This is a genomic window from Flavobacterium chuncheonense (genome assembly GCF_042686145.1).
In the GTDB taxonomy this organism is placed as follows: domain Bacteria; phylum Bacteroidota; class Bacteroidia; order Flavobacteriales; family Flavobacteriaceae; genus Flavobacterium; species Flavobacterium chuncheonense.
Genome location: NZ_JBHUPC010000017.1, coordinates 115,343 through 173,013 on the forward strand (window position 1 = coordinate 115,343; position 57,671 = coordinate 173,013).

The window sequence follows — 57,671 nt, forward strand, 5'->3', positions numbered from 1 at the left end:
TTGAAACGTGTATCGAAAAATGGCGTGTGTATTCCAAAGCACAGAGTTATGAAAGTTTAGAAGAATAAAAAAGCCCGAGCAAGCTCGGGTTTTTTTGTTTTAATCAAGATCTTCTAAATTTAAAGCTTTTCGAAGTACCATTTCGAATGATTTATCACTAGGGAAAGGCATTCTAGCATTGTAAATGTTGCCATCTGGATCTATAAGTACAAAGCGTGGAATACTGTTAATGTTGTAATCTTTAGAAAAATTTTCCATATCGGTTGCCCATAAATGGGTGATACTTTTCGATTTATTTTTTGCTTCTAAAAACCAATCGGCTTTGTTTCTATCGGTACTAATACCTAGGAAAGCGATATTTTCTTTTTTATACTTAATCGCCATTTTTTCATAATAAGGAGATTGAAATTTACAAGGTCCGCACCATGTTGCCCAAATATCTACGACAACAAATTTGCCTTTGTAATCAGAAAGCAATACTTTTTTACCATCGATAGATTCGGTTTGAATTTCTCGTGCAAGATTACCTTTTCCTAAACGTTCAAAGGTTTTAAATTGTTCAATTAAATTGGCATGTAAACGATTGTCTTTAATATATGATGCATAATTATTCACCAATTGATTGCGTTCTAAGCTACTTGAAGCTTCTTCTAAATTATCGTTTAAATTGTAATAAAGTAATCTGTTTTTAAAATTACTCTTTTTTAAGCGGATAATATTTTCTATTTCTTTTGTTTTGCTATCAATATCGCGTTTATCATTTTTACAGATTTCATACTTTAAGTAATTCAGATATTCAGCATTGCTAATCAAACTTTCTTCTTGAAGTGATATTTTCGCTTTAATTTTTTTAATATCCGCTGTTAATTCTGTTTTTTCATTTGGATATAAAGCTTTTCTTTTATCTAAAAATTGGTTCACAAAATTTAGGTATTTGATGCAAATTAATTTCTTTTCACGGTTAATAAAATCAGCTTTTGGAATATAGTTGTCACGTGTTTTAAAAAAGTCAGCTTCATTATATTTTTCTTCCCATTCATCGTAAACGTCTTCAAAAAATAGTTCAGGTTTATCAATGAAAGTGTTTTGTTGTAATTGGTAGCCTACCATACTCCAATTTGAAAGCGGATTGGTTGCATATTGGTTTTCCGCCAAACGTGTTCCAGTATAAGTGGTTTTAAGATTGTTATTATACACTTTAATTGTACAATAAACACTATCGTTGTTGGATAATAATAGGTCTACTGGGATGGATTTGTCGACTACAATTTTATAATTATCCAAAGGTAATGGTTTATCAATTGTAACATGGAAACGATTGTTGACAATTGGAAAAGTTACTATCGTATCATTTATCATTGGATGAATTAAATAGGCGATTTTGAAAGTATTTTTACTCTCTATTTCTCCTGCAATAACTGTTTTTTTGAGAGGTTGGTATTGATTTGATTGAAGCGTAAAAGCAGCAATGAAAAAGAAGATTAACAACGTTAAAATACTTAAAGCAATTCGCTTTTTTGTTTTGAAAAAGGCATTTATTAGTCCTTTATTTTTATACCAAACAAAGCCAATGGTTAAGGTTAATATGGTAAGGATAAGACTTATTGTTTCCGTAAATAAAAACCAATTTCCAATTTCGCTTCCTTCTTTATAAGTGCCTACACGATTAATGATATCAATTGGATGCCAATCGGGAGTTAAATTAAATGCACTAAGAATCGAATTTGTAACGAGTAAAAAGAAACCAATAAGTAAAGACCAAGTAAAATTTGAAAGTAAAACGGATAAAAAATACTGGAATGCCGTAAGAAATGTACTGGCTATAAAAATTCTGGTAAATAGGTTTAATAAGTTTTGAATTTCAATAGATGTATTGGCGACTTCCGGAAGTTCAATAAAAAATGTTTGAATAAAAGCTAAAATTAAACCTGATAGGAATAATGATGCTATTGCAATTAAATTAGCTGTTAATAATACAATAAACTTTGAAAAGTAAATGGATAATTTTTGTAAAGGTTGGGTTTCCATCAATTGCCAACCTCCATTTTTATGATCCAATTGCGCTATTTTACTAGCATGTATGATAATGATTAAGGGAAATAAAAACGACGCAAACGGAACTATGGTTTCATATATAATATTAGTGTAGTGATTATATGGTAAAGGATTGTTTTTTTCTTTGACAAAGAAACTACCTATGAAAAATAAAATAGGTCCTAATGCCCCAATGATTAGAGAAACAGTATAGATACCAGTTCCTTTTTTCTTTAAATGTTCTCCTTTAAGTCCAATTTTTAAATTTGAGATATAATTTTTCATTTTAGTTTTCAGTTAAATTCATAAACCATTCTTCAAGGCCTTCAATAATTTTTAATTCATAAACAGAAGCACCATCTTGAATTATTTGTCTCGTAAATTCTGGGACTTCAGAAACATTGTTTAGGTTTAAAGTAATTTTCTGTGAATCTTCTTGTTTAACGTTATCATACTTGTTTGTAAACTTTTCAACCCATGTTGAAGCATCATCAAGAGTAACTTGTATTTTGCATTTGTTGAATTTCTTGGAAAGCATTTCCATAGTACCTTCATATTTTAAAATGCCTTTTGAAATGATACCCACGTGAGTACACATTTTTTCAATTTCACCCAAAAGGTGACTTGAAACAAATATAGTAACGCCTTTCTCCTTATTTAGCTTAACGAGTAGTTTACGTATCTCAACAATACCATTTGGATCCAAACCGTTTACCGGTTCGTCCAAAAACAATAATTCGGGATCACTAAGGAGTGCCATAGCAATAGCCAAACGTTGTTTCATCCCCAAAGAGTATTGCTTCACTTTATTTTTTTTGGCATGTGTAAGATCCACTAGTTCTAAAACCTCTTCAATTTTAGAAAGCTCAATGTTTCGTAAAGTAGCAATGTATTTTAAGTTGTCATATCCCGTTAAATGTAAATATAAAGCAGGGCTTTCCACTAATGCGCCTATTTTTTCAAAGGCATATGGTAGTTGCTCTTGTATGGGCTTTCCAAATAAAGAAATGGCATTGTCATCATCTGGTATGATACCGGTTAACAATCGCATTGTGGTAGATTTCCCTGCTCCATTTGGACCTAAAAAGCCGTAAATACTTCCCTTAGGTACATTGATAGACATGTTATTGAGAACCGTCTTGTTTTTTGAATACTTAAATTTTAAGTTTTCAGTTTGAATAAGATATTCCATGTTTTGATAAAAAAACGCTAAAATTCACTGAATTTTAGCGTAAATATTTGATTATTAATTTTTTATTTTGATTCATCGGTTGGAGGAACTTCATTACTTTCTGGAGTAGTAATAACTTCTTCAGCAGGATTTTCGCCTTTTAAGTATGATGGTAAATTAAGACCAGCCATATTGAATAAATCGTTTAACGGAGGAACAGTTTTCATCATGCCCGAAACAAAATTTGCTGTTGAAGTATTTCCATCCGAGTTATTTCCACCATCCCAAACAGTAATTTTATCAATTTTGATATTTTTAACCGCTTCAACTTGGGTTTTAACCAACTCAGGTAATTTTTCTATTAATAATAATTGGAAAGCTTTTGTTGGGTCTCCACCAGCAGCATTAACGACCTCACGATATCCTTCTGCTTGCTTGGTTAAGATTTCATATAAACCTTTTGCTTCTGCTTCCATTTTTGCATAAATAGCATCGGCTTCTCCTTTTGCTTGAACTCTTATTCTTTCCGCTTCAGCTTGGGCATCAATTACAGCTTTTTGTTTAGCTATTTCAGCTGGAATTACAATATTAGCATTTTGTGTAGATCGTTCTCTTTCAGCACGGGCTGTTTCGGCTTTTTGTTCTGCTTGATAAGCTTCTTCTAAAGCTTTTGCTTGTTGAACCTTTTCAGAAGCTAATGCAATACGCAAGGCTTCTGCTTCTTTTTCACGACGAGCTGCTTCAGATTGCGCAATTGCAATTTTAGCTTCATTTTCCCCTTTGATAGCTATCGCATTGGCTTCAGATGTTTTAACACGAGTATCTCTTTGTGCTTCTGCTTTTCCAATGCTTTCGTCTTTAAATGCTTCAGCTATACTTACTTCTTTGTCTTTATTAGTGATAGCAATTTTTACATCACGATCTCTATGAGTTTCTGCAATCTGAACGTCTTTTTCACGATCTGCCATTGCTTTACCTGTTTCTCCAATCTTTTCTTGTTCAGCAACTGAAATTTTAGCTTCGTTTATTGCTTTTGCAGCAGCTTCTTTACCTAATGCTTCAATATAACCAGATTCGTCTTTAATATCGGTCACGTTAACGTTTATTAACTTTAAACCAATTTTTTTGAGTTCTGAATCTACGTTTTTAGAAATATTATCTAAAAATTTATCTCTATCGGAGTTAATTTCTTCAATTGTCATGGTTGCAATAACCAAACGTAATTGGCCAAATAGAATATCTTTTGCAAGTTCTTGAATTTGATCGGGAGTTAAACCGAGAAGACGTTCTGCAGCGGTATTCATACTATCCGCTTCTGTTGAAATTGCAATTGTAAAACGACAAGGAACATCGACACGAATATTTTGCCTTGATAAAGCATTTGTAAGATTCGCTTCAATTGAAATTGGTTTTAAATCCAAATATTGGTAATCTTGAATAACGGGCCAAATAAAGGCACCACCCCCATGTACACATTTTGCGGAGGTTCCACCAGTTTTACCGTAAATCACTAAAATTTTGTCCGAAGGACATCTTTTATAACGGGAAATTAAGGTTACAAAAGTGACAAATAGCACAAAAGCGGCTACTACAATAATAATTAATTCAAACATAAGTTATATACTAAGGATTATAATTTTTCAACGATAAGAATGTTATTTTCAACGGCAATAACTTTTACAACATTTCCAGAAAGTATTTTTTCATTATCAGTTGTCATAGCATCAAGTTCATGAAAACTTCCTTTAACACTAATTTGTACTTTACCTTTTCCTGACTTATTTTCTGGAATTGTTAAATAAACATCGGCAGTTTTGAGCAAGGTGTCTTCAATTTTAAAACTGTTATTTTCGGATAGTTTTAAAATTTGTTTGATTATTATGAAGAATAATGCAACAAATATAATTCCTACTAAAATAGCTACACCGATAAGTATATTTTTGTTTTCAAACTTGTCGTAAAGCGATATACCTGTCCAGCTGAACCCTAAAAGGAAATTAATCAGATTACGAAGTGTAAACAATTCAAAAGGCATGTCACCAGTATCACCTCCGTCAGTGTCCGCATCCGTTTCAGCATCACCTAAACCAATAAATGTTGCTATTGTTTGTAAAGCAAAAAAAATGCTTACCGGCAGGGCAACATACCAAAAAGCCTTTAATAGGGGCTCATAATTTTCTAAAAAAGTCATAGTTGTAAGTTAGTTGTAGTAATTATACGACTATTTTTAGAAAAAGTTACGATTGAATGAAAAAAAATTTATTTGATGAAATTAATATGTTAAATTTTGATATTTCTATAAATTAATTAAGTAACCAATTTTCAAGAATTTTCTTTCCATGTGGGGTAAGTACGCTTTCTGGGTGATATTGAACACCGCGTACGTTATAATGTTGATGTTTTAATGACATAATTTGTCCATTGTCATCAACTGAAGTAATGATTAAATCGGAAGGAAGGTTTTCTGTCGCTATTACCCAAGAATGATAGCGACCTACTTCAAATTTTTTTGGTAAATCATTAAAGATAAAATCATCTTCCGTAAGTGTGACTTGAGTTGCAACACCATGATATACCGTTTCCAAATTGATAAGTTGTCCGCCAAACACTTCACCAATAGCTTGTAAACCTAGACAAACACCAAAAATAGGTTTTGTTGGAGCATATTTTTTTATTACTTGTTTTAGGAAACCAGCTTCATCGGGAATTCCAGGACCAGGAGAAAGTACAATTTTATCAAATTTTTCTAGATCCTCTAATTCAAATTCGTCATTACGAAATACAGTTACATTTGCATCTAAACTTTCAAGATAATGCACTAGATTGTATGTAAAACTGTCGTAATTGTCGATAATGGCAACTTTCATAAGTCTTGCAAATATAGAATTTAATTTGGCATTTTTTATAATGCAAGACTCGAGTTTTTTAGTTTTACCGCCTTATTATAAAATGAATTTGGGATAGATTCGCGGTATTTATTAGGCTATTTTGAAGCATAAAAAAAGTCCGAATTTAATTCGGACTCTCTCTTCTTCATAGCAATTTTCGGGGCAAAATTAGAAGTTTAAAGTAACATCTAATTCGAATTCATCATAAATAGTTTTGTCTCCTAAGTTATCAAAGAAAGATCCAGATCCATAACGAATGTCATATTTAGCTCTGTCAACCATTAATTTTGTGGTAGCTGTAGAACCATTTACTTTCATATCAAAAGAGATTGGGTTTGTTTTCCCTTTGATAGTTAAGTCAGCATTAACAGTGTACACATCATTTCCTTTGTTAGTTAATGTTTTGAATACAAGATTTGCTGTTGGAAATTTTTCAACACCAAAGAAATCATCAGATTTTAAGTGTCCGTCTAATTTTCCTTTCATTTCACCTTGTAAATCTGTTGTGTTGATTGAAGTCATGTCAACTGTAAAAGTACCTCCAGCTAATTTTTTTCCTTTGAATACTAAAGCGCCTTCAGCTAAGCTGATTGTTCCACTGTGTTGGCCAGTTACTTTTTTACCAACCCATTCTACTTTACTTTCTGTAGTGTTTACTTTCTTTGTTGTTTGGGCAAAAGTGGTGAATGATACTAAGGCAATTACTGCCACTGCAAATGATTTCATAGTTTTCATTTTTTTAATTTAATTTTTGGTTATTATAATTTGATAAATAATTCGTTTTCGGGTTTACGTACTTTAACGTAATGTTGTGTTGCATCTTCATCATGACGATATCCTACTGTAGCTACTAATGAAGCGTTTAATCCTAATTTGTCAAGGCCTAAAATTTCGTTGTATTTTTCTGGCTCAAAACCTTCCATAGGTGTAACGTCAATTTTTAATTCTGCTGCAGCATTTAAAAGGTTACCTAATGCCAAATAAGTTTGTTTTGCTGTCCAGATTTCTTTTTGAGCTATTGGTAAAGGCACAATTTTAGATTTCATAAAATCAGCAAACCCTTTTAAGTCAATTACCTTAAGACCTCTAACTAAAGCCATATTTTCAATTAATTCATCGATATGAACATCTTGAATATCTGTAATGTTTGCAAAAACAAATAGGTGAGAAGCATCAACAATTTGACTTTGTCCCCATGAAGCAGGTTGTAATTGCGATCTTAATTCTGGGTTTTCAACAATTATTACTTTGTAAGGTTGTAAACCGTAAGACGAAGTACTTAAGCGGATAGCCTCTTTCAATGTCTCTATATCTTGATCGGATACTTTTTTAGAAGCATCAAACTTTTTGGTGGCATAACGCCAATTTTGGTGTGTTATAAAATCACTCATATTTATATTTCTCTTAGTTTTTCTAATAAATCGTTTAAAAGGGTAAGCTCTTCTTGGGTTAAGTTCTTGGTGAAAATTTGATCGTGATTTTCAATCAAAGGGTCTAATTCAGATAATACGCTTAAACCTTTTTCGGTAATTTTTATTTCTATTTTTCTTCTGTTTGCAGGACATGTTTTACGTTCTACCATTTCCTTTAAAAGCAATTTGTCAATCAGACGAGTAGTATTACTATTTTTAGTGACCATTCGTTCCTGAATATCTTGCATATTCAAAGGATTTCCTTTTTGACCTCTCAGAATACGCAATACATTATATTGTTCTCCCGATAAATCGTACGGCTTCAAAATTTCATTTAATTTGTCGGCGATAAGATTTCGAGTAAAGGTCAAATTCAGCATAACTTTTTTGGTTAAACTTAATGTAACGGTACTTTTTATTTCGTCTTCTATTTTCATATTCCACTACAAAATTTGTATGTACAAATGTAGTAATTATTTTTAGTTGTATATACAAATGTGTGTTAAAAATGTATTAAAATTTTTAATGGGCTTTTACGCGAGCGAAATTTCACTAATTTGGTAATATGAAAAATCTAGTACTATTGAGTTGTATATTGTTCTGTTCAATATTGTTGGGACAAGGCAATATAAAGCAAGTTACACCATTACAAGTGTATCAAAATGATTCTATATCGGTTGCTTCTTATAATTATGAAGGGGTGTTACAATTATTGAAAACAGACGACCCCAATAAAACATACGTTATCAACTTTTGGGCTACCTGGTGTATGCCGTGTGTTAAGGAATTACCATATTTTGAAAAGTTGAACACTAATTATGAAGATAAAAACGTTGAAGTGTTGTTAGTGAGTTTGGATTTTCCTAAAAAAATAGAAAGTAGTTTATTGCCATTTATCGCTAAGAAGAAATTAAAATCTAATATTATTGTGCTTAACGATGCCAATGTAAACTATTGGATTGACCAAGTAGATACGAGTTGGAGTGGAGCACTTCCTGCAACCTTAATTATAAAAGGAGAAGAACGTAAATTTTATGAACGTTCTTTTACATATGAAGAATTAGAAAACGAATTATTAAACTTTATTCAATAAATAGATTATGAAAACAGCAAAATTTACTCTAATGTTTTTTGTAGTTGCATTAATAAGTGCATTTACAGTAAGTAATAATGATGGTGGCTATAAAGTAGGAGATTTGGCCACCGATTTTAAATTAAAGAATATTGACGACAAAATGGTGTCTTTAAAAGATTATAAAGATGCTAAGGGTTTTATCGTTGTCTTTACTTGTAACCATTGTCCGTTTGCAGTTGCTTATGAGGATCGAATTATAGCATTAGACAAAAAATACAAAGCTTTAGGTTATCCTGTAATAGCAATTAATCCTAACAATCCTGAAATTAATGCAGACGATAGTTTTGATTTGATGAAAGTTCGTGCAAAAGAGAAAGGGTTTACTTTTCCCTATTTATTTGACGATGGACAAAAAATTTACCCACAGTATGGTGCAACAAAAACCCCTTATGTTTACGTTTTGAAGAAAACCAAGCAAGGTAATAGAGTAGAGTATATTGGTGCTATTGATGACAATCATTCCGATGAAAGTGCCGTTAAAAATAAATATGTTGAAGCTGCAGTAGATGCATTGTTAAAAAATAAAGAAATTGAAATAAAAAATACTAAAGCGATTGGATGTTCAATTAAAGCATAGTATTTTTGGCCAAAAATAAGAGTATGAACTTAGAACAACAACAGTGGTGGAGTCAGTTTTTAACGGACGAAAAAGGTGTTTTACTGGATGTTAGAACAGAAGATGAAGTAAATACAAGTAAAATTCCTGGATCAATTAATATTGATATTTACCAAGGTCAAGGTTTTATTTACAAATTAGACGATTTGGATAAAACTAAAAATTACTATGTGTATTGTGCAGCAGGAGGTAGAAGTGCAAATGCTTGTAACATTATGCGTGAATTAGGATTTTCAAAAGCCTACAACTTGATTGGTGGAATATCGGAATGGGAAGGACCAACAGAATAAACAATAACAAAAAGAGGATTTAAAATCCTCTTTTTTTATTCTGACAAGCGTTTCAATTTAGCTTTATCTTTTATTGATATTTTTTTACCAATTAATTCAATCCACCCGTTTTTATTAAATTCAGATAAAAGACGAATACAACTTTCTGTCGCCGTTCCTATCATGCCGGCAAGTTCATCGCGAGACAATTGAATTCTTAAAGTATTGTCTTCATTTTTGCCAAAATTATCCTCAAGGTATAATAAGGTATCTGCTAGGCGTTCTTTTACTGTTTTTTGTGCCATGGCTACCGTATGATCATCGGATTCCTTTAAATCACCACAAATGGCCTGCATCATGCTCATAGAAAATTTATTGTTTTGATTGAAAAAGCCAATAACTTCATCTTTTGGTACAAAACAAACTTCCATATCTTCAAGTGCAATAGCAGAAAGATTTGCAGATTGATCGCTAATCATGGAACGTTGCCCTAGTAATTCTCCTGGTTTTACCAATTTTATAATTTGATCTTTTCCATTCGAACTTAGCTTTGATAATTTGCAGACACCATCTTTGATACAAAATAGACCATTAATCATTTCACCTTCTTCAAAAATAGGTTCACCTTTTTTGATAATATAAGACGTTTTGCAATTTGCCATTTTAACCAATTCATCTTTAGTCAATGCGTTGATTGAGCTAAATTTTCTAACGATACATTGTTCGCATTTACTCATACAGAAATAGAGTTTACTTAAGGATTTATCAAAGATATACAAAGTATGACAAATATCATATTTTAAAATGCGAACATTTTTCACCTTTGTTATAGGTAAATGAGCAAATTATGGACGCAAAAAATTGTTTCCATTGTGGTAATGAATTTTTAAAAAAAGACGAGGTTATTTTTGATGAAAAATTATTTTGCTGTAACGGATGTAAAACCGTGTATGAAATTTTTAGTCAAAATGATTTAACGTGCTATTATGATTTTCAAGCCTCACCCGGAGCTACACCACAAGACATACACGGGAAATATGATTTTCTTGACGATGAAAAAATCATATCAAAACTTTTAGAATTCCAAGAGGAAAGTACAAGTATTGTAGCGTTGTATATACCACATATACACTGTAGTTCTTGTATTTGGATTTTGGAGAACTTACAAAAACTTCAACCCGGAATACTAACATCACAAGTTAATTTTCCAGAAAAAAAAGTACGTATAACCTTTAATGCAGAAACGGTTTCACTCAAGGAAATTGTTTTGATGTTAAGTGCAATAGGTTATGAGCCTTACATTAGTTTGGAAAACTACGAAACAGGAACTAAAAACATAGATCGTAGTTTGATTTATAAATTGGGTGTGGCTTTCTTTTGTTTTGGAAACATTATGTTGTTGTCGTTTCCAGAATATTTTGAAGTAGAGGAGTATTGGATCAATCAATATCGTGGTTTTTTCCGATGGCTAATCTTTGCATTGTCACTTCCTTCGTTTTTGTATTCTGCAAGTGGATATTACGTTTCGGCTTATAAAAGTATCAAGTCGGGTATGCTTAATATTGATGTTCCTATTGCACTAGGTATTGTGGTAATGTTTATTCGCAGTACAGTGGATATTGTATTCGATTACGGACAAGGCTTTTTCGATAGTTTGACAGGTTTGATTTTCTTCATGTTATTGGGAAAATTATTCCAGCAAAAAACCTATGATTTTCTTTCATTCGAAAGAGATTATAAGTCCTATTTTCCAATTGCAGTTACTAAAATTACAACTGATGGTCAAGAAACTCCTGTTCAAATTTACGACATCGAAAAAGGAGATCGTTTGCTAATACGAAATCAAGAGCTAATCCCTGTCGATGGAATTTTAATTGCAGAAAAAGCAGCCATTGATTACAGCTTTGTAACTGGAGAGGCGGTACCTATTGAAAAGAAATCTGGCGATAAGGTATATGCAGGAGGTAAGATTTTAGGAAAGGTAGTTGAACTTGAAGTATTGTTTTCGGTCTCTCAGAGTTATTTGACGCAGTTGTGGAGTAATGATGTCTTTCAGAAAAAAATTAAACAAAAACATAAGAACATTACCGATACCGTAAGTCGCTATTTTACACCCCTATTATTATTACTTTCTTTAGTAGTTTTTGGTTTTTGGTTGTTTAAAAGTGTAAGTATGGCTTTTAATGTACTTACCGCAATTTTAATTGTAGCTTGTCCTTGTGCCTTAGCCTTAACAGCACCATTTACTTTAGGTAATGTATTACGTATAATGGGAAAACAAAAAATGTATCTCAAAAATGCAACGGTTATTGAACAGTTGGCCAAAGTCGATACTATTGTTTTTGATAAAACAGGAACTATTACCACTAACAAAAAAACAGCTATAAGTTACGAGGGAACAATACTTTCAAATGAAGAATTAGAATTATTAAAAAATACTTTGAGAGGTTCGAATCACCCTTTAAGTCGAAGATTGTACGACTTTATTCCAGAGTTTAAGCGTAGTAATCCAATTCAATTTGAAGAAATAATAGGAAAAGGCATTAAGGCTAGTTTTGAAAAGGATACTATTCGATTAGGCTCTTCTGACTTTGTGGAGCACCTAAGCGAGAATACTCACAAGAAAACGAAAGTACACGTTGAAATAAACGGTATTTATAAAGGATGTTATGTTTTCAATAATCAATACCGAAAAGGATTAGAAGAATTGTTTGAGAAGCTATCAAATCAATACCAATTGTATGTTTTATCGGGCGATAATGATGGTGACAGAGCAATATTGGAAAAGATGTTGCCAGTGAATACGACATTGGTTTTCAATCAAAAACCAGAGCAAAAATTGGCCTATATCGAGCAGTTACAAGCACAAGGAAATAATGTAATGATGATTGGTGATGGATTAAACGATGCTGGTGCATTAGCACAAAGTAATGTGGGTATTTCCTTATCGGAAAATGTAAATGTATTCTCTCCCGCATGTGATGGTATTATGGATGCGAGTCAGTTTTCTAAGATAGGATATTATTTGAACTATGCTAAAAATGCAATGCGGACTATCTATATGAGTTTCGGCTTGTCTTTATTGTATAATATAGTGGGATTATCGTTTGCTATTACGGGACAATTATCACCATTAGTAGCGGCGATTATTATGCCAATGAGTTCAATAACAGTGGTTTCCTTTGTAACAATTATGTCAAATTATTATTCGAAAGAAAAAAATTAGTAAATTTAAGGGATATGATATTTGTCATATTTTAAGAATAGTGCTAAGAGTAACTTTGTTCAACAAATTTCAGGTATGAGTGTTATTTATTTACTTATCTCAATTAGTATAGTGGTAGCAGTTGGTTTCTTGATAGCTTTTATTAGAGCAGTAAAATCAGGACAATATGACGACGATTATACTCCATCGGTCAGAATGTTATTTGACGATGAACTAAAAAAGAACCCTAATAAATTAATAAAAACAGATAAACAAAAATCAATCTAAATTATGGAGATGCAACAATTTTATTACGATAACAAAATTGTAAAGAAATTCCTTTATGCGAGTATCTTATTTGGTGTTGTAGGAATGTTAGTCGGACTAACAGTAGCGTTTATGTTTCTTTTTCCAAATATGACCGATGGTATTTCGTGGTTGAGTTTCGGAAGGTTACGTCCTTTACATACTAATGCAGTTATTTTTGCCTTTGTAGGTAACGCTATTTTCGCTGGAATTTATTATTCTTTACAACGTTTGTTAAAAGCAAGAATGTACAGCGATTTGCTGAGTAACATTAACTTCTGGGGATGGCAGTTAATTATCGTAGCAGCTGCAATTACTTTACCTTTAGGGTATACAACCTCAAAAGAATATGCAGAATTAGAGTGGCCAATTGATATTGCGATAGCTTTAATTTGGGTTGTTTTTGGTATTAACATGATAATGACCATTCTACGTCGTAGAGAACGCCATTTGTATGTAGCAATTTGGTTTTATATCGCAACTTTTGTCACGGTAGCTGTGTTACACATATTCAACAGTTTAGAATTACCCGTTTCAGCTTTAAAAAGTTATTCCGTATACGCAGGTGTTCAAGATGCATTGGTACAATGGTGGTACGGCCATAATGCAGTAGCATTTTTCCTTACAACACCTTTCTTGGGATTGATGTATTATTTTGTACCAAAGGCAGCTAACCGTCCAGTGTATTCGTATAGACTTTCTATTATTCACTTCTGGTCGTTAATTTTCTTATACATCTGGGCAGGTCCCCACCACTTGTTGTATACTGCATTACCCGATTGGGCACAAAACTTAGGAGTAGTGTTCTCTATCATGTTGATTGCTCCATCTTGGGGAGGTATGATTAATGGTTTATTGACGTTAAGAGGTGTTTGGGATAAAGTACGTGTTGATCCTGTTTTAAAATTCTTCGTAGTAGGTATTACAGGTTATGGTATGGCGACTTTTGAAGGACCAATGTTGTCTTTAAAAAATGTAAATGCTATTGCGCACTTTACCGATTGGATTGTAGCACACGTACACGTTGGAGCATTAGCTTGGAACGGTTTTATGACATTCGGTATGATTTATTGGTTAATACCTCGTATGACTAAAACAAAATTGTATTCTACAGCATTGGCTAATTTCCACTTTTGGATTGGTACATTGGGGATTATTTTATATGCATTACCAATGTATGTTGCAGGGTTTACTCAGGCTTCAATGTGGAAACAATTCAAACCAGACGGAACCTTACAATATGGTAACTTCCTAGAAACGGTAACGGAAATTATGCCAATGTACATGATGCGTGCCATAGGAGGAACATTGTTTTTCGTTGGATTATTAGTATTGGTATATAATATTTACAAAACAGTACGTGCAGGACAAGCAGTAGAAGATGAATTAGCAGAAGCACCAGCATTAGCTAAAATTGCTTCAGGAAGAGTAAAAGGTGAAAAATTCCACCCTTGGTTGGAAAGAAAACCTATTCAATTGACTATTCTAGCGACTATAGCGATATTAATTGGGGGTATTATTCAAATTGTACCAACGATTATGGTTAAATCAAATGTACCAACCATTTCAAGTGTAAAACCATACACACCACTTGAACTAGAAGGACGTGATTTGTACATAAGAGAAGGTTGTAACAACTGTCACTCACAAATGGTACGTCCGTTCCGTTCAGAAGTGGTTCGTTATGGCGAATATTCAAAAGCTGGGGAATTTGTATACGATCACCCATTCTTATGGGGATCAAAACGTACAGGTCCCGATTTAGCAAGAGAAGGAGTTTCGGGTAAACCATTTAATGGAGGTAGAGCAGATGATTGGCATTTCAACCACATGTGGGATCCACAAAGTACATCTTCAGGTTCTATTATGCCAGGGTATAAATGGATTATTCGTAGCAAACTTGACACTTCTCAAACTCAAGCTAAAATGGAAACAATGCAAGCTTTAGGGGTACCGTATAGCGATGAAGAGGTAAAGAATGCTTTGGTAACATTAGAGGCTCAAGCTTCTAAAATTGAAGCCAACTTGATGAAAAATAACGATATCAAAAAATCTTTTACAGAGAGTAAAGTAGCTGAAGGTAGTGACTTTGTACCTGTAAAAGAAAGAGAGATTGTAGCTTTAATTGCGTATTTGCAGCGTTTAGGAACCGATATTACAAAAGAAGATACTGCTAAAAATTAAGAGTTATGTTGAAGTTTATTAAACACAATTTAGAAACTATAGCTGGGGTAGAAATTTATCCCATAATATCGCTACTTATTTTCTTCACTTTTTTTGTTGGGTTATTCTTTTGGGTTTTTACCTATAATAAAGATAAGATTAAGGAATTGAGTGAATTGCCAATTAAAGATGAATTATAAAAGAAATACATTATGAAAAACATATTTCCATCATATATTAGAGTTCCATTAATTTTTGCATTTGTATTTGCAAGTTTGGAGTATTTTATCGATTCAGGAGAAAAACCAGCTTTTATTGAATATCCAATTGTTTCATTGATATTAGGTGTATTCTTGTTCATATTGGTTGCTATTGAAATTGTTTTTGCAGCTGTTGATAAAGTAACCTATACTTTTTTGAGTGAAGAAGAAAAGGAGCAATTGAAATTAGAAGAAGCTCTTCCTTTTACAGAAAGTAAATTCTACAAAAATTTAATGAATAAGCTTACCCGTTCAAAATCTATTGAGCAGGAAGCGGATGTAATGTTAGACCATGATTACGACGGTATTAAAGAATTAGACAATGTATTGCCACCATGGTGGGTGTATTTGTTCTACGCTTGTATCATATTTTCTGTGGTGTACTTAGTTCGTTTTCATATTGTAGGTGATTATACGCAAGCCGAAGAATATGAAATGGCAATGGTTCAGGCTGAAAAAGAACATCAAGAATACTTGAAAAATGCACCAGATTTAGTCAATGTAGATAACGTTGTATTGATGACTGATGCGGCTAGTATTGCTGAAGGTAAAAAAGCTTTTGAAAGCAATAATTGTTTCTCTTGTCACGGTCAAAACTTACAAGGAGGTATCGGTCCAAACTTAACCGATAAATATTGGATTAATGGAGGAGGAGTTAAAGAATTGTTTACAATTATTTCTGAGGGTAGTTCTAAAAACCCTGTAATGGCACCTTGGAAAGATGTAATAAAACCAACAGATATTCAAAAGATAGCGAGTTATATACTTTCCATGCAAGGAACTAATCCTGATGGGGCCAAAGATCCAGAAGGGGCTATCTGGGAAGAAATAGCTGCAACTCCTGAAAATGTTGAAGTTGTTACAGACTCAACAAATGTTGAATAAATAAATTAGGGGTTTGGTTGCTACCAAGCCCCATTTTAAAACAAAATCAAATGGCCACTTTACCAGACGAAAGTTTTAGAGATAGTATAGGAACAATAAGCAAAGAAGGGAAACGAAATTTCATTTTTCCTAAAAAGCCTGTCGGTAAATATTATGAAAGACGTAAGCTGTTAAGTTACGCTTTACTTATTTTTTTATTGGGTGCTCCATTTGTTAAGATTAATGGAAATCAATTTTTACTGTTCAATGTTTTAGAACGTAAATTTTCCATTTTTGGTTTTCCGTTTTGGCCACAAGACTTCTACTTGTTTGTCATTTCAATGATAATTGGGGTAGTGGGGTTAACCCTTTTTACAGTGGCTTTTGGTCGAATATTTTGTGGTTGGTTTTGCCCGCAAACCATTTTTATGGAAATGGTTTTTAGAAGAATCGAGTTTTGGATTGATGGTGATAGAGGTGCTCAAATGCGTTTGGATAAACAAAAATGGGATGCAGAAAAAATCAGAAAGCGTGTGACCAAATGGTTTATATTTTTTGTGATTTCGTTTGTAATCGCTAATGTTTTCTTAGCGTATTTGATAGGTAGTGATAAACTATTGGAATACATCCATGAAGGACCTTTGGAAAATAAAAGCACTTTGATTGCATTACTGATTTTTACAGGGGTTTTCTATTTTGTTTTTGCATGGTTCCGTGAACAAGTGTGTATTATTGCTTGTCCTTATGGTAGAATGCAAGGCGTTTTATTGGATAATAAATCAATTAATGTGGCCTATGATCACGTGCGAGGAGAAGGAAAAGCAGGAAGAGCTAAATGGGATAAACGCGAAAACAGAGCCGAAACAGGAAAAGGAGATTGTATAGATTGTAAGCAATGTGTACACGTTTGTCCAACAGGTATTGACATCCGTAACGGAACGCAGCTAGAATGTATCAACTGTACAGCTTGCATTGATGAGTGTGATACCATAATGGATAAAGTGGGATTACCAAAAGGTTTAATTCGTTATGCGAGTGAGGATGAAATTGTAAAAAAGGAAAAGTTCGTATTAACACCTAGAATGAAAGGTTATATAGCTGTACTTTCTATTTTGGTAGCTGTATTAATAGGTTTATTGTTTTTGCGTAATGATGTAGAAGCAAATGTTTTTAGGCTTCCAGGGCAATTATACGAGAAAAAAGGAGATGTAATCAGTAATGTTTTTACCTATAAAGTTGTTAATAAAACGGTAAACGATTTTAAAAATGTATCGTTCAAATTGGAAAAAATAGAAGGAACGATTCGTTTGGTTGGAAATTCTCATGTTGAGGTTAAAGAAGGTGCTTTGTTTCAAGGTACTATGTTTATTGAGATTCCAATACAAGAAGTGAAAGAAGATAAAATGAAAATTAAAATAGGGGTATATAACGATGGTAAGTTGATTGAAAGCACAACCACTACGTTTTTAGGCCCTCGTTCGTTTAAATAAGAAGAGATATGAAAGTAAATTGGGGTACAGCTATCGTTATTGCATTTGGGTTGTTTATCACCTTTATATTGTATTTTGTTTTTAAAGTACAAACCAATCCCAAATACGATAATGAGTTGGTAACACAAGATTATTACCAACAAGAAATGAAAGTTCAAGGAAATATAGAGCGTGCTTCCAATGCAAATGCATTGGCAGATAAAGTAAAAATTACAAAAACAACAGAAGGATTACAAGTTACATTTCCTACTGCTTTTATTCCAAAAAATATAAAAGGGAAAGTGTTCCTATACAGACCGTCCAATCAAAAATTAGATTTTGATATGCCAATATCATTATCTGATTCATATTTGCTCATACCTAAAAGTAATTTGGTTGGCGGTCTTTGGGACATTACTATTGAATGGGAATACGATGGGACTTCGTATCGTAACAAAGAGGCTATCTATTATTAATTGATTGAATGTTATACACGGCTGTCATATTTGGTTTAATCAGTAGTTTTCACTGCATAGGGATGTGCGGACCGATTGCGATGATGTTGCCTGTAGCTAGAAATAATGAGGCCAAAAAAATATTACAATTGTTATTGTATCATTTCGGAAGGTTAACCGCTTATGCTTCATTAGGATTACTCTTCGGAATGTTGGGAAAAGGTTTTTTCCTAGCGGGAATTCAGCAACAATTGTCGATTGCTGTGGGAGTACTGATGATTACGATTGCGCTTGTTCCTGAAAAACAATTAGCAAAGTATAACTTTTCAAAACCTATTTATAAAATAATTGCTAAAGTTAAAACGAGTTTAGGGAGTCAGTTTAAGAATAGAAGCTACAAATCGTTTTTTACTATTGGTTTATTGAACGGTTATTTACCTTGTGGAATGGTATATGTGGCTTTATTTGGAGCTTTAGCCATGCCAAGTATAAACTTTAGTATTTTGTATATGCTTTTGTTTGGATTGGGTACGATTCCTATGATGAGTTTGGTGGTTATTATTTCCAACTTATTAACACTTCCTATTCGTAATACCATACAGCGCGTTATTCCTGTCATAGCAGTTTGTATAGGAATTTTATTCATCATGAGAGGTTTAGGATTGAACATACCCTATATTTCGCCAAGTACAATGAGTTTGTTTGTCCAAAGTGAGGCAAACTGCCATTAAAAGAGAGTTTAATTGGTTTTTTTAAATGAAAAAGCATCAAATTCAAATAAGAATTGATGCTTTTTCGGTTATATAAAGGCATTGTAATATACAAGCTTAATTCACGATGATTTTTGTTGTGAATATTCCATTTTCTCCATCTAATAATTGCACCCAGTAAAAACCACTCGCTAAATTTGAAATTGTATAGACTTTATTTGAAACAGTAGGATTAATAATGTGCTGGACAATCTGGCCATTCACATTGTAAATCGTAATAGAATTTAAAGTATGCTTAGTACTGATGTTGAAATCACCATTCTGACTTGGATTAGGATAAATGCTGAAACTTGTATTAGCTGTAAAAGTATTAGCTCCTAATGTTGTACAGAAGCTTGACCAAATTTGGCACACATATTCCGGATGGTCCACATATGGATTACGATTCCCTTGATAATTATAAAGAGCATTGTTGCGATCGATTTCTTTTTGTGAAACAGGATCATTTAAATGCCAATCGAGTAAAGTGTACAAAAAAGGATTGCTTAAACCTTGACTAGTTGTCGTGAACATATCATAAGTCCAATTGGCAATCTGACTTTCATAACGTGTAATAAAATAGAAATATATTCTAGCGATATCACCTTTAAATTCATCAACAGGTTCGAAAACAGTTCCGGAATAACCGGCAAACAATCCAGTGTTAACATAGTTACCTAATTTCGATCCATTTAAAGTAGGATTAGAAATACCACTTTGAGAAATCAAATTTGAACCCACATTTCCAAAGGGATAATTACTTCTAAAACCATTCACACGACCATCAGTTGGTAACAAATGATGGGCATCCGAACGCATGGGATAATTTTGACTAAAAATCGATTGAGGAATTACATGTTCCTTGTTGTAACATACTCCTTCAGCGTTGTAATTTCCACATTCATCTGTAATGGGAGTATAGTTATACGGATCGACACCATTTGGATTTTCAGAATAGACATCTAAAATTGTTCCATCATTTTCATAAGTTGTATAATTATCCAAATCGTGAACTGCAGTAAAAGTATCAAAAGCATCATAACCTTGATCAACATGACCTGCAGTTATGATGGCACTTAATTGAGTTTTCAACGTATAACCCGTTCCTGTAGCAGTGTTATAATATCCTGCTGGAATTTGAGCCATTCCAATTTGAACTATTACAAATGAAAATAATAGCGTAAAATTAGATTTCATTTTGTTTTACATTTTTCGTTCTAATAAAGCCATATAAAAGCCATCAAAACCACTTTCATAGGCTAAAACCTTTTTATCTTTTACAAATGTAAAGTTTTTTCCTGCTTCTGTAGTTAAAAAATGTTTTATTTGTTCCTCATTTTCAGAGGGTAACACCGAACATGTAGCATAAACCATTTTACCTCCAGGCTTAACAATTTTAGAATAATTCTCTAAAACCTCAGCTTGTACTTTTTTGATGTTGTCAATGAATTCAGGTTGTAACTTCCATTTGCTATCAGGGTTTCTTTTTAAAACTCCTAAACCACTACAAGGCGCATCAATTAAAACACGATCGGCTTTTTCGTGTAATTTTTTAATCACTTTCGTCGAATCAATCACGCGGAATTCTACATTGTGAACACCATTACGTTTAGCACGAAGTTTCAATTGCTTTAATTTACTTTCGTAAATATCCATTGCAATTAATTGCCCTTTATTCTCCATTAACGAAGCCATGTGTAGGGTTTTACCACCTGCACCTGCACAAGTGTCCACTACACGCATACCTGGTTTTACATCAAGGAAATAAGCGACTAATTGTGATGAAGCATCTTGTACTTCAAATAATCCATCTTTAAAAGCTTGTGTCATGAAAACATTGGCACGCTCTTTTAAAATTAAAGCATCTTCATATTCTTTTGATGGGTAAGTATCTATATTAAGATCCATTAAAATCGCTCTTAATTTCTCTTTTGTAGTTTTTAAAGTATTTACACGAAGGATAACCTCAGCTTGTTGGTTTTGAGCCGCTAATTCTTTTGACCAAATTTCTTCACCCAATTCTTTTGCACCCAACTCATCCATCCAATCAGGGATAGATTCTTTGAATTTGCGTATTTTTGAAAGTTCATCAAAACGACCTTTGATACGACGAACAGGAGTGCCTTCAAAGTATTTCCAATCGGGTAAATTAATACCTCTTAATACAGCCCATACCGCAAATATTCTCCATATTTTATCGCGATCAAGAGGATCTCTAACCTCAGCAATTTCCATGTACAAACGTTTCCATCGTACAATTTCGTAAATGGTTTCCGCAACAAACTTTCGGTCACTACTTCCCCAACGTTTGTCTTTCTTTAGTGCTCTTGCAACTACTTTATCGGCATACTCTCCCTCATTGAAAATCGCCATTAGCGAATCAATAACGGTAAAAACTAAATTTCTATGTAATCTCATTCTTTCTTAAATCAGCCTGCAAAGATAGTAATTTAAATAAAAAAAGCTGTCGCAATTGACAGCTTTCTTAACTTATTATGAACGTCCTCCGTGGTTTGAATTTCCTCTATTTGAATTAGTTCGGCCTCCCGAATTAGAAGTTGCTCTTCCACTGCTTCCACTTTGTCGGTTAGATTTTTGCATTTGAGGCGTACTTCTTTGTGAAGTAGATCGGTTTTGTGTAGTCGCTGCTCTAGACTTACTAGTATTACTGCGTTCTGCTCTAGCTCTTGGCGAATTCATAGCCGAACTACTATTTTTTCTGTTTTGAGTAGTATTTCTTGGAGAATTAATGGTTGTACTATTATTTCTTCTTGGTGTTGCATCTGAAGTTCTATTGGCCCTAGTTTGCGCATTCATTCTAGGATTACTAGATGTTGTAGCTTCAGCATTTCTTCCTTTTCCTCTTCCTGTATTATGAGTACTGTTAAAAGTTCTACCACTAGTATTACTTTGTCTAGTGTTAGTACGTGTTCTGTCAGAATTTGAAGCAATAGCATTTCTACCTCTTCCTGAATCGTTGTACGCTAATGCTCTAGTACCTGGAACTCTTGTACGTATATTTCTATTACGGTCTAGTTCATAACGATTTGCATATCCACTATGTCTGTGGTGGAAAGAACGATTTGGGTATCTTCTTTCATAAGCATTAGCTCGTCTTCCATAATAGCTGTTGTAAGCGTAGGAACACCTTCTGTGGGTTACATAATGGTAAGTATGACCAAAGTTGATATGAACTGCAATATGATTACGGTATCGGAATACAGGGTAAGGATTCCAAAACGTGAAATAACTTGGGTAATATCCCCAGTACCATGATGAACAATACGGACGATAGTGACCAGCCCAGAAAGAAGCATAGATTACCGGACGGTGTACATATACGGGCTCATAAATATAATTTTCGCCATACATATAAACATCACCTACTACTTGAACTTGTACAGCATTATTGCTGTCTCTTTCAACTTCAACAGTGGCAATATCTTGATACAAATCACGGTCAAGAACAGCTTGTATTATGATGATGTGTGCATTTCCTTCAACCGATTCAATAACGCGAAGGTAATCGACATAATTATCTTGGTTCAAATCAAGATTAGAAATTTGAGAATTGGGATCATTAAGTCTTCTCTCAAAATCTTCCAAATCAGAAGCATCACCAAAAATGGTGGCCACCGCTCTTAAATCTAAATTATCACTAATATCAGAACTATTTGCTCTTACAGTTGTCCTATCCTGTGCGAACGTTGGGAAGGCGAATAATAAAGCACCTATGCACGCAGTTATAAATTTTGTTTTCATATCTCTCTGTATTATTGAATTATTAATCGTTACAACGAACAAACCAATTACTATGCCAAGAATTATTTTTTGGGGAAAGGAACTTGTGTTAAAAATTGTAACTTAGCAGTAAATAAGCACTTTTATGAAATTTTTAGTACTGTATTTTTTTATCGGGTTAATGTTTATTTCTTGTAATAAAAAGTTAGAACCTAGTAGAAAATTATCCAATATTACAATTGAAACCATTTATGAAGACAGTATTGCCATTAGAGGTTTATGCATTGGAGAAAAGGAACTTTGGTTTTCGGGAACACAAGGAAGATACGGTGCAATAACGCTAGATTCTCAAAAAGTTTTTAAAGGAAAAATTATCAATGATACGCTTAGTCTGGATTTTAGAAGTATAGCCAAAACAAAAGATGCTGTATTTATGATGAGTGTCGCTAGTCCCGCTTTATTGTATCGAATTTCTAATGATAAAAAACTTGTAACCTTGGTTTATAAAGAAGAAAACAGTAAAGTGTTTTATGATAGCATGCATTTTTTGAATGATTCAATCGGAATGGCAATGGGCGATCCGATTGACGATTGTTTAAATGTTATCCGTACAGCAGATGGAGGTAAAACTTGGAATAAAATACCCTGTGAAGTTTTACCTAAAGTGTATGAAGGTGAAGCGGCTTTTGCAGCTAGTAATACCAATTTAATTTTCAAAGGGAATACTATAGTTATGGTTTCTGGCGGGAAAAAGGCGCGTTGTTTTGTAAGTAAAGATGCAGGTAAAACTTGGAAAGCATATAAAACGCCTATAGTGCAAGGCGAAAGTATGACAGGGATTTTTACTGCTGATTTTTATGATGAGAAAATAGGAGTAGTTGCGGGGGGGAATTATGAAAACCAACAAGATAATGCAGCGAATAAAGCGATAACTACCAATGGAGGAAAATCATGGAAATTAATAGCCAAAAATAAAGGCTTTGGTTATGCTTCATGTATTCAGTTTATTCCCAATTCACAAGGTAAAGGATTAGTATGTGTGGGCGGAACTGGGATACATTTTTCCAATGATAGGGGAAATACATGGGAAAAGGTTGCAGAGGAAAAAGAGCTTTACACCATTCGTTTTCAAAACGATTCGATTTTATACGCAGCTGGAAAAAATAAAGTTTGTAAGCTTAAATTGCATTATCAATAGTTAAAAGTTTTTGTTATGAATCTTTTAAATGGAATAGAAATAAATCTTTTTTTAATCGTACTCTATTATCTGTTTATCATAGGGGTTTGTATTAAAATTATTTTGGATACACCTACCCAAAGTAAAGCTTTAGGGTATTTATTTCTAGTGACCTTCTTTCCAATTGGAGGAGTATTTATTTATTTTACACTTGGTGTAAATTATCGCAAGGCAAAATTATACCGTAAGAAGCTGAATATTGATGCAAAAGGCTTTAAAAATTTACGCGATAGAGTGCAAATTTTCACAGATCGACTATTATCGAAATACGAATTAGAATTAGCTAATTTCTATCCCTTAGCAGTAATTATTAGTAAAGAACAAAACATAACGACAGACAACAATTCAGTTCAATTATTGGTAAATGGTAATGAAAAATTCAAAGCATTACTTGCTGATTTAAAAAAAGCAAAACGCCATATTCACATTCAATACTACATTTACGAGGATGATAATATAGGTAATGAAATAGCAACAATTTTAATTGACAAAGTTAAAAGTGGAGTAGAGGTAAGGTTTATGTATGATGACTTTGGAAGTATGGGGATTAAGAACCTTATTAAAAAATTACAAGTAGGGGGAGTTGAAGTAGCGCCATTTTATAAAATAATTCATCCTTTTTTTGCTAATAGAATGAACTACCGCAATCACAGAAAGATTGTTATAATTGATGGAGTAGTGGGTTATACCGGCGGTATAAATGTGTCTGACAAATATATCAATACAGCTAATAGCGAGCTTTTTTGGCGAGATACGCACTTAAAAATTGAAGGAGCTGCAGTTATGAATTTACAACAGACTTTTCTAGCCGATTGGAATTTTTGCGCGGAACAAGATTTAGGATATACAGAAGAATTGTTTCCTTTTGGAAGAGAGAACGAGAACTACTATGGTAATACGCTGGTACAAGTTTCGGCTAGCGGCCCAGATTCGGAATACCCTACAATTATGTATTCAATGATTCAAGCCATTGCTACCGCTAGAACACAAATATTGATTACGACTCCCTATTTTATTCCTGAAAAATCGTTTATGGATGCTTTAAAAATAGCCAGATTGAGTGGGGTAGAGGTTCATATTATGGTACCAGGTATTTCCGATTCCAGGATTGTGAATGCTGTATCCAATTCACAATACCAAGAGTTATTGGATATAGGTATTCGGATTTACAAATATTCAAAAGGATTTATACACGCCAAGACCATGGTCTGTGATGGCTTAGTATCTTTCATTGGGACGGCAAATTTAGACAATCGTAGTTTTGAATTGAATTTTGAAGTCAACACAGTGGTATACCAACAAGAATTAGCTAATCAGCTCATAGAAACATTTAAAATGGATATTGAAAATGCTGATGAAATTATTTGTAGTGAATGGAAAAATAGACCGAAATATCAAATTTTTATGGAACAAATTTTACGCTTGTTTTCAGCTGTAATGTAATGATATGCAGTTTTTAAGCTTTTTTGTAGACGACAAGGAATTATGCTACAATTGAATAATGAAGAAATAAATTAAGTTTTGGTCTGCTTTTTGACCATGTAATATCGTTTTGGATTTATAGTTTTAATGAATTGTTAAATAATTGTGGTAAATTAGAGCATTAGTTACAATATCTTAAATTTGTATGTCTGAGTATTGATAATATTAAAATGAATTAAGTATGAGAATTTTTCAAGCAGGAGTAATTATTTTAACTACGGCTTTTATGTCATGTAGTGGAACCAAAAACACTAGTTTTTGGGTAAGTGGATATAAAACAGAAGCCTCTATGGGAGCAGGAAAAGGAGAAGTTTTAAAAGTATACAAAGGAACAGATTTAGCTCAAGCAAAATGGGAAAACTTTTATGCTCCCATTCGTGGATTTGAATTTGAAGAAGGTTTTTACCAACAAATAGAAGTAAATGAAATACAACTAGAAGCTTCTAAAGTACCAGCTGATGCTTCTTCAATTGAATATACTTTGGTAAAAGTATTGGAGAAGAAAGCCGATGAACGCTTGCTTTTAAATGGTGATTGGATGTTATCCGTGTTAAACAATCAAAATGTGAGCAATCAGGAAAACTTACCATCACTATCATTTGATTTAAGTAAAAGTAGAATTTCAGGGACTGATGGCTGTAATGGTTTTTCGGGTACAATTAAGAATATCACTTCCGTTTCAATTGAGTTTGGTCCTTTGGCAGCTACGAAAAAAATGTGTATTGATATGAAAATAGCAGATGGTTTTATGAAGGCTTTGAATACGGTATCGGGTTATAAGTATGAAAATGAAAAACTAACATTTTCTGATAAAGAGGGACAAATAGTATTAGAATTCTTGAGAAAATCTAATAAACCAAATCAAAACCTTCACGATATCTGGAATGCTGTTCGTATAGAGGGAGGACCAATCAATCGAATGATACAAGCGCCACGTTTAGAAATCAATTTGACGACCAATATGGCAATGGGATCCGACGGTTGTAACAATTATTCGGGCAAAATTGCAAAAGTTTCCGATTCAGCATTAGAATTTGGACCTTTAGCGGGGACTCGAAAAATGTGCCGTGATATGGAAGTAGCGAATCGTTATAATCAAGCGTTACAGAAAGTGAAATCGTATGTAATTAAAGATACAATGCTTCAATTATACGACGAATCAGGCAATGAGGTATTAGCCTTCTTAAAAGGAGATTAATTGCATTAATAGAAAAACTAAAAGCCTCTTCAAATCCGAAGAGGCTTTTTTTATAGTAATAGTAACAAATAACCTAATATACTTCCACCAATAACAGTCCACATAACATTTACTTTTTTTAAAGCAAAGGTAATGATGAGGCTCATTAGTGTAATGAGAATTGCTTTCCAATCAATAAGTGTTGCCACGCTCATATTAAAAAGCACGTTTACCATTATGGCTACAGCTGCTACATTAACGCAATCAAGAAAATAGCTTAAAAAGGAAGATTGTCGCATTTTAGGGACAAAAGGATTTAAAAGCAATACAAATAAAAAGGAAGGTAGAAATATACCTAATGTAGCTGCTAATGCACCCCAAAAACCATCCAATTGATAACCAATAAAAGTTGCTGTTGATAATACAGGACCAGGTGTAAATTGACCTACAGCAACAGCATCTATTAATTGTTGTGGGTTTAGTAACCCTTTAGCCACCAATTCGCCATCAAGGTAGCCAAACAATACATATCCTCCACCATATAAAACGGCTCCTACTTTAAGAAATACCCAAAATATTTTTGAAGTTGTTAACTGTGCAATTGCAGTGGTTGAACTTTGTAAAAACAATAAAGGGATTATAGATTGAACGTTTGCCGATTTTTTTTTGTTACGATAGTTGAAATACAAAGCTCCAGCTAAACCAAAAAATAATAACACGTAAATTTCGTTAAATCCAAGTAAACAAGCTATCAAAGCCAGACAACCCAAGACAGTCAATTCAGTACTTTTTAGTGCTTTTTGACCGAGTTTTAAAATAGCAGAAACAATTATAGCCAAAACGGCTGGTTTTATACCCCATAAAAACGGTTCTACTTTTGGTAATTGGCCGTATGTGGTATACAACCAAGCAATGCAACCAGTCACAAGAACAGCAGGAACAATGAAACTAATGCCTGCTACAAAAAGGCCTAAAGAACCACCTTTTTCGTAGCCACAATGCATGGTCATTTCGGTAGAATTTGGACCTGGAATTAAATTAGTTGCACCAATAAGGTCTAAAAAGTGCTCACGCTCCATCCATTTCCTTTTATTCACGACTTCTTCCTCCATCATAGCGATGTGAGCAGCAGGCCCACCAAAGGAAAAACAACCAAGTTTAAAAAAAACTTGGGCAATTTCTTTAATACTTGTTTTAACAGTCATTCTTTTAAATAGCTTAATTTATGAAGTTGTGTATTGTTTTGCGATTATATTAATTAAGGTTAATAAACCAATACCTAAAATCAATAGCAAAGATATTTTTTTGAATTTATCTTGAGGAATGTAAAAAAGGATTTTTTTTCCAATATAAGTACCCACAAGTCCAATAACAAACAAAAAAGGAAGATAGATTAAGTCATGTTGGTGAATGTATCCATTTTTGAAATAAACAAAAGTTCGAGTAGAATCAATTAAAAAGTCGATAAAGGCAGAAGTGGCAATAAAAACATTCTTTTCCAAATTAAAAGCAGCCATCGTTAGTCCTCGAATAGCGCCACCCGTTCCTAACAAACCAGCTGAAAATCCTGATAAGACTCCTCCAGTAATGGCGTTTTTGGGATTAGGGGTAATAATTAAGCTCTTTCGCAATAAAAAAACAAGACTTAAACCTATTAAGAATAAAGCCAGTATAGTTTCTAAAAATGTACTGTTGACCAAAGTAGTCAAAAGGCCTCCAATAATTACAAATGCCACAGAAGGCAATCCGATTTGGAGTAATAGTTTTTTGTTGAGTCCGTTTTTAAATAGAAAAATCTTACTCAAATTACTTGAAAAATGAAAAATAGCGGTAAGTCCTAATACCGAATGAAAATCAAAATAGAGATTACCAATAGGTACGAAAAAAACAGACGATCCAAAACCGCCTATTGTACCTATGACTTCTGCTAGTAAAGCAAGGATTAAAAAAATATAATTAATCTTGTCCAGAAAATATCGATTTGAATATTATTAGCTATTTTTTTCTTCCAATAAAGTTATCAAATCATCGCTTTCATTTAGTATAAAATCATATTTTTTATCATCGTTTGTTGTTATGCGAATACTATTGTCAGTTTTCAGAGCAGTTTTACGCTTTTCAATTTTAGAAATAGAAGCTAGCGGAATGTTAGTTTGTTGATTTTGAATATAAAGTTGGTGCGATTTGAAAATTAAGTTTTCCGATGTTAAGAATATTTTACCACCTTCAGCCCCTATACCTTTGAAAAGGTTGCCTTGAAATTCTTGTACAATTGTTTCATTAGGATTTAAAATAGGTATTGTATTTTTTGAAAGCGATGAAGTAAACTTATGACCAAACTTTTTTACAACAAACGGAAAAGCGATTCCCATGAAAAAACCAAAAAATAATCCTTGAAAAAGTAATTCATTTGTACTGTAAAGTTGATCTTCTGTAAAATAATCAAATAGCCAAAGAATTCCAATGTAAACAAGACCATTGAGTAATGCTAATAAAATCCGTTGTTTCCAATTCATTTTTACAATTTTAGGTTCCATATGATGGTGTTTTGTATAAAAATAGTGATATTATTTTAAAATACCGAACTTAAAATAGAGTTCATCGTAATTTAAATTTAGTAGTCATATTTATTGTGGTTGATTCTTTTTATAACCTATAAATTTGTCAATAGCAAATTTGTTTAAATGGACTAATTTACTAGATTTTAGCTATTTTAGAGTTGAACAAATGGGCAAGATTCAAGAAGATTTTAGATATAATTTTAAACGTATTATAACTGATTTTTAATACATCTTATTTGATTTTTTGATTAAAGCTGTTAAACCTAATATTGGTCCAATTGCGAGTAATAAATATAAATATTCAGGAGCTATTGTATTCGCTAGCGCATTTATAGTCTGTATGCTGATTATAGTTATAGCAAACCCTATACAATTTACAATTGTAAGAGATGTACCTCTTGTTGCTTCGGGTGCATTTTGAGCTACTAAAGTTGAAAATAGTGGAGAGTCTGCTATTACAACAAAAGACCAAAAAAATAAAAAGCTCAATAAAGTTATTATTGAATCTGTGGATAAAAATAGTGGTGATACGATACAACACAAGCAGGACAAGGAAAGTGCTGCCGTTGCGACCTTTTTTGGTCCTAATTTTAGGGATAATAAACCACTTGTTACACAAGCAAGTCCTCCAATGGCTATAATGAAAAATGATAGTAATGCTATTGGGAGTTCGTTGTTCACATGCTTTGTGTTATAGAGTTTAAGCATTACAGGCACAAAAGCCCAAAAGGAATACAGTTCCCACATATGTCCAAAATATCCAAAAGCAGCAGAACGAAAGTTATTGTTTTTAAAAACAGTTACAAATGCCGAAAAGTTCATTTTGGAACTGATTTTTCGGTAGGGACCATTTGGAACAAATAAAAAAATTAAACTACCACCCAGTAATGATAAAATAGAAGTGATGTACAGTACATATTTCCACGAAAGGGAACTAGCGTAATTTTTAATGAGATGAGGAAATGCTGTTCCTATAACCAAAGCTCCAACTAAAAATCCTAGTGATTTACCTAATCCTTTTCGATAGTAATCGGAGGCAATTTTCATGCCTACGGGGTAAATTCCTGCCAAAAAGAATCCTGTTAAAAATCGAAACATTAGTATTGTAGTAGGAGTAATTTCAGGGAGTGTAATAGCTATATTGAAAAGTCCCGCCATAATAGAACTAATAAAAAAAACCAAGGAAGGCGAGTAGCGATCGGAAATGGTAAAAATGGCAAAGAATAAGGTACCGGATATAAAGCCAAATTGTATAACACTTGTTATATGTGCTAAGAATGAATCATCAAGTTGTAAGTCTTGAATAAGATTTGATACAATTGAATTTCCGGCAAACCAAAGTGAAGTGCAGAGAAATTGCGAAATGACAATTAATGGTAAAATCCATTTCATTTTTTAAGTTTTTAAAGAAGTCAGCGCTTTTATCATCCCCTTAAAAATAAAACCATGAAAAGGTAATACGGCATACCAATACAATCTTCCCATGACACCCAGTGGTCTGAATGTTGCTGTTTGAATTAATTGATCACCTGTAATCTTAAATTCAAGCCAAGCCTCTCCTGGTAATTTCATTTCCGCAAAGAGTAACAATCGTCCTTCTTCTTTATTAGCATACAATACACGCCAAAAATCCAATGCATCACCCGCATTTAGTGAGTTTTCAGATGTTCTACCACGTCGTAAACCAACACCACCAACAATTTTGTCTAAAAAACCTCTGAGACGCCATAAAGCGTTTCCATAATACCATCCATTTTCACCGCCAATACGCCAAATATTATTCAAACATGTAGCTCTATCAATGATTTTTCTTTTTCTAACATCTTTAAAACAGCCATAGGTTGGTACATTTAAAAATTCAGATAAATTAAAATTGGAATTACTACTGATAAAAGCGTCTTTCCAACTAGAGACAACGGCGTTACTTTCAATTTTATTAAATGCTTTTTTTAGTGCCTCTTCATAGGATATGGGGGTAATATTCAATATTATATTGAGATCTTGATTGCGACAAATCACTTCAACTTTCATACTGCTTACCAATGCTGTTGCCAATTTGTAGGAGGTTGAGGTGACAAAATATAACCAGTATGACGAAAGCCTTGGAGTCATTACAGGGACTATATATATGAAACGTTTTAAATTTCTAATCTTTGCCAGTTTTAACAACATCATTTTGTAAGAAAGTATGTCAGGTCCCCCAATATCAAAATCGCGATTATAAGTTTGTGGGTTGAATAGCGCTTTGCTTAAAAATTGTATGACATCTGTGATACCAATGGGTTGGCATTTGGTATTGAGCCATTTGGGAGCTACCATTATGGGTAATTTTTCAACCAAATCACGCATTATTTCAAAAGATGCACTTCCGGAACCTACAATGATCCCAGCTCTTAGGGTCGTCAAAGAATATTTGCCTTTGCTTAATTCAGTTTCTACATTTTTTCGTGAACTAAGATGTTTGGAAAGAGTAGATTCATTTACAATACCACTCAAATAAACAACTTGTTGCGCGTTTGTTTTGTTAACCGCTTTTCGAAAATTTACTGCAGATATCATTTCTAGCTCTTGGTAGTCTGTTGCTGAGGCCATAGAGTGTACCAAGTAATAAGCAGCATCTATATCCTTTGGTATTGCCGATAAGGTTGATGCATCCAATAAGTCCAACTGGATTATTTTTATTTTGGAATGTATGGAGTCGGGAATGTGAAATCTTTTGCTATCACGAACACAACAAACGACTTCATGTCCATTTTCAATTAACACGGGGAGTAGTCTTTTACCAATATAACCTGATGCACCTGTAAGCAATATTTTCATGTTGATCCAACTTTAATATTGTTTTAAATATGTTGAAATAAAGAAACATCAATTTACGAATAATTATAGAAATTATTAACCGGAAATTACACAATATTTTGTTTGATATGTGTTTATATTTAAAGTAGTATTAAAAAAAAGAACGAGTACCCCCGTTCTTTTAAATGATATGTAAAATTAAAAACTATTTTATTGCGATCCTTTTTTAACAACCTGTTCCACTACGTTTGACATGTCAAAACTTTTACCACCTTGAACTGGAGGATAATCGATTAAAGTTTTTAAATGGAAGTTCATCTGTTCACCTAGTGGTGCCATTAACCAAGACACTTTCTGCATCAAATGGCCATAAGCATCTTCAGAACTATAACTTTCAAAAGGATCCATTCTCAAATTGAAAACATAGGGAACTGTTCTTGGTTCTACATTACCATAGTAAGTCTCTTTCCAATTGAAATGGAATTTCCAAGGCCCCATTCGCACAGCATTTAATTTACTTTCATAGTAATAGAATAGTAAATCCCTTTTGGATTTATCGGTTTCCCCTTTCCAATAGGGTAGGTTATTGACGCCATCGATATATTGTTTCTTTTGTTTCATCATTTTGTCAGCTACATTATCAACACCTGCTGCAGCTGCTAATGATGTAAACATATCCATATGGGCTTGAATACCGTTTTTTATTTGTCCGGGTTGTATAACGCCTGGCCATTTTATCATACTCACTACACGAACACCACCTTCAGTAGTACCCATTTTCTCTCCACGGAAAGGTGTAGTACCACCATGAGGCCAAGAATTATGTTCTGGACCGTTATCAGTTGAATACCAGATGATAGTGTTTTTATCCAATCCTTGATCTTTTAACCATTGCAAAACTAATCCTATATCGTGATCGTGTTGTAGCATTCCAGATCCGTGGACATCTGCTTCAGATGTGTATTTTTCTGCAGCATAACGCCATTCGTCATTTAAACGAGTGTACAAGTGCATTCGGGAAGTGTTTAACCACACAAAAAACGGTTTTTTATCATCTTTTGCTTTTTTCATAAATTTTTCAGCCATCGGAATTACTTCACCAGCATCAAAATTTTTCATACGTTCTTGCGTAAGTGGGCCTGTATCTTCAATGCGTTGTTTTCCTACTTTACCAAATCTTGGGTCGTTGGTACCATCTTCTTTGTTGCTTGCCCAAGAATGGATAACTCCACGTGTTCCGAATTTCTTCTCATAATCTTCAAGGTTTCCCGAATAGGCTTTCGCAAAATTTTGATAGTCACGTTGCTCCGATTCTTCTTGAGTGTTTAAGTGGTACAAGTTGCCGTAAAATTCATCAAACCCATGTACTGTTGGTAAATGCTCATTTCTATCACCTAAGTGGTTTTTACCAAAGTGCCCAGTGGCATATCCTTCATCTTTTAAAACTTCCGCTAAACATGGCGAAGCAGCTTGAAGCCCTAAAACGTCACCGGGTTGCCCTACCGTAGTCATACCACTTCTAATAGGGTATTGACCTGTAATAAATGACGCACGTCCTGCAGTACAACTAGGTTGTGCGTAATGGTCGGTAAATTTAATCCCTTCGTTACCGATACGATCAATGTTTGGAGTAGTATAGCCCATAGTACCCATACCATAAGCACTTACATTTTGCCATCCGATATCGTCTCCCCAAATAACCAAGATATTGGGTTTATCTTGAGAATAGGCACCGAAGCAAAATGCTAATAGAACCGGAATAATAGTTTTTCTCATAATTTTTATATTTAATATTGATAACTCTATTTATTCTTTGGATGGGGCATAGGTTTAACTATCTGGGAACGGAGTAGTTAGTTATACCGAATTTACAAAAAAAAACACATTTAGCATTTAATTTGTGGGATTTTTTCTTACTTTTTTTAAAATGAAGATGTATTCCCCTTTTAGTTTAGTTTATTCCATAAAAAAAAGCCCCAAAATGGGGCTTTTTAATTGTATATAAATAAATCAAATTATTGTTTGATTACTCGCACTGGAAAGGATTTACCTTCAGCAGTCACAACAACATTATAAGTTCCTGCAGTTAAGGCAGACATGTCTAATTGTGTTTGTGTAGTATTGCCAACTTGTACTAATACTTGTTGACCTAACATGTTATAGACAACTACTTTTTCAATATTTTGAACAGCATCTAAGTTTAATACAGAGGTAACCGGATTAGGATAAACTTTAAATGAAGTACTATCAAAAGTAGAAGCACTTAAATTTTGATCAACAGTAACATCATCGATATAGATTGCACGGTTAGTACCACTTAATCCATGTCGAAATGCAACATAACTATTAGTACCTGCAGGTATAGCTACAGTGTATTGTGCGTATACATCTGTTAAATTTATTGTTTGTAAAGCAATAAATGTATCAGCATCATTTTGATCTGACATAGTTCCTACTTCCAAAGAATATCCCGCAACAGAACCACGAGCATAAAAAGTAATGGCATTTGAACCACTTGATAAGTTGGTAGTTTCAGGAGAAACTAATAAATAATCTCCAGATAAATCTGATAAATTATTTAAAATGTAAACATTTGGCGTAGAATATGAAAAGGTACTTGAAAGTCCTACATAACCATAACCTGAACCTCCAGTTGTTTCGGTGTACGTCCAACAAGATGGAGTTGTAATATTATTCGGACTTCCTGCAGGAGTGGTATCAAAGTTTTGAGAATATGGTACTGTAAAAGCACTACATGGAGTAGTAAAAGTGACAGGTGCTCCCCAGTTACTATAACTATTAGTAGAACATTCTGTACGCATATATAGCTCATACGTTGTATTAGGACTGATACCAGTGTTTACTGTTAGACCATAATCTCCAACAGAAATTCCTGCACCAGTTGGTTCTCCTAAACCAGGAGCTTGGATTACATATTGAAAATCAAAAATTGAAGGTATGACATCCCAATCAATATATACCGATGATGTGGTGATATTTGAAACTACAATGTTAGTAGGAGGAAAACAAGCTGGAGCTTCGTCAATACGTATATCATCGATTGCCATATCCCCTAAGAAGTTACCACCTCTTATACCTCTAAAGCGAACTTGAATGTTACCTGAATAAGTACTTAAGTCGACAATTGCTAATAACCAAGGGTCATTTTCAGAAGTTTGCTGCTGACCAACTTTTACAAATACATCATTTGTCCAAGTTGTCCCATTGTAAACATCTACGTGTAATTCTCCCATTGAAGAACCATACATATGGTAAAAAAATTGTAGAGTAGGAGATGTTAATGTATTAATATTAATTACTGGCATATACAATTCTGCTACTGCTCCTGAAACACCACTGTTTGCTTCTGTAAAGAAATAGTTGTAGCCACTGTGCGCAAAGAATGGTCCTGTATTGGCACTATTGTTGGTTTGATTAATAGTGTAAACATTCCAGCGGAAAGATGCAGTTGTTCCAGAAGGTGTAGTGTTCCAACAATCTGAAATATCAGCACTTGTAGTAGATGCTGCATTATCAACGTTATAAAAATAAGGTGCATTGATAACCGCACAAGGTGTCTTGAAACGGATAGGACCTAACCATGTGCTTGATTCAGTACCACAATCACTTTTTAAATATACATCATAAAGAGTATTTGGTAAAAGACCTGAAGTAATTGCTAAACTAGGTGTAGTATTTTGTTGTACAGTGGTACCGGTACCTTGAGTGAATCCTATAGCACCGTATTCAATTATCCAATTTGTTGCAGTACCAATTTCATTCCAAGTTAAAGTAGCTGATGTAGCTGTTACATTACTAAATGTCAAACCTTCAGGTTCAACACAAGTAGGTGTTAATTCTAAAGCAAAATCATCGAATGAAATATAACCATTTACAGTTGAACTTTGATTTACACGTACTCCAAAATAATAGGTACCTGTAGTAGTAGGTACAAATGTTGATTTTACACGTGTATACCCTTGAGTTGAAATATTTATATTTTCTCCAAATGGAATATAGGTAGCGCCTATTTGAGAAGCACCTAATGAATTTTGAATTGTGTTTACTAAATAGTCAACCGACCAACCTGTTTGGTTATTACTTTGAATAAAACTCGAAAAATCATATGAGGTTCCTGCAGTTAAGTCGAAACCAATTGTCCACATGATATCGTTAGTTGCATTGGTTTGCGTACGTAAATATTTAGTTCCAGAATATGGAGAGCTCGAAACGGGTGAATTTGTTATTGACGTTGCCCAGTCACCGATTTCCTTAGACCAGCAACTTGGAAAATAGGTTGAACCAACACTTGGTAATCCATCAAAGTTCTCATTCCATGGCAATGTACTAATTGCTGCGCAAGTAGTTTGAAAAGTATAAGGCCCTGCCCAAAAACTTTCCTCTGTACCACCACAGTTTGTTTTTATATACAATTCATAATTTGTCTCTGGTGTTAAAGTTGCAGGTGTCGTAAATGGATTTGTTGTGGCTGTATTCCCACTTGCGGATTGTAGGGGTACAGAACCTCCTGTTGGTTGAATAATGTATTGCCAATCTGTAGCAGTGCCTGTCTGAGTCCAAGAAACAGTTGCATTTAATGGTGTAATATTCGAAAATAACACATCAGTAGGTGCAGGACAAGTCTGTGCAAATGTAAATCCAAATATTGGTCTATTCTTTGTTTCAAATGTTAATAGATTTGGAAGAACGGTTCCTGAAGCATTAATATATTTCGTACTATTATTATTTGCAGGATTGATACAAGAATCAGTATATTCGTATGCCCATGTGATAGTAGTACTTTGAGTGGCATTTGTATATTCCATGAATACAGCTAAATTTTGTGTTCCGCTATAGGCATAAGGTGCAAGTAAAGGAAATTCTTTCCATCCTATTGTATTACCTACAATTGGAGCAGGATTACTGTCAAATACTAACGTTGCTGTTGCCGTTTCTACGCTCCAATCTAAATCTGCTGTACCCCAATCAATAGCCGATACTTCTTTTAAGTAAATTTTAAAATTTGGAGTTCCTGCCATTGCATTACCTGCTAAAAGACGTTTGAAATGCATACTGTTTAATGTTTTTCCAAGTATGGGTTCCAAATTTTCTTTTGGTAATATTACTGCAGTTCGATTATAGGCTCCTGCAGCGGGTATTGAATACATTGGTCCATAAGTGTTACTTCCAGTTGTTGTAGAGTTACACGTATGTGTTGTCCATGTTTGTGCATCCATTTGCATGACTGCAAAGAACATTGCAAACAGAAAAATAATTTTTCTCATGATTAATAACTTTTATTTTTTGCAAAATTAAATATTTTATAACTGTTTGTTAAACAAATAGTTTTGTAATTAAATATTTTAACACAAGTTGATATTTAGTCAAGATTTTGTTAAAATTACCGAGTAAATAATTGAACTTCTACTTTTTTTTTTTTTATCTAAAAAAAAAATATTGATTTTTAATGAATATGATAATTATTAATTTCGTATTAAATTAAATTTTCGACATAAATACTTGAAAAGGATTGATTTAAGATTAATTTTTTATTGATTTAATGTGTTTTTTAATTTTTATAAAACAGATTACTACTCCAAGTTTAAAAGTTTATTATAATGGAATTCGTTTTGCGTTAATAGTAAGCCAGTTTTCAAAATTTTGCATTTCAGGGTTAAGTTCAACTGAAAGTTCTTCATTTCTTATACTGTTAAAATCATTATTGAAATCTCTTTTGAATTGAAACATATTACCAAGGTCGTCTGCACCTGGAAACCCGAAACTTCTGTAGGTTTCAGGAGTAACATTGTTATAATTGACTTTTATACCTAATGCTTTTGATAGTTTAGCAGCCATTTCGTCTCCGTTTAGTTTTTCGCCAACTATTCCAACTGTTTTATTCAATAATGTTGCTCCTTTTTTAAAGATACCATAGGCGCATTTTCCAATATCCTCTGCAGCCATACCGGCCAATTTTTTGTCATCCATAGGAAATGTAATGTAGTAGTGACCGTCTTCTCCCTTTTGAGGTCCCATACCAAAATGAATAAAGTTATCCCAATAAAACGAAGTCCGTAAAAAGGTTACGGGTAATTTAGCTGCTACAAACAATTGGTCTGCAGCTCCTTTACCGTCAAAATGGGGAACTTTGTATTTTCCCTGAAGAGTTGGGATACTGTCATCATCAAGAGGAACCCAATTTCTGGTATCTTCTAAAGTAGACCAAATGATGTGTTTTACGTTTTGGTCTTTAACAGCCTCTATGAAATTGATAACTTCTTGGTATTCTTTTTCGGCAGAGTAGTGTTCCCAAAAAAACGTCACAAAATAGACCCCATACGAACCTTCAATTACTTTCTTTATACTAGCGGTATCGTCAATATCAGCCACAACAACCTCAACTCCTTTTTCTTGTAATGCTTTAGCTTTATCGGAATCTAGGTTTCGCGTTACAGCTCTCACTTTAAATCCGGAATTAGGATCTGCTAATATAGCGGCTACAAGTCCGCCTCCTTGAGCTCCAGTTGCTCCAAAAACTGTAATAATTTTAGTGTTATTCATTTTTTAAATTTTAATTATGCTGTACAATATCCGCCTCAGGGACAATATTATGAACAGGTTTTATACTTTTTAGATAACTGAATATGGCGTGGATATCTTCATTTTTTAAATTGATAAAACTAGCCCAAGGCATTGGTGGTAGTAATAGACGACCGTTATCCAAACCTTTAAATTTTCCTTCGGTAATGGCTTTTTTAAATTGTGCTTCTGACCAATCGCCAATTCCTGTTGCATCAGGTGTTAAGTTTGCTGCATAAGAAGTCCCCCAAGGGCCTTTACTAGCTGTTAAATCGGGGTAAAATATAGCAAATCCCTCTTTGGTTAAATCATCAACGTTAATAGTAAATGGTGGACTGTCGGATTGAAAACCAGATAATAGTAATTCGGGTATAATCTCAGGTCCTTGAGCTCCCATACGTTTAGGAGAATGACAATCGTTACAACCCATGATATTTACAAGATATTCTCCTTTTTGTATAATATCTTCAGTTTTTTCGATTGGAGTTGCAGAAATATCAGTTGGTTTTTCCTTGCTTTTTTCGCAGGACGTTATTACAAGTACGCAACTTAGAAGTATTAAGCCCATTATCAATAAAATATTTTTTTTCATTTTATTACATTTAAAAGGTCGATTCCACTTATCTGCATTCTTAATAATTCAACTCTTCATTGTGATTATTGCTAATTGTTATTACAGAAAATTTTGGTGATAACCAATTCATGTAGTTTCGGAGCTGAAAACTATACTATTGATAAACAGTAACGTACTCAAATTTACAAAAAAAAAGTATAAGTTATTGATATTTAAGTGTTTTAGTGCTTAAACAAAATAATAAAAAATAAAGGATGTTGTCTATTATTTAATTGTTGATGAATGCAATTCTATATCTGCAGTTTTCCAAGCTGTTTTTAATTGCTCATTGGTTAGTTGGAGGTTTACATCATCATGAAGTAGCGTATAAGCAGTTTGTAAGCCGTGTAAGGCCCACCCATTTTTTGGAAATTTTTTTAAATCTTCGCTGTAAGTTTGAATGGCAGTTTTGTATTGTTTTGCCTCCAGTTGTACAGCACCTAAGTGGTGTCGTACAGAAAAGAACCAATCAGGTGGTTCATTGTAATTTAAAGCATCTTCTATGGCAACAGCTCTTTTAAGTAGTTTGATGCTTTCAGTATATTTTTTTTCCGTTGCTAAAATTTCGGCATTCAATATTTTTTCCGCAATTTGTACAATATCATACACCGAATTTATTTCCCAAATAGAGATTGACTTTAAACTTTCATGACCAGCTAGTTCTTGTAATGAAGCTAGTTCAGCTTTCGCTTTGCTCATTTCACCTTTACCTACATACGCCATGCCTCTAGCATAATGCTCAATTGCTTTAGGGTATTCTAAATCTGTAACTTCGTTTTTAAAAGCTAGTATTGTGTCCCATTTTCCAAATTTAACGTAGACAAAAAACGGTATGGCATAATAATGTTGTAAAGTACTCCAACCTGGTTCCTTCATAAGTTGTAGACTAGTGTTTTGCGATAATGAATTGGCAGCATCTAATGCCCATTTGCTGTTACCTTCTAATGTAGCTGTTGCTACCAAAAAATGTTGGTTGTGTGGAAAATAGGCGAGAGGATAGACACCTTGAGCATGGCAATTACTAACATAGTTACTGTCAACCGCAATTGCATGCAAGTTTGCCTTTGTCCCCTTATGGTAATCACCTGTTCGTATATAAATGTGAGAAGGCATATGGACTAAGTGTCCAGCTCCAGGAACCAAACCCTCATCATATAGTTTAGCACTGTTTAATCCTTGTCCTGGATTTTTGGAGGCTTCCACAGCATGGATATTTAAATGATGGATGCCACAATGCTTCGGACTCTTTTTTAGTACGTGATTGATGGTTCTTAATATCTCTGGAGTCCATTCTTTTGGATTACCTTGTTTATCATACAAATCCCATGGATGTAAATTCATTTGCGACTCGGCGTAAAGAAATCCTATATCAGGGTCATCTGGATAATTTTGAAAGATTTTGCCCATTTCAATGGCATATTTTTTATCCAAATCACTTCGATCTTCCACCGGTAAAGCTACGTATCGCGTTGCTAACGCATGTATCAAATCTTTTTCTACAATAGGAGTATTTTCGTTAAGTAAAGCTATTGCCTTTTGGATGGCATTGTAGGCTCTTTCATAGTTGTCAGATTCCATACCGGCATTATAATTGGGACCTAAAACATATGCATATCCCCAAAACGCCATCGGACTATTGGGGTCGAGTTGGGTAGCATAATAAAATGATCGTGTTGCCTCTGCATGATTGAAACCATAAGCAAGTACCATTCCTTGATTAAAATATTGCTGTGCCAGAGGTACTGAAGTTGTAATGGTACGATTAAAATCACCTAGATTTTTAAATAATGGTGCTGTTTTTCCCGATGTATACCAATCTTTGTCGGTTGTAATAGGCATACAAGATACTTTAGCAGTTACTTTAGGAACTACAATTTTATTTGCTTTTTCTTTTTTACAACTACTGAACAAAGTTAAGAAGAGAGCTACTAAAAGTAGTATTCTGGTTTTCATGGCCTGATGGGATTAAAACCCCCATTACTTTTCAGGGTAATAGGGGAAATAAATATTTAGGAAAAAGGACTAATATTCTGGTTCACACGAAATAAATTTTGAGGATCCCATTTTTTCTTACAGTTTACCAATTTCTCCCAAACTTCAGGAGTATACGCTTGTTTTACACGGTTATCGCCTTCAGCACTCAAGAAATTTACATATACACCTTGAGCAAATGGTTCTGTAGCTTTATGGAAATTTTTGGCCCATTCTATCGCTCTTTCATCATCACTTTCTTCACGCCATCGGGTGTGAATGTTTAACAAAAAGGGTGTTTGTCGGAATGAGAAAGCTGTAGCATCAGATGCAATTCTACTTGGAGCACCTTCCATGTGAGGAATAAAGATTTCACATTCTGCTGTAGGTAGAGAGTTGCCATATTCAATAATGGAATCAATACAGGCATCGGATAATGATTTCAAATGGTGTGATTTCCAATAATTTCGCGCGCCATGAGTTACGAGTCCATCAAAAGCAGATTGCCATGCAGTCCATGGGTGCATTGCAGAGCCATCGCCAAGGGTTTCTCCAAAATCGCGTATTGGTTGCATTAATTTCTTACCCTCTTCTTCGTCTCCAAGCCATACAAATGGGACAATGACCACTAATTTACCATGATGTTGTGCGTCTAAAAAGGGTAGTGGTGGTGCATGGCGTACAACCAACCAAATGGTCATGTCATCGGACATATTGCGTACATAATCACGGTGAAATTGTAAGTACGCTTTTGCGTTGTCAAACGATTTAATAATTGGTCCGGAATACACTTGTTGACCAATTGAAGCCGTTTTAAAAGTAAACGAAGTTACGACGCCAAAATTTCCGCCTCCACCACGAATTGCCCAGAATAGATCGGGATTTTCGGTTGCATTAGCTTTTACTATTTTTCCTTCAGCCGTTACGATCTCTGCTTCTAATAAATTGTCAATGGAGAATCCATATTTGCGACTAATCCATCCAAATCCACCTCCAAGTGTTAGACCTCCTACACCAGTGTGTGAAATAATACCCGATGAAACTGCCTGTCCAAATTTCTGTGCTTCAGCATCTATGGCACTCAGTAAACAACCGCCTTGTACAGTGATTTTTTGGTTCTCCGGATCTACTTTTATTCCTTGCATTAGGGAAAGGTCTATTACCAATCCATTGTCACAAGATCCTGTTCCAGCGGAATTGTGACCCCCTCCTTTGACTGCTAAAAGTAAATCGTTTTCTCGAGCAAAATTAACCGCTTCTACCACATCCTGTGTTGTTTTACATTGTGTAATAAGCGCTGGTTTTTTATCAAACATTGCATTCCAAATCGAACGGGCTGCATCGTATCGTTCATCTGCTGGAGTAATGATATGGCCTTCAAAATGCGATTTGAAGTCTTCTGCTGTAAATTTAGTCATGATGTTAATTTTAATTAGTGTAAAACATTACATTTTATACCCAAGAAAAGTGAAGTAGGTAGCCTTAATATTTTACAAAGAGATTGTTGGGAAGTTATACATCTACTTAATAAGAGACGATGGATTGTTAAATTTCAAATTGAAACAATCTAAAGCGATATGCCATGTTGGTAATCATGTCAGTAAATAGATTGTGGTCTGCTATAAAAACTCTATTTTAATTTAATTAAAATAGAGTTTTTCAATAATAAACCGACTTTATTACCAGTATGTAATCTCTATTGATTTAAATAGTAAACAAAGTTAGGTATTGTAATATTGAAGTTGTTTTATTTTAAGTGTTTTAATTAAATTTTAACGTAATATGTTCATTATGAAAGATTTATTTGTTTTTTAGGTGCTTTTTTTATCTTCGCCTTTTAAATACGCTTTGAAAAATCGAATCTGCTCTTTACAAGCTTGCTCAAAAAGAGCACTTGGGTAATACAATAATCCAAAATGACCACCATCAATTTCAATTAGTTCTTTTGGTCCTTTCGCAAGAGAAAAAGCGTATTTAGCAACATCTGAATTGGCACCTTGTATTTCATCTTGTTTTGCAACCATCATTAAAACAGCAGCTTTTATATAAGGCATGCAGATTACAGAATTGAATTTAACAGGAACCTTAGGCGTTACATAGGTCGCAGTATTAGTCCATAGCGTGTTAAAGCGACCACCATATTCAATGAACCATCGAAAGGCAGTAAGTGGTTTTAAAAGGGATGGAATACTTTTTTGGTCAAATGAAACAACAGGCATTGGACCTAAAATAGTTTCGGGAGTATTGACATCACCATTATAAAAGGTATTTTTTAAAGTTTCGAAAAGAGTCCCATCAGCATCTTTTGGAGGTATTTCTTTCCCACACGCTGGTACTTGAGCCACTACGGCCTTTACACGGGCATCCATAGCGGAAACAAAAAGTACTTCATCACCACTCATACTATCGCCCCAAAATCCAATTTGATTAGTGTTTATGTTGGATAATGCTGTCACATAATCTATGGCATCGCGATAGCCTCTTGCTTGCGTCCACCTGTTAAGCTCTTGTCGGGGTTTACCATCACTATTTCCTAGATTGCGATGATCGTAAAGCAGCACGGCAAAGCCATTGGAGCAAAATCTTTCGGCAAAACAATCGGCAACCATTCCGGATATAGTAGCAGAATACCCATGCGCCATTATGATTATGGGATGTTTTGAAACATTATTGGAAGGAAGGTAAAGTCGACCTCTCAGAGTTGCACCTTCCGATGGAAATTCAACATTCTGGAACATAATTACTTTAATTTACAATTAGTTTAAGTATTACGATAGTATTCTAGAGGTGTTTTTTAAGTTATTGATTATCAAATAAATTTAAGAAAAATTACGATAGCGTGTATGGTTGACTATTTAATTTAACATCTTAAAAATTTCTTTTATAAATACTGTGAACTCTAACCTCTTTTCCATAAAAACTTTAGCGTAATAGATAAACTACTATGTTTCTTATTCGTTCCACTTTATTTAAAAAAAACTTGTTGTTATATTTTATTGTTTTACTTTTGCAGAAATTTAAAAACAGTCTAAATAAGAATAACTATGAGATTTTTACTTTCCTGCATATTTATATTGAGTTTTTTAGGTGTTTATGGCCAAGAAGCTCAAGTGCAAGGTCGCGTTGTAGATAATCAAAACAATCCAATCCCTTATGTTTCAGTAGTGTTAAAAACAACTACAAAAGGTACTCAAACAGATGGAAATGGAAATTATACCCTTACGAATATTGAAGCTGGAAGCTATACCCTTCAATTTTCAACTATTGGTTTTACTACCATAAACCGTTCAATTGTAGTAACAGAAAATGAGGTAGTGGAAATTAATATAGTTTTAGAACCTACTGTAGAAGGACTAGATGAAGTAGTCATTACGTCAAATAGGGTTCGTGAGACTTTGGATGAAGTACCTTCATCAGTTTCAGTTGTAACAGCTGCACAAATTGAAAACTTAAGTCAGACTAGTACTAATATTGCCGATGTATTATTAGAAGTACCAGGTATAGCATTAAGTACCAATCAAACCAGTAGTACAGGTCAAACTTTACGTGGTAGAAACATGTTAATTTTAGTTGATGGTATACCACAATCTACACCTTTACGTAGTGGAGGTCGTGATGTGAATACTATTGATCCTAGTACTTTAGAACGTATTGAAGTAATAAAAGGAGCAACGGCTATTTATGGTAACGGTTCTGATGGAGGAATTGTGAATTATATTACCAAAGGAACACATTCATTAAAGAAGTTTGAAAGTACCACTAAAGTTGGAAGTGATGGTGCTTTAAAAGGTATAGATAAAACGGTTGGTGCAAATATTACACAAACCTTTGCGGGTAAATTTGACAAGTTGGGTTACGTTGCTAGCGGAACTTTCAGACAAACTGGAGTCTTTAAAGATGCTAACGGAGAAGTAATTTCACCATATTATGGTATTGGAGAAACCAATCAATACAGTTTATTTGGGAAATTAAATTACAGTTTCACCGACAGACAAAAAGTAGAATTGATGTATAATTACTTCAGTAGCAATCAAAATTCGGATTATATCGCTGAAGTGGGAGAATACGGTGTTAGGCCAACAATTGGAGTAATAGGGGAAGACTTAGGAGTTGACCAAGGTAACCGCTACAATCACAATGCACAATTAACATATGATTATATCGATATTTTTGCGGCTACAGATTTTAAATTGAATTTGTATGTACAAGATTTTAAAACAGTTTATGGTTTTACGGATAGTTTTTACAATCCAGATTTAGGTTTTGAAGGTGGTCAATCTACAATTATTTCGAGTAAAAAAGGTGCACGCTTTAACTTTAATTCGCATTATAAATTTGGTGCAGTTTCTGGAAATATTTTATACGGAATTGATATTTTAAACGACAAAACTGCTCAAGAACTAGTTGATGGTAGAGGTTGGGTACCAGAGATGAGCATGACCAACTTTGCACCATATGCACAATTGAAAACAATGTATAAGGATTTGGTTTTAAAGGGTGGAATTCGCTTTGAAAACATTGGAATTGAAATTCCAAACTATACCACACTAGTTCGTTTTAATCAAGGTGCAACTACGCCAAGTGGAGGAGGAGTTGCGGTTTCAGGAGGTGATTTGGATTATAACGCGACAACTTTTAACGTAGGGTTACGTTACAACAAATGGTCGGTTTTTAAACCGTTTGTTAGTTTTTCACAGAGTTTCTCTATTGCCGATTTGGGTAGAACATTACGTTCGGCTACTGAAAATACGGTAAGCCAAATTAATTCAGAAGCTGTAATTGCCAACAATTACGAAGCAGGATTCAGCAGTCGTTTTTCAAACACTCATGTTAGTGGTTCTTATTTTATCAGCACTTCAAAGTTTGGCGCTACTTATCGTGAATTGGATAGTGGAGTATTTGAAATTGCACGCCAACCAGAACGCGTTTATGGTTTTGAAATGGCTGTAGATACAAAATTATTTAAGCATTTTAATTTAGGTGGATCTGTTTCTTTTGTTGAAGGAAAAGTAGATGCTAAAAATGATGGAAATTATGACACTTACATGAATAGTGACCGTATTGCGCCTTTGAAAACCGTAACCTATTTAGCCTACAACTGGGCGGATAAATTCAATGCACGTATCGCTTATATTTATTCGGGTAAACGCGATCATTTTGAACCAAATGCATCAAATGATTATACCTATGGTCAAGGGCCAGTTTCAAGTTTTAGTTTGGTTAATTTTACTACAAGTTACCAAATGAGTCCTTCTACTAAAATTGGTTTAGGAATTGAAAACTTGTTAAATGAGGATTATTACAATTTATTGTCACAATGGGCAGCTCGAAATTCTGATTATATAAAATCAAATGGAGCCCGATTTAATTTATCATTAACGGTTAATTTATAAAAAAGTAAGCATCCTGTAATTCATTTTACAGGATGTTCTTTTTGTAGTATCATTGCAAAAAAATAAATTTTAAAGTGAACAATCGTACCTTACTTAAATACCATTCAGTCTTAGGCTTGTTTGCAGGACTTTTATTAGTATTAATGGGACTTACTGGAGCAATTTTGATTTTTAATGAAGATATTGATGCTGCATGTTTTCAAAAATATGAGGTAAGTGATACATCGAATGTAATGTCTTTGGATAAAGCTTTGGCATTGGTTCAACGTGAATTTCCTATGTGGGATACGCGAATTGTTCATTTTAAGAAAGGAGAAACCATACTATTCAATTTACGAAGACCAGAAGAAAGGCGTTTTGTTTTTGTACATCCTGAAACAGGTACTTTACTAGGAAATATTGATGCCAATACAACGTTTAGTAAATGGGTACTTAAATTGCATTATTCATTACATGCAGGACTTGTGGGAAGAATAGTTGTCTTAATCACAGGGATTTTATTTTTTCTTTCATTGTTGACAGGTATTCTACTTTATCGAAAAGTAATTGTAAAAACTTTGTTGTTTAAAATAAAAGTCAAGCGTTCTCACAAGCGTAATTTCTATTCTGCCTTACATCGTTATGTTGGTGTTTGGGCGTTAGTAATGAATTTGGTTTTGGTTATTACAGGATTGTTTTTAGCCTATAAAGTAGTGCAATCGGGGTTGCAACAACCTAAAGAACCCACTACACCTTTACTACAATTTTCATTGGATAATGCTTTGGAAAAAGTACAAAAGGAATTACCTGATTTTTCACCAACTTATATACGCTTACCAAATAATAATAAAGCCGATTTGATATTCAACGGTGTTTTTGAAAATGATCCTTTTTATTTTAGTGAATATTACAACAAGATTGTTTTAGATGCTAAATCGGGAGCAATAAAAGAGATTGTAAGGGTAACAGATACTTCTTTGGGAAATCAATTAAACAGTATGGTGTCACCACTGCATTTTGGGCAGTATGGTGGATTTTGGATAAAATTATTGTATTGTTTGGCAGCACTCTCAGGACCTTTTTTATCCATTTCGGGATATATTATTTGGCGTAGTAAAAAATAATTTTATACACTATTATTCGAAAAGAATGCTATTCGAAAGTTTACGCATCAGGAATTTCAGGTTCTACTAGTTTTTTTAATTTTTATAATGATTCTTGCTAACCCAAATAACACATTTCTGCAGGAATAACTTCTGGAATGTTTTCTTATACGATTTTGATTTCTGTACCGCAGGATACCGCTTTAATGGCTACAGTGGTTATCATTTCACCTGGTAAATTCGGATTGTCAAAAGTGTCAGAGTATTTGATGAATGCGTTAGGTTTTAAATCAAGAAAAGATCCACCAAAGGAGTGTTGACTTCCAGTTGAAAAATTAGTAAATGACATTTTGTAGTGACCACCAATTTTTACTTCCATTTGATGGACTTCACATACAAAACCATACGGAGGAAACCACGACGCCATAGCGATTGGTTCTGTAAAGGCGCGATAAATTTTTTCAGGTGTTGTTTTAAACACTCTATGTAAGGTAATCGAATTATTAGCCATAATTATTTTTTAAACTAATTTACAAAAAAGAAGTTTTAAGAGTGTAATGGCTTGTATTCTAGTTGTTTTAAAAAAAAATAGCAGTCTTGGATATTCTAGACTGCTATCAAATGATTATATTTTTTTATTTAGCTCTTTTCCAAATCGCCCCATTTTTAGTGGAAAATTGCTTTAAAACACCACGTTCGGTAAGATGATGTAATACAGCTTCACTTTCTTTTCTTGGGGTTTCTGTTAGCTCTGAAAACTCACGAGCGGTTAAGGTTTCAAATTTTGAAAAAATTGCTTCCCAACTTTTTGAATATGCTTTTTTTGAAATATCGGGTTGAATTTTTGCGATAGCTTTTTCATAAATGACATAAGGTTGTGAACCGTAAACCGTTTCTTTATTTCCAGAGTTGTTTATGAAAAATAGTGTTGGAAAACCTCTCACACCATATTGGCGTGCCAGCTTCAAATCATCTTGAAATAATATTTTGGCTTTACCTTCAAAATCAATTTTAAGCTGTTTGACATCTAGGCCTACCTTTTGAGCTGCAAGGGCAATATTTTCCCATTTGGCAATGTTTATTTTTTTCAAAAAGACCATTTCTCGCAGTTCGCGTAAAAATAGAAGTGCTTTATCGGAGTCTTGTAAACTTGCAGCTTTAAAAGCAATAGAAGGAGGATAGGAAGAATCAAGTGGATCTTCTAGCCAGATGTCTCCATCAATAGGCATATCATAGTAGATGCTTACTTCATCCCAATGGTGTGCCACATCCGATGGTTTGCTGATACCGCCACTATTGTAACTCCAATCGGGTAATAACCCACCCATGCGGTATTCAATTTCAATTGCAGAGTTGTATTCTAATTTTAGTTTGCGCAATTGTGGTTCTATGCCCCAACACGAAGAACAAATAGGATCTGTAAAATAAATGATTTTAACTACTTCGGTATTATTTTGTTCCGATATAAGGGGTTCTTCTATTTGTAGGTTAGGTATTTCACATACCCCCGTTTCAGGGTTACATAAAAGCGGATTATTAGTTGTTTCGTTAGTCATAGTTTTTGTATTGGGTTGGCCTTGACAAGCAATAATACTCAACAAAGAATAAAGCATGGATAGACGTTTAATTTTGTGTAGCATTTTCATTTGTTTAGTAATAGTTTAATGTGCTTTGTAAATATTTTCTAGATTTTTAAATTCTTATACAAAGCTATTACGAGTCCATTGTATATTTGCTATGAGTTTCCTTTTGGATACTAGTTTCGTCGAAGAAACTATATACAACCAATCATAAGAGCTATGAAAAAGAAAGCAGTTATCAATGATACTCCAATTTGTCAGGTGCGAATGCAAGCCATAAATGATGCTATTAGTATTTTATCAGGTAAATGGAAGTTTCCCATTTTAGGAACATTAATATCAGGAAATAAACTAGGATTCATGGATTTGTTAAGAGAAGTAGAGGGAATAGGAACTAAAATGCTCGCTAAAGAATTACAAGATTTAGAAATGAATCATTTAATCAGTCGTACCGTTTTGGATACAAAACCTGTTACGGTTGAATACGCGATTACGGAATACGGTGAAACGCTTACGCCGTTAATTGACGAACTGGCCAATTGGGGAATCGCCTATCGTAAATCAGTTCTTGCTGATAAATAATTTACCTTTTACGATTATCTTTTAAAAAATAGTTTATCCTGTAGCTATAGAGTTAAAAGAAAAACGGTTTGGTAACTTACCAAACCGTTTTAGTATAGCTATTTTAGCGTTTTAAAATGGTGTGTTCCCAAGAAAGACCACTTATATCGGTTAGCTTTACTTTATAGATTCCTTTTGGAAGACTTGCTAAGTCTTTATTTTGTAATCTAAGTTTCGCTTTAGCTCCTAAAGGGACCACTAAGCTATGTTTTCCTGCTTTTACTTTAGCAATATAATAGTTGAAAACATTATTTTCGTTTAGCTTGGATAATTCTTTTGGTGTATAGGACACGATTGTTTCATTCTTTTGGTTCATGAGTTCAATACCGATTACCCACGAACCGTAAACATCTACTCCTTCTGTTCGATACACATCAAAAGAAAGTTCGTTTTGATCAATATTTCCATCGGTAATTTCTAGTTTTGGTTGTACCGATTTATTATGTAGTGGTCCCCACAACCCACCATGAAAGATTTGATTGGTCGTTAGGGTTATCCCCAGAATGATTAAAGCTCCGACCAATACGAATGTTGAGATATGAATTTTATTAAGCGGTAATAATCCAGATCCCAACCATTGAAATAGTTTCTTTTGCGTAAATGAAAATTGTTTTTTCATAAAGTAGTAATCCAAGGAATAGTGACTACTTCCCGTTAAAAAGAGAACAAATCCACCAGCTATTCCCAATACTCCGATTTGCCATTCATCGAGACAAGTAGTACCAATCCAACCCGAACCAAGTAGAATACCCATTGCAAGCCCAAATACGCCAATGCTCATAAGGCGAGTAAAAAAACCAAAAATGATGAATAATCCAATAATTCCTTCAATAATGGTAAAAGCTACCATATTAATCCATAAAATATCGGGGTTTTCAACTAAGTATTGAATGATGGGTTTTATACCTAAAGCATGTGGTAAAAAGTGATTGAACTTTTCTCCGATATATCCAGCGATTTCAGGATCAAGTTTGTCGGATAGTATGGTTCTTCTCCAAAAAGCGGAAAAGTACGTCCAACCAATAACGAATCGTAATGCTAGAACAAAGAGTCCTGCATCATTTTGTAAAATGTTGTTTTTCATAGGATTTGATTATCTTAAATTAATAGTAATAGCAACTAAAAGTTGATTAGTAGAGGAGTAAATATTTAATTACAGATAATCTTTGAAATGCTGATAAAGGATGTAAAAAGGAATAGGTAAAACCTTTTGGTTTTGTTTGGTAGGAAGTGCTAGATTGGGCTTCCAAGAAGTAATAGAAAAACGAAATACTTCACTATCTTGAAAATTAAGTGCGAAATTTTCTCTAACGGACTTTTCAGTAGTATCTTTTTTGTTCGCGTCACCAAATTCCTTGCATACGGATTGGAAAGTAGTTTTACTTTTGTTACTGGTTTCCGTTTGTGGGATACCCAACTCATCTTGGATAAAGTTTCGAACCTTACAAGGCGATAACAATAAGAATAAACACAACACTAAAAGTGTTGAGAAAGAAGTAAATGTTTTTATCGTAATTTTTTTCTTCACTAAGGCAAATATAAAAAAATACAGAAGTTCAAACTGTTATTGTTTTCTTAATTTAGTTAGAAGCCTGCAATACGTTCAATGAGCCAAAATGCAGCCAACGAACCAATGAAATAGGGCACAATTTTTTTTGTGTACTTGTTTTGCGGTATAATATTTTTAGAAAAATGCATAATAAGTAATGCAACAGTTACGAATGCAATTTGCCCTAATTCAACGCCAATATTAAACATAGCCAATGCAAGAGGAACTTCACTTTGTGGCAAACCAATACTTTCCAAAGCTCCTGCAAATCCAAATCCATGTAAAAGGCCAAAACAGAAAGCAACCAACCATGGTTTCTCACTCGTAATAGTAGGTTTGTTTTGTTGAACTTTTAAAATTTCTACTGCTAGGAAAACAATACTTAATGCAATAGCGGCTTCTACCGGAGGACCAGGAAGACTTGCAATACCCAATACAGAAAAACTAAGGGTTATACTATGCGCAATGGTAAAGGCAGTAATAGTTTTGAGTAGTTTGCTAAAACCTACCGTTATAATTAATAAAGCTAATACAAATAATAAATGATCAAATCCTAATAAAATATGTTCTACCCCTAAAATGGTATAGGTTTTTACAACTTGCCAGCTATTTTGACTTTCAGGAATGATTACCGTATTGTTAGTAGGTTGTAGTAAAAAAGTATGGTGCTCTCCATTTAAAAAGCGAATATCAACTAAAACATCTATACGAGTTGTACTTAGATTGTTAATTCGTAAACTAGTGTTTGCAAGACTTTTTTTTCCATCCAATTGGTACACATACAGCATAAAAGCTTCCAATAGTTTAGGTGTACTTGTTTCTTTTAAGGTAAATGCCGCATCAAACTCAGGTTGTACATTAAGTACTTTGTCAGTTGTGCGGGGTACTTTCCATAAAACAGAGTATGTTGTGGATGATTGTTGCTGAATTTGTAAAAAACCGGGTCTGATTTCGTGAGCTTTACAAATTGTAGCACTTAAGCTAATTAAAAACAAATAGAATAGTTGAAGGTGTAATCTCATAAGGAATTGTAGGTTTGTTTAATTGCTTCAGGTACATTTTTTGAAGTAATTTGAACACGGTACTTTTTTAATAAATCCTGATAAACCTTTTCTTGTGTTTCAATTTCTGTTCGGTATTCAAATTCTTTTTGAATATAAGGTTTGGCTTCATGAAACGGAGCAATTTTAGAGGCTTCTCTTTTCGAAATGTAAACCAAATGCGTTCCAAAACCTGAATGTATAGGTCCTACCCATTCATCAAGCGGTAGTGCTTCTAAAGCGGTAGCAAAATCACCACCAAAAGTATTGTCAATTTCGTCTAGTGGGGTGTCTTCCCAGAAATTGGCTAAAGAAAGTTTTAGTTTACGGGAATTAGGAATGTCATTTTCTTGTGTTAACAGAGTTTTAGCAGTCGCTATTTCTTTATCCAAAATGGGCTCACTATTTAAGAATAAAACTTGTTGAAAAGTATACGAAGGAGGTAACTTAAATAGTTGTAAATTATCGTTATAAAACTTTTCTAGCTCCGCATCAGTTGGAGGATGTATAATTTCACTCAAATCGTTCGAAACGGCTTCCATTTTTTGTGCCAAACGTCGTTTTACAATAATATCATTGTGATCTAAATTCAATTGTAACGCTTCGTTGTAAAAAACTTCTTGACGTAGATATTGATCCAAGATGGCCTTGATATCAGTATCGTTTGGTTCCCGTTGCCATTGATTTTTCCAATTGGCAACCAAAAAGTCATATTCATCATCATCAATTACAATCTTGCTTTCAGATGCAACATCTTCATTTTTTAAATAATAAAAGCCAAAAATTAAGAACCCTAAGCACATAAAATGAACTAAGGGTTCTTTGAAAATTTTTTTCATAAACAAAATAGATTATTTTTTAGGTTCGTACCAAATAGGAGAGGCCCAAGCACGTTCAACAATTTCTTTTTTAGTGTCATCTGGGAATTTTACACCAGGATTTCTTATTTCATCATAAAGATTCCAACGCGCTGTAGGTAATTGTAATACACGTACGTAGTAAAACGCATGCTGATTTGCATTAAAAGTAGGATCTTTCCATACACCCATTAACTCTGCGTCACCTTTTTCGGTGTTAAATGCAGCAGTTTTTAAATTAATTGGTGCATTGATAGGAGTTACAGTACCATTAGCCTGTAGACGATTTCCAGAAGCTACAACATTAAAAATGGTGTCTTTAATTTGACCATTTTCAACCCAACCTTTTACAATTTGAATACGGTCTAAATTGGGTCCTATAGGATCTTTAATTGCCCATAATAAGAATTCTGGTGCTGTAGTGCCAACATAGTTTTGCCCCATTGGCACTCCTTTAGCATAACCATCTTTTACCAATTCTTCATACGAATCGTATTTAGTTTTAAAACCTTGCCCTGCAAATACTCGTACCTTCATTCGAGGTCCTGAAGTGGCATATGTTTCACGATTGTGCATACCATCCCAAATCGCTTCACGAGTATTTGAAGTGGCCCAAACAGCAGTTAATGCTCCAGGACTAGCGTGACGCGCATACAATTCCCCATCTAATTCATTTTTAGAGCGATCAGCAGCATTTCGATCAATCATGCCGTGGCTTCCTACTTTGTAATTGTCTTCCTCAACGTTACTAGGTGTTCCATTATGGCTGTCAGTTCCACCAACAAATCCATATTTAAAAGGATTGGTTCCCATTTCTTCTTCATACTTCAAACCACGACCTAATCCCCAGCGTACAAAATTTCTTTTTTCAAATACACGACCATTGTATTGTTGAATAGACACTGCATTTTCAAAGTCTGCAAATTCATCACTTGGCCAAAAATCGGGAACTACTTCAGAATTACCTTTCACTTGCATCATTTCGATAAGAGGTTCCATTGATTGGCGGGTTTGAATGTACTCCTTTGTAATCGGATTTCCGCTCAATGTTTTTTCAGTAAATAAAAAACCTTTACTTTCATTAGAGTTGTGAGGTATACAGAATACTTTTTTTCCTTGATCTCTTTGCACCTTCATCCAAGCCCATAATTGTTCTGGATCGGGCCCTTCATTTGAAGAAAATGGTACTTCTGGTACATTAGTATCCCTGAAGAAAACATTTCGGTGTAAATTAGCAGTGTTAGGCGCCGAGGTCCACTCATAAGCATGAATGGTTGTAAAAGTTCCAGGTTTGTAATTTTTTTCAGTCGCTTCAAAATTTTGCTTCCAAGACGATTTTGCCGCTTCTGGCCCTTGGTAAAAAGGAGGATGTGGGTCTCCACCACCTGCCAGTACATCTAGTACGTATTTTTTGTAAAGTCCTAATGCAGTTTGTAAATCTTTAGCTTCGCGCATTTGAACTGCTACAGGATGATCATAACCAGCTGTTCCTTCATTGATTAAAGTATAGGTTTCAGCTAAAAATTCCGAGTGATCAGTTACAGCACACCAATCTAACGGACGTTTCATTTTATGCATACTTCCATTTACCATCATTTCTTCACCTTGCGCAAATCGATAAGCATCATCAGGAGTAAGACGAGTACCTCCAATAAAAGCATCCATTGAAACTGCAGTATGCATGTGTTGCTCTCCAAAATAGGCTTCTTTTAATTGGTTTTCAGTGATGTCGTAGGTTATTCCGTTGTGGGTATATTGGGTTTGATCAGGTTTAGGGGCTTCAGTACTGCTCTCTTTTTTTTCATTGTCTTTTTGATTACAAGATGCAAGTAGTAGAATGGATAAGATAAAAAAATGTTTCATAATGATATTTTTTTGTGAAATATTATGATTGAGATAAACATCTGTTATTCAGTATTAAAGGTAAGTTTTTTTTTTTTTGTAGTCCATTTTTTTATGAGATTTTTTTGTAGAAAGGATGTTTCTTCAAATCATAACAAATCAGGTTGCGAAAAGAGGTAGTAATGTAATTTGGAATTACGAAACAATTATCGTTTAAAACTATTTTTCAATTGATTGAATTTTTCAATCGTAGCAAAACGAATTTTTTCTTTGTACAGTAACCAACCACCGATAGCTCCGAGAAGACTTCCTATAGCTATTTCAACAAATCGTAAAGTAATTAAAGTAGTGGGCGAATTGTAAATAGGGTTAGCCGCTTCTGCGAGTAATATAGTCATAGGAGTAATGAATAAAACCGCTATAGCATATTGGCGTACAATAAGAGTTTCGACTATAGTTTGAAGAAGAATTATGGTCAAACAAATTTCCAAAGGTGTTTTGACAACAGTTATAATGAGCCAAGTAAGTCCAATCCCAATAAAAGTCCCGAGGATTCTGTGAAAGGTTCTTTGCCAAATATGATACAGAGAGGCTCCCTGCATAACAGCGGCACACGATATTGGAATCCAATACGGATTGGAATAGTGCAACAATCTACCGATAAGTAAGGAAAGTAACATAAATCCTCCCATTATCAATGCTTCCCAAAAATCAGCAGCAGGATTTTTTTTAAAAACAGGTACAACTGGACTGGAAGCGATTTCTGGGTCTTTTGTAAATAACAGAAAGGTATACAGTATTGCCAAAATAGCCGTAAACATTGTGCCTAAACCTAAAAGTCCAACTTTTGTAGGAATCGTACTTAAATTAAAAGGTTGGCATATCGCCATAGCGGCAATTAAAATGAAAAAGAAACTTCTAGGTGGAGCGGTTTTGTAGTAGAGTATAATCCAATGCACCACCATAGAAAACACACCTAAGGCAATAGCAGATACAATAGGGTTGAAACTAAACAATAATCCGAAAGCAAAGGATACCATAAAACCAAACGAACAAACCATTACGGTTAGTATTCTATTGGTAAAAGATCCCAAATCGGGGAGGTATAGCATAACCAATCCACTTAAACAAGCGGTAAGACCGTATTGCAAATTTCCAAAATACAAACCAACTAATAGCGGAGTTCCCATACTTATGGCCACCAAAAAGGGAATCGGCCATTTTCGATTGGTTTTTTTAAAAGTAATTAAGTGCTGAAATTCTTTTTGTATTTTTTGGTTGAAACTCATTTAAAAATGCAGTAGTATAACAGATGTTTTAAAGTTTAAATGTACACAATTTATTGATTCCCCTTTTGTTTCTTCAATTGTTTGTTGTGTTGTCTTGTAAAAACCCTATCGCTTAGTGTATTCCATTTTTCTCTAAATGCATTCCATTTTTCTTGTTCTCCATTGATTTCATAGTAATATGGATTAAGAGAAGAAATATCATAGATGATTCCTATAGTGGCACCAACAATAAAGCCAATACCAATACCAATACCAACACCTTCCAATACTGATAATAGGTTAAAATCAGAACCATATAAACCGAAAGCACTACCAATTATTGCACCTTTACTTGCTTGTTCAAGGATATAACCTGCTGTGCTTTTTGTTTTAAGTTTTCCAATATCTTTTAATAGAAATACTAAGTTATCACCGCTGTTGTTTAAAACAAGTGTTGAATCAGTTGCATAGATATATGTTCCTTTGCCTATTTTTTTATTATTTAAGTCATACACTTTTACATTAAATTTATATTTTCCCCAAGAATCTTCTTGAGAAAAAACACTTAAACTTAAAAGTAACGTAATGATGAGGAATAAATTTTTCATACCTTTTAATTTTGAGAGTAGATTTAAAAGGCATATTAAATTTACGAAATTTTACTGTATTAGTAAATTTCTAATGGATTAAAGATTGATTTAATTTTTAATAGCAGAACCAATTACAAATTCCCCTAGTATTTCATAACCTTTTTGAGTTTTGTAAGACGCTATAGAATCTAAATACTCTTTTTTAGCTGCTGTTTTTGTTGTTTCATCAAACCTTGAGTAGGCCAATGCAACAGGGCCTCCTAAAAAAGCAGCTTTGCAAGCTTCATCTGCAGTTGAATAGTGAAGTAGTGTTTCAATTTTTGCTATTTCGATAGCATTAAACCCAGCTTTTTCAAAAGTATACTGCAACACATTACTTTCTCCTAAATTGAAAAACATAGGACATACATCAGAACTCACACGAGCATCCACAATTGGAAAAATTTCAGCCCATCCACAATTTTTGCGAGAGCCCCATATGGCAACTACAACGCGTCCACTCGGTTTTAAAACTTTATAAATTTCAGACAAACACTTGTCGGGATCGGGTAAATACATGAGTCCAAGTGCACAAGTAACCAAATCGATGCTTTCACTAGAGATATTTAAGTTTTCAGCATCCATTCTTTCAAATGTAACATTCTTTAAATGTTTTGCGATTACGGTTTCAGAACCTATTTTAACCATTTCATC

Annotated in this window: 52 protein-coding genes (2 of these 52 running past the window's edge); 18 read left to right on the plus strand and 34 right to left on the minus strand. The window is 33.9% G+C overall.

Annotation, left to right across the window (positions count from 1 at the left end):
- A protein-coding gene (locus tag ACFS5J_RS11805) for an RluA family pseudouridine synthase (RefSeq protein ID WP_379812408.1) crosses the window boundary here: on the plus strand, window positions 1-68 show its end. The gene continues 973 nt to the left of window position 1, outside the view; 68 of the gene's 1,041 nt are visible here — the last part of the coding sequence; its start codon lies off the left edge, out of view; the stop codon is at window positions 66-68.
- A 31-nt stretch (window positions 69-99) separates the two neighbouring features.
- Here ACFS5J_RS11805 and ACFS5J_RS11810 read toward each other — a convergent pair whose 3' ends face one another.
- The 8 genes from ACFS5J_RS11810 to ACFS5J_RS11845 form a co-directional block, all read right to left on the minus strand.
- A complete protein-coding gene (locus ACFS5J_RS11810; RefSeq protein ID WP_379812409.1) occupies window positions 100-2,319 on the minus strand; it encodes a redoxin family protein in 2,220 nt (739 codons plus the stop codon).
- Window position 2,320: 1 nt separating this feature from the next.
- Window positions 2,321-3,226, minus strand: a complete 906-nt coding sequence (locus tag ACFS5J_RS11815) for an ABC transporter ATP-binding protein (protein WP_379812410.1) — start codon at window positions 3,224-3,226, stop codon at window positions 2,321-2,323.
- A 62-nt stretch (window positions 3,227-3,288) separates the two neighbouring features.
- On the minus strand, window positions 3,289-4,818 hold the full coding sequence (locus tag ACFS5J_RS11820; protein ID WP_379812411.1) for a flotillin family protein: 1,530 nt from the start codon (window positions 4,816-4,818) through the stop codon (window positions 3,289-3,291).
- A 17-nt stretch (window positions 4,819-4,835) separates the two neighbouring features.
- Window positions 4,836-5,396, minus strand: a complete 561-nt coding sequence (locus tag ACFS5J_RS11825; RefSeq protein ID WP_379812412.1) for an NfeD family protein — start codon at window positions 5,394-5,396, stop codon at window positions 4,836-4,838.
- Between the two features lie 112 nt (window positions 5,397-5,508).
- Window positions 5,509-6,072: an anthranilate synthase component II gene (locus ACFS5J_RS11830; RefSeq protein WP_379812414.1), complete on the minus strand. Its 564-nt coding sequence runs from the start codon at window positions 6,070-6,072 to the stop codon at window positions 5,509-5,511.
- A gap of 189 nt (window positions 6,073-6,261) precedes the next feature.
- Entirely contained in the window at window positions 6,262-6,828 is a 567-nt protein-coding gene (locus tag ACFS5J_RS11835; RefSeq protein ID WP_379812415.1) for a YceI family protein, read from the minus strand.
- A 23-nt stretch (window positions 6,829-6,851) separates the two neighbouring features.
- Window positions 6,852-7,484 (minus strand): NAD(P)H-dependent oxidoreductase, encoded by a 633-nt coding sequence (locus tag ACFS5J_RS11840; protein ID WP_379812416.1) that lies wholly within the window; start codon window positions 7,482-7,484, stop codon window positions 6,852-6,854.
- 2 nt (window positions 7,485-7,486) lie between these two features.
- Complete coding sequence (locus ACFS5J_RS11845; protein WP_379812417.1) at window positions 7,487-7,942, minus strand: MarR family winged helix-turn-helix transcriptional regulator; 456 nt, start codon at window positions 7,940-7,942, stop codon at window positions 7,487-7,489.
- Between the two features lie 128 nt (window positions 7,943-8,070).
- Here ACFS5J_RS11845 and ACFS5J_RS11850 point away from each other — a divergent pair, with 128 nt between their 5' ends.
- Genes ACFS5J_RS11850 through ACFS5J_RS11860 form a run of 3 tightly spaced genes read left to right on the plus strand, consistent with a single transcriptional unit; the run spans window position 8,071 to window position 9,546 of the window.
- A complete protein-coding gene (locus ACFS5J_RS11850) occupies window positions 8,071-8,598 on the plus strand; it encodes a TlpA disulfide reductase family protein (protein ID WP_379812418.1) in 528 nt (175 codons plus the stop codon).
- A 7-nt stretch (window positions 8,599-8,605) separates the two neighbouring features.
- Entirely contained in the window at window positions 8,606-9,217 is a 612-nt protein-coding gene (locus ACFS5J_RS11855; RefSeq protein WP_379812419.1) for a thioredoxin family protein, read from the plus strand.
- Between the two features lie 23 nt (window positions 9,218-9,240).
- Window positions 9,241-9,546, plus strand: coding sequence for a rhodanese-like domain-containing protein (locus tag ACFS5J_RS11860; protein ID WP_379812420.1), 306 nt, complete (start codon window positions 9,241-9,243; stop codon window positions 9,544-9,546).
- 35 nt (window positions 9,547-9,581) lie between these two features.
- Here the strand turns inward: ACFS5J_RS11860 and ACFS5J_RS11865 are convergent, their stop codons facing one another.
- Window positions 9,582-10,262 carry a Crp/Fnr family transcriptional regulator gene (locus tag ACFS5J_RS11865; RefSeq protein WP_379812421.1) on the minus strand — a complete coding sequence of 227 codons (681 nt, stop codon included), beginning with the start codon at window positions 10,260-10,262 and terminating at the stop codon, window positions 9,582-9,584.
- Between the two features lie 110 nt (window positions 10,263-10,372).
- Between ACFS5J_RS11865 and ACFS5J_RS11870 the strand changes: the two genes are divergently transcribed.
- From ACFS5J_RS11870 to ACFS5J_RS11905, 8 genes are all read left to right on the plus strand, one after another.
- Window positions 10,373-12,751: a heavy metal translocating P-type ATPase gene (locus tag ACFS5J_RS11870; RefSeq protein WP_379812422.1), complete on the plus strand. Its 2,379-nt coding sequence runs from the start codon at window positions 10,373-10,375 to the stop codon at window positions 12,749-12,751.
- A 75-nt stretch (window positions 12,752-12,826) separates the two neighbouring features.
- On the plus strand, window positions 12,827-13,018 hold the full coding sequence (ccoS, locus tag ACFS5J_RS11875; protein WP_379812518.1) for a cbb3-type cytochrome oxidase assembly protein CcoS: 192 nt from the start codon (window positions 12,827-12,829) through the stop codon (window positions 13,016-13,018).
- A gap of 3 nt (window positions 13,019-13,021) precedes the next feature.
- On the plus strand, window positions 13,022-15,220 hold the full coding sequence (gene ccoN / locus ACFS5J_RS11880) for a cytochrome-c oxidase, cbb3-type subunit I (protein WP_379812423.1): 2,199 nt from the start codon (window positions 13,022-13,024) through the stop codon (window positions 15,218-15,220).
- A gap of 5 nt (window positions 15,221-15,225) precedes the next feature.
- Complete coding sequence (locus ACFS5J_RS11885; protein ID WP_379812425.1) at window positions 15,226-15,399, plus strand: CcoQ/FixQ family Cbb3-type cytochrome c oxidase assembly chaperone; 174 nt, start codon at window positions 15,226-15,228, stop codon at window positions 15,397-15,399.
- A gap of 12 nt (window positions 15,400-15,411) precedes the next feature.
- Window positions 15,412-16,344, plus strand: a complete 933-nt coding sequence (locus tag ACFS5J_RS11890; RefSeq protein WP_379812427.1) for a cbb3-type cytochrome c oxidase N-terminal domain-containing protein — start codon at window positions 15,412-15,414, stop codon at window positions 16,342-16,344.
- Window positions 16,345-16,394: 50 nt separating this feature from the next.
- Window positions 16,395-17,813, plus strand: a complete 1,419-nt coding sequence (gene ccoG, locus ACFS5J_RS11895; protein WP_379812428.1) for a cytochrome c oxidase accessory protein CcoG — start codon at window positions 16,395-16,397, stop codon at window positions 17,811-17,813.
- Between the two features lie 8 nt (window positions 17,814-17,821).
- Window positions 17,822-18,268 carry a FixH family protein gene (locus ACFS5J_RS11900; protein WP_379812429.1) on the plus strand — a complete coding sequence of 149 codons (447 nt, stop codon included), beginning with the start codon at window positions 17,822-17,824 and terminating at the stop codon, window positions 18,266-18,268.
- Window positions 18,269-18,276: 8 nt separating this feature from the next.
- Complete coding sequence (locus tag ACFS5J_RS11905; protein ID WP_379812430.1) at window positions 18,277-18,978, plus strand: sulfite exporter TauE/SafE family protein; 702 nt, start codon at window positions 18,277-18,279, stop codon at window positions 18,976-18,978.
- Window positions 18,979-19,074: 96 nt separating this feature from the next.
- Here ACFS5J_RS11905 and ACFS5J_RS11910 read toward each other — a convergent pair whose 3' ends face one another.
- From ACFS5J_RS11910 to ACFS5J_RS11920, 3 genes are all read right to left on the minus strand, one after another.
- A complete protein-coding gene (locus tag ACFS5J_RS11910; protein ID WP_379812432.1) occupies window positions 19,075-20,193 on the minus strand; it encodes an endonuclease in 1,119 nt (372 codons plus the stop codon).
- A 6-nt stretch (window positions 20,194-20,199) separates the two neighbouring features.
- Window positions 20,200-21,414: an RsmB/NOP family class I SAM-dependent RNA methyltransferase gene (locus ACFS5J_RS11915; RefSeq protein ID WP_379812433.1), complete on the minus strand. Its 1,215-nt coding sequence runs from the start codon at window positions 21,412-21,414 to the stop codon at window positions 20,200-20,202.
- A gap of 75 nt (window positions 21,415-21,489) precedes the next feature.
- Window positions 21,490-22,758 carry a hypothetical protein gene (locus ACFS5J_RS11920; RefSeq protein ID WP_379812434.1) on the minus strand — a complete coding sequence of 423 codons (1,269 nt, stop codon included), beginning with the start codon at window positions 22,756-22,758 and terminating at the stop codon, window positions 21,490-21,492.
- 124 nt (window positions 22,759-22,882) lie between these two features.
- Here ACFS5J_RS11920 and ACFS5J_RS11925 point away from each other — a divergent pair, with 124 nt between their 5' ends.
- The 3 genes from ACFS5J_RS11925 (at window position 22,883) to ACFS5J_RS11935 (ending at window position 26,654) form a co-directional block, all read left to right on the plus strand.
- Window positions 22,883-23,935, plus strand: coding sequence for a WD40/YVTN/BNR-like repeat-containing protein (locus ACFS5J_RS11925; RefSeq protein WP_379812435.1), 1,053 nt, complete (start codon window positions 22,883-22,885; stop codon window positions 23,933-23,935).
- 15 nt (window positions 23,936-23,950) lie between these two features.
- Complete coding sequence (gene cls, locus ACFS5J_RS11930; RefSeq protein WP_379812436.1) at window positions 23,951-25,417, plus strand: cardiolipin synthase; 1,467 nt, start codon at window positions 23,951-23,953, stop codon at window positions 25,415-25,417.
- Window positions 25,418-25,637: 220 nt separating this feature from the next.
- On the plus strand, window positions 25,638-26,654 hold the full coding sequence (locus ACFS5J_RS11935; RefSeq protein ID WP_379812437.1) for an META domain-containing protein: 1,017 nt from the start codon (window positions 25,638-25,640) through the stop codon (window positions 26,652-26,654).
- Between the two features lie 50 nt (window positions 26,655-26,704).
- Here the strand turns inward: ACFS5J_RS11935 and chrA are convergent, their stop codons facing one another.
- The 12 genes from chrA to ACFS5J_RS11995 all read right to left on the minus strand — a co-directional run bounded on the left by chrA (window position 26,705) and on the right by ACFS5J_RS11995 (window position 43,894).
- Window positions 26,705-27,838: a chromate efflux transporter gene (gene chrA / locus ACFS5J_RS11940; RefSeq protein WP_379812438.1), complete on the minus strand. Its 1,134-nt coding sequence runs from the start codon at window positions 27,836-27,838 to the stop codon at window positions 26,705-26,707.
- Between the two features lie 18 nt (window positions 27,839-27,856).
- The gene (locus ACFS5J_RS11945) at window positions 27,857-28,603 is read right to left on the minus strand and encodes a sulfite exporter TauE/SafE family protein (protein ID WP_379812519.1); all 747 of its coding nucleotides are present in this window, start codon (window positions 28,601-28,603) and stop codon (window positions 27,857-27,859) included.
- A gap of 21 nt (window positions 28,604-28,624) precedes the next feature.
- A complete protein-coding gene (locus tag ACFS5J_RS11950) occupies window positions 28,625-29,170 on the minus strand; it encodes a GRAM domain-containing protein (RefSeq protein ID WP_379812439.1) in 546 nt (181 codons plus the stop codon).
- 246 nt (window positions 29,171-29,416) lie between these two features.
- Window positions 29,417-30,586: an MFS transporter gene (locus tag ACFS5J_RS11955; RefSeq protein ID WP_379812440.1), complete on the minus strand. Its 1,170-nt coding sequence runs from the start codon at window positions 30,584-30,586 to the stop codon at window positions 29,417-29,419.
- Between the two features lie 3 nt (window positions 30,587-30,589).
- On the minus strand, window positions 30,590-32,014 hold the full coding sequence (locus ACFS5J_RS11960; protein WP_379812441.1) for an SDR family oxidoreductase: 1,425 nt from the start codon (window positions 32,012-32,014) through the stop codon (window positions 30,590-30,592).
- 189 nt (window positions 32,015-32,203) lie between these two features.
- On the minus strand, window positions 32,204-33,769 hold the full coding sequence (locus ACFS5J_RS11965) for an arylsulfatase (RefSeq protein WP_379812442.1): 1,566 nt from the start codon (window positions 33,767-33,769) through the stop codon (window positions 32,204-32,206).
- 239 nt (window positions 33,770-34,008) lie between these two features.
- Entirely contained in the window at window positions 34,009-37,278 is a 3,270-nt protein-coding gene (locus ACFS5J_RS11970; RefSeq protein WP_379812443.1) for a fibronectin type III domain-containing protein, read from the minus strand.
- A 328-nt stretch (window positions 37,279-37,606) separates the two neighbouring features.
- Window positions 37,607-38,554 (minus strand): NmrA/HSCARG family protein, encoded by a 948-nt coding sequence (locus ACFS5J_RS11975; protein WP_379812445.1) that lies wholly within the window; start codon window positions 38,552-38,554, stop codon window positions 37,607-37,609.
- 10 nt (window positions 38,555-38,564) lie between these two features.
- On the minus strand, window positions 38,565-39,164 hold the full coding sequence (locus ACFS5J_RS11980) for a c-type cytochrome (protein WP_379812446.1): 600 nt from the start codon (window positions 39,162-39,164) through the stop codon (window positions 38,565-38,567).
- Between the two features lie 246 nt (window positions 39,165-39,410).
- The gene (locus tag ACFS5J_RS11985) at window positions 39,411-41,138 is read right to left on the minus strand and encodes a tetratricopeptide repeat protein (RefSeq protein WP_379812447.1); all 1,728 of its coding nucleotides are present in this window, start codon (window positions 41,136-41,138) and stop codon (window positions 39,411-39,413) included.
- Window positions 41,139-41,194: 56 nt separating this feature from the next.
- Window positions 41,195-42,574 (minus strand): FAD-binding oxidoreductase, encoded by a 1,380-nt coding sequence (locus ACFS5J_RS11990; RefSeq protein WP_379812448.1) that lies wholly within the window; start codon window positions 42,572-42,574, stop codon window positions 41,195-41,197.
- A 393-nt stretch (window positions 42,575-42,967) separates the two neighbouring features.
- Complete coding sequence (locus ACFS5J_RS11995) at window positions 42,968-43,894, minus strand: alpha/beta hydrolase (RefSeq protein WP_379812449.1); 927 nt, start codon at window positions 43,892-43,894, stop codon at window positions 42,968-42,970.
- A gap of 306 nt (window positions 43,895-44,200) precedes the next feature.
- On the opposite strand from ACFS5J_RS11995, the gene ACFS5J_RS12000 reads away from it, so the two are divergent.
- Window positions 44,201-46,549, plus strand: coding sequence for a TonB-dependent receptor (locus ACFS5J_RS12000; RefSeq protein WP_379812450.1), 2,349 nt, complete (start codon window positions 44,201-44,203; stop codon window positions 46,547-46,549).
- Window positions 46,550-46,623: 74 nt separating this feature from the next.
- Window positions 46,624-47,652 carry a PepSY-associated TM helix domain-containing protein gene (locus ACFS5J_RS12005; protein WP_379812451.1) on the plus strand — a complete coding sequence of 343 codons (1,029 nt, stop codon included), beginning with the start codon at window positions 46,624-46,626 and terminating at the stop codon, window positions 47,650-47,652.
- 145 nt (window positions 47,653-47,797) lie between these two features.
- Here the strand turns inward: ACFS5J_RS12005 and ACFS5J_RS12010 are convergent, their stop codons facing one another.
- Both ACFS5J_RS12010 and ACFS5J_RS12015 read right to left on the minus strand, forming a co-directional pair.
- On the minus strand, window positions 47,798-48,142 hold the full coding sequence (locus ACFS5J_RS12010; RefSeq protein WP_379812452.1) for an SRPBCC domain-containing protein: 345 nt from the start codon (window positions 48,140-48,142) through the stop codon (window positions 47,798-47,800).
- Window positions 48,143-48,266: 124 nt separating this feature from the next.
- Window positions 48,267-49,187 carry a ClpXP adapter SpxH family protein gene (locus tag ACFS5J_RS12015; protein WP_379812520.1) on the minus strand — a complete coding sequence of 307 codons (921 nt, stop codon included), beginning with the start codon at window positions 49,185-49,187 and terminating at the stop codon, window positions 48,267-48,269.
- 243 nt (window positions 49,188-49,430) lie between these two features.
- Here ACFS5J_RS12015 and ACFS5J_RS12020 point away from each other — a divergent pair, with 243 nt between their 5' ends.
- Window positions 49,431-49,793, plus strand: a complete 363-nt coding sequence (locus tag ACFS5J_RS12020; RefSeq protein ID WP_379812453.1) for a winged helix-turn-helix transcriptional regulator — start codon at window positions 49,431-49,433, stop codon at window positions 49,791-49,793.
- 103 nt (window positions 49,794-49,896) lie between these two features.
- Here the strand turns inward: ACFS5J_RS12020 and ACFS5J_RS12025 are convergent, their stop codons facing one another.
- The 8 genes from ACFS5J_RS12025 to ACFS5J_RS12060 all read right to left on the minus strand — a co-directional run.
- Complete coding sequence (locus ACFS5J_RS12025) at window positions 49,897-50,916, minus strand: TQO small subunit DoxD (RefSeq protein WP_379812455.1); 1,020 nt, start codon at window positions 50,914-50,916, stop codon at window positions 49,897-49,899.
- A 69-nt stretch (window positions 50,917-50,985) separates the two neighbouring features.
- Window positions 50,986-51,360, minus strand: coding sequence for a hypothetical protein (locus ACFS5J_RS12030; protein WP_379812457.1), 375 nt, complete (start codon window positions 51,358-51,360; stop codon window positions 50,986-50,988).
- Window positions 51,361-51,416: 56 nt separating this feature from the next.
- Window positions 51,417-52,403 carry a HupE/UreJ family protein gene (locus ACFS5J_RS12035; RefSeq protein WP_379812458.1) on the minus strand — a complete coding sequence of 329 codons (987 nt, stop codon included), beginning with the start codon at window positions 52,401-52,403 and terminating at the stop codon, window positions 51,417-51,419.
- On the minus strand, window positions 52,400-53,260 hold the full coding sequence (locus ACFS5J_RS12040) for a peptidyl-prolyl cis-trans isomerase (RefSeq protein ID WP_379812459.1): 861 nt from the start codon (window positions 53,258-53,260) through the stop codon (window positions 52,400-52,402). Before ACFS5J_RS12040 ends, ACFS5J_RS12035 begins: the two co-directional genes overlap by 4 nt.
- A 12-nt stretch (window positions 53,261-53,272) precedes the next feature.
- Window positions 53,273-55,141 carry a DUF3604 domain-containing protein gene (locus ACFS5J_RS12045; RefSeq protein WP_379812460.1) on the minus strand — a complete coding sequence of 623 codons (1,869 nt, stop codon included), beginning with the start codon at window positions 55,139-55,141 and terminating at the stop codon, window positions 53,273-53,275.
- 185 nt (window positions 55,142-55,326) lie between these two features.
- A complete protein-coding gene (locus tag ACFS5J_RS12050) occupies window positions 55,327-56,409 on the minus strand; it encodes an FUSC family protein (RefSeq protein ID WP_379812461.1) in 1,083 nt (360 codons plus the stop codon).
- A 50-nt stretch (window positions 56,410-56,459) separates the two neighbouring features.
- Window positions 56,460-56,996, minus strand: coding sequence for a hypothetical protein (locus tag ACFS5J_RS12055; protein ID WP_379812462.1), 537 nt, complete (start codon window positions 56,994-56,996; stop codon window positions 56,460-56,462).
- 90 nt (window positions 56,997-57,086) lie between these two features.
- On the minus strand, window positions 57,087-57,671 hold the 3' portion of the coding sequence (locus ACFS5J_RS12060) for a class I SAM-dependent methyltransferase (protein WP_379812463.1). Its footprint extends 234 nt past the window's final position; only the last 585 of its 819 coding nucleotides appear in the window; the start codon falls outside the window, past its right edge; its stop codon occupies window positions 57,087-57,089.

Coding starts and splice junctions, on each gene's coding strand:
- ACFS5J_RS11810 (WP_379812409.1), bottom strand. CDS start 2,319: ATGAAAAATTATATCTCAAATTTAAAAATTGGACTTAAAGGAGAACAT.
- ACFS5J_RS11815 (WP_379812410.1), bottom strand. CDS start 3,226: ATGGAATATCTTATTCAAACTGAAAACTTAAAATTTAAGTATTCAAAA.
- ACFS5J_RS11820 (WP_379812411.1), bottom strand. CDS start 4,818: ATGTTTGAATTAATTATTATTGTAGTAGCCGCTTTTGTGCTATTTGTC.
- ACFS5J_RS11825 (WP_379812412.1), bottom strand. CDS start 5,396: ATGACTTTTTTAGAAAATTATGAGCCCCTATTAAAGGCTTTTTGGTAT.
- ACFS5J_RS11830 (WP_379812414.1), bottom strand. CDS start 6,072: ATGAAAGTTGCCATTATCGACAATTACGACAGTTTTACATACAATCTA.
- ACFS5J_RS11835 (WP_379812415.1), bottom strand. CDS start 6,828: ATGAAAACTATGAAATCATTTGCAGTGGCAGTAATTGCCTTAGTATCA.
- ACFS5J_RS11840 (WP_379812416.1), bottom strand. CDS start 7,484: ATGAGTGATTTTATAACACACCAAAATTGGCGTTATGCCACCAAAAAG.
- ACFS5J_RS11845 (WP_379812417.1), bottom strand. CDS start 7,942: ATGAAAATAGAAGACGAAATAAAAAGTACCGTTACATTAAGTTTAACC.
- ACFS5J_RS11850 (WP_379812418.1), top strand. CDS start 8,071: ATGAAAAATCTAGTACTATTGAGTTGTATATTGTTCTGTTCAATATTG.
- ACFS5J_RS11855 (WP_379812419.1), top strand. CDS start 8,606: ATGAAAACAGCAAAATTTACTCTAATGTTTTTTGTAGTTGCATTAATA.
- ACFS5J_RS11860 (WP_379812420.1), top strand. CDS start 9,241: ATGAACTTAGAACAACAACAGTGGTGGAGTCAGTTTTTAACGGACGAA.
- ACFS5J_RS11865 (WP_379812421.1), bottom strand. CDS start 10,262: ATGAGTAAATGCGAACAATGTATCGTTAGAAAATTTAGCTCAATCAAC.
- ACFS5J_RS11870 (WP_379812422.1), top strand. CDS start 10,373: ATGGACGCAAAAAATTGTTTCCATTGTGGTAATGAATTTTTAAAAAAA.
- ccoS (WP_379812518.1), top strand. CDS start 12,827: ATGAGTGTTATTTATTTACTTATCTCAATTAGTATAGTGGTAGCAGTT.
- ccoN (WP_379812423.1), top strand. CDS start 13,022: ATGGAGATGCAACAATTTTATTACGATAACAAAATTGTAAAGAAATTC.
- ACFS5J_RS11885 (WP_379812425.1), top strand. CDS start 15,226: ATGTTGAAGTTTATTAAACACAATTTAGAAACTATAGCTGGGGTAGAA.
- ACFS5J_RS11890 (WP_379812427.1), top strand. CDS start 15,412: ATGAAAAACATATTTCCATCATATATTAGAGTTCCATTAATTTTTGCA.
- ccoG (WP_379812428.1), top strand. CDS start 16,395: ATGGCCACTTTACCAGACGAAAGTTTTAGAGATAGTATAGGAACAATA.
- ACFS5J_RS11900 (WP_379812429.1), top strand. CDS start 17,822: ATGAAAGTAAATTGGGGTACAGCTATCGTTATTGCATTTGGGTTGTTT.
- ACFS5J_RS11905 (WP_379812430.1), top strand. CDS start 18,277: ATGTTATACACGGCTGTCATATTTGGTTTAATCAGTAGTTTTCACTGC.
- ACFS5J_RS11910 (WP_379812432.1), bottom strand. CDS start 20,193: ATGAAATCTAATTTTACGCTATTATTTTCATTTGTAATAGTTCAAATT.
- ACFS5J_RS11915 (WP_379812433.1), bottom strand. CDS start 21,414: ATGAGATTACATAGAAATTTAGTTTTTACCGTTATTGATTCGCTAATG.
- ACFS5J_RS11920 (WP_379812434.1), bottom strand. CDS start 22,758: ATGAAAACAAAATTTATAACTGCGTGCATAGGTGCTTTATTATTCGCC.
- ACFS5J_RS11925 (WP_379812435.1), top strand. CDS start 22,883: ATGAAATTTTTAGTACTGTATTTTTTTATCGGGTTAATGTTTATTTCT.
- cls (WP_379812436.1), top strand. CDS start 23,951: ATGAATCTTTTAAATGGAATAGAAATAAATCTTTTTTTAATCGTACTC.
- ACFS5J_RS11935 (WP_379812437.1), top strand. CDS start 25,638: ATGAGAATTTTTCAAGCAGGAGTAATTATTTTAACTACGGCTTTTATG.
- chrA (WP_379812438.1), bottom strand. CDS start 27,838: ATGACTGTTAAAACAAGTATTAAAGAAATTGCCCAAGTTTTTTTTAAA.
- ACFS5J_RS11950 (WP_379812439.1), bottom strand. CDS start 29,170: ATGGAACCTAAAATTGTAAAAATGAATTGGAAACAACGGATTTTATTA.
- ACFS5J_RS11955 (WP_379812440.1), bottom strand. CDS start 30,586: ATGAAATGGATTTTACCATTAATTGTCATTTCGCAATTTCTCTGCACT.
- ACFS5J_RS11960 (WP_379812441.1), bottom strand. CDS start 32,014: ATGAAAATATTGCTTACAGGTGCATCAGGTTATATTGGTAAAAGACTA.
- ACFS5J_RS11965 (WP_379812442.1), bottom strand. CDS start 33,769: ATGAGAAAAACTATTATTCCGGTTCTATTAGCATTTTGCTTCGGTGCC.
- ACFS5J_RS11970 (WP_379812443.1), bottom strand. CDS start 37,278: ATGAGAAAAATTATTTTTCTGTTTGCAATGTTCTTTGCAGTCATGCAA.
- ACFS5J_RS11975 (WP_379812445.1), bottom strand. CDS start 38,554: ATGAATAACACTAAAATTATTACAGTTTTTGGAGCAACTGGAGCTCAA.
- ACFS5J_RS11980 (WP_379812446.1), bottom strand. CDS start 39,164: ATGAAAAAAAATATTTTATTGATAATGGGCTTAATACTTCTAAGTTGC.
- ACFS5J_RS11985 (WP_379812447.1), bottom strand. CDS start 41,138: ATGAAAACCAGAATACTACTTTTAGTAGCTCTCTTCTTAACTTTGTTC.
- ACFS5J_RS11990 (WP_379812448.1), bottom strand. CDS start 42,574: ATGACTAAATTTACAGCAGAAGACTTCAAATCGCATTTTGAAGGCCAT.
- ACFS5J_RS11995 (WP_379812449.1), bottom strand. CDS start 43,894: ATGTTCCAGAATGTTGAATTTCCATCGGAAGGTGCAACTCTGAGAGGT.
- ACFS5J_RS12000 (WP_379812450.1), top strand. CDS start 44,201: ATGAGATTTTTACTTTCCTGCATATTTATATTGAGTTTTTTAGGTGTT.
- ACFS5J_RS12010 (WP_379812452.1), bottom strand. CDS start 48,142: ATGGCTAATAATTCGATTACCTTACATAGAGTGTTTAAAACAACACCT.
- ACFS5J_RS12015 (WP_379812520.1), bottom strand. CDS start 49,187: ATGACTAACGAAACAACTAATAATCCGCTTTTATGTAACCCTGAAACG.
- ACFS5J_RS12020 (WP_379812453.1), top strand. CDS start 49,431: ATGAAAAAGAAAGCAGTTATCAATGATACTCCAATTTGTCAGGTGCGA.
- ACFS5J_RS12025 (WP_379812455.1), bottom strand. CDS start 50,916: ATGAAAAACAACATTTTACAAAATGATGCAGGACTCTTTGTTCTAGCA.
- ACFS5J_RS12035 (WP_379812458.1), bottom strand. CDS start 52,403: ATGAGATTACACCTTCAACTATTCTATTTGTTTTTAATTAGCTTAAGT.
- ACFS5J_RS12040 (WP_379812459.1), bottom strand. CDS start 53,260: ATGAAAAAAATTTTCAAAGAACCCTTAGTTCATTTTATGTGCTTAGGG.
- ACFS5J_RS12045 (WP_379812460.1), bottom strand. CDS start 55,141: ATGAAACATTTTTTTATCTTATCCATTCTACTACTTGCATCTTGTAAT.
- ACFS5J_RS12050 (WP_379812461.1), bottom strand. CDS start 56,409: ATGAGTTTCAACCAAAAAATACAAAAAGAATTTCAGCACTTAATTACT.
- ACFS5J_RS12055 (WP_379812462.1), bottom strand. CDS start 56,996: ATGAAAAATTTATTCCTCATCATTACGTTACTTTTAAGTTTAAGTGTT.